Raw genomic sequence first — 57,671 nt, 5'->3', positions numbered from 1 at the left:
GGCAAGCATCGTCCCGAATGGGTCCTGGCATTTTACGCCTATATAAATCCCTCTTAATACAATATATGATAAACCAAGAATGACAAAACCGACACCGAAAACACCCAATTCTTCAGCAATGATCGCCATGATAAAGTCCGTCTGCGGTTCAGGTATATAGCCAAGCTTCTGTACACTCTGTCCAAGCCCCAGCCCCTGTACACCGCCGGAACCAATGGCAAGGTAGGAATTAACAAGTTGATACCCTTCACCCTGGGCATCATTAAACGGAGACAGATAAGCTTCGATCCTCCCCATTCTTTCTTCAGTGAAGATAAAGCCGCGTGCCAAGTAAATAAACGGTGAAATGATGAGCAGTAAGCCTGTCCCGATTCCTGCGAGTTTAAAGAATGTCCGATAATTTATTCCGGAACACATGATGACTATCGCCCCGATAGCGAAAATGATCGCCGCTGTCCCGAAATCCGGTTCAAGAAAAACAATAAAACAGATGAACCCTAAAAATAGCAGCGGTGGAGCAAGCCCGCGATTCAGGTCATTAATATATGCCTGCTTCTTGGAATAAACAGATCCCAGATAAATGACGACCGCAAGCTTAGCGAATTCAGAAGGCTGAATCCGCATGAATCCAAGATTGAGCCAGCTTTTGGCATTATTCACTTCGCTTCCGAATATATGTACAGAAATAAGCATGATGATGATCAAGAACATAAGTCCTTTAATAATCTTCCCTACTTGAAAGGCTTTGTAGGGAAACCATGCAGCCATAGTAAATGCAGTAAATCCAATGATGACGTTTATCAGCTGCTTCTTGTAAAAGTAGTCACTTTCCCAGCCAAAGCGTTCAACTGCCATTACCATGCTGGCGCTGTAAACCATTACCAGTCCGAAAAAACATAGGAATACATATACAGCTATCAACGAATAGTCATAGGACTTCAATATTTTTTTAATCATGACGATTCAACCCTTTTTCTTATATCATTTCTTTTTTGGCACTGTTAGTTTATGTACCTCTACAAAAAAACTCAAACAACAGAGTGCAGTATTGTTTGAGTTGTCATGACTATTTTACTTTTTTGTGGATGCTTCATGAAGGGCAGAAAGTTGTCTTTCTAAAGAATCAATCAATTCCTTGCCATCTAGATCATCCACCAGCCCTAACCGGACAGCAAATTCTATTTCACGAGATAATCCGAACATTTGGGTATCCAATACTTCCTCATAAAGAGGACATTGGGGCATCGTTAAATTATCCATTTGCACTTTAATTAGCTGTAAAATCTTTTCTGCATCAGCCTTTAATAATTCATAGGCCTTCTCTCGATGATTAACTGTCATTTCTGACGCCACAGTGATCCCCCCATTCCGAACAAATAGCATTCCTGTCTTAAAATTTTATCGTTAAATTGCATAAATTGCAAGAACAATTAGCTTATTTATAAGGATTGAATTTATGAATGGAGGTAATCTCAGTAAACGCCTGATTGTGGTCCGGTTCTAGAAAATACTCCATGAATACTTAGCACTAAGACCTTCAAGAAGCTTTACTCCCGCAAAGCTGTTCCCGACTTCATCCAAAGCAGGGCCGAAAATCCCAATCCCGCACCTGCCGGGTACGCTCCCCATTATCCCGCCGGAAACACCACTCTTCGCAGGGATTCCTACTTTGATCGCAAATTCCCCTGAACTATTGTACATACCGCACGTTACCATGAAGGTTTTACATATCCTTGCAACATCCCTTGATATGAGCTGCTTTCCACTTTCGGGATCTAATCCGTCATTTGCAAAGACCGCACCTATCTTGGCCAAGTCTACACAGTTCATTTCCACTGCACATTGTTTCGTATATAACACTAATAGATCTTCTACATTCCCCGTAATGACTCCATGCTGTTTCATAAAGTAGCATAACGAGCGGTTTAAGTTCGCTGTCTGTAATTCTGAATATGCCACATCTTCATTGTATGTAACTTTTTGCCCTGTCAAATGACTTATAAATTCGATCAATCTGTCCCATTTTTCTACTACCGTGTCTCCCTTGATCATATTTGTGACTGCTAAAGCACCTGCATTAATCATAGGATTAAGCGGCTTGGAAGGTTTATTGGTTTCTAATTTAGCAATAGAATTAAAAGGGTCCCCGGTTGGCTCCATTCCTACTTTCGAAAACACTTCCTCTTCGCCGTTATCCATAAGGACGAGGGCAAGTGTGATCACCTTAGAGATACTTTGAAGTGTGAATTTTTTCAAATGATCTCCTGCATAGAAAGACTCATTTTCAATGGAATAGATACAAATCGCAAGATCATCCGGGTTTTGATCGCTCAGTGCAGGAATATAATCTGCCACCTTCCCATAAGATGCAAAAGACCTGGCAATCTCAACTAATTCTTCCAATAGGTTCTGATTTGACATACTTACTTCACTCTCCTTCACTCTCTCTAGTAAGTTTCCCTAATTTCATTAAATGAAAACAGTGAAAATGCTTACATGAAATCATGTGACAAACTGTCTTATAACCGATATACTAGAACTAGTGAAAAGGGAGGAATCTGTAGTGGAAAGCATCGTACCGATAAAAGGTAAAGTAAAGTTTGTCATCACGTTAGATTCCGGAGTATGGATTTTTGATGACAGAAAAATTGATTTAAACACATTCTTTGAAGAAGGCAGTATCATGAAGGACGAGCTTGAAGAATATACGAAAGCGGTCTCCAAGCATTGGTCCCGTGAAATCCAGGAGGGTGCCACTTATCCCCCTACCTTAAAAACAGAAAAGAAGTATGAAAAGGAAAGGGTCCTCAATGGAACCTTTGCCATGCCTTTTACTCCTTTTCTAGCAAACGCAGAACCACTTGAAAACGCTTCGGAAATCATCATTGAAACTGATGCCGGAGAATACAGTTTCGACATTGAGAAAGCGGATGACCTGTTATTGGGTTTTTCAAAGGATGGTAAACCGTTCAAGGAAGATGGGCCTATCCATATCATCTTTAAAGACGGCTCCAACAAAGAAAATCCGATAAAACACGTTAAAGCTTTCCGTCTGGAATAATCAATCTTGATATACGTTATATACATAAACGAATGAAACCGGTACAGGAACACCTGCACCGGTTTTTTCATATGGTATAAATGTATTTTATTTTCCATATCTATTTGCAGGTGTTAGTACTGGATTATTTATAAGAGATCGGCTGCAAGTTGAGCAAGACCTGAACGTTCACCTTTCATCAATTTAACATGACCGGCAATCGACTGATCTTTAAATTTTTCGACTACATACGTCAATCCGTTATTATATTCATCCAGATAAGGGTGATCGATCTGGGCGGGATCTCCCATCAGTACGATTTTACTTCTTTCCCCCACCCGGGTTAAGATGGTTTTCACTTCATGCTTGGTGAGGTTTTGTGCTTCATCAATTATAATGAACTGATCAGGAATACTTCTGCCTCGAATATAGGTAAGCGCTTCTACTTCAATGGATGCCATTCCCGCTAATATGTCATCCAGTTCACCTGGTTTTTTCACATTAAACAGATATTCAAGGTTATCATATATCGGCTGCATCCATGGTCTGAGCTTTTCTTGCTTCTCACCCGGCAGATAACCTATATCTTTTCCTACAGGCACAATTGGACGGGCCACCAGAAGCTTGTTGAACTTATGAAAATCCTCTGTTTGCAGAAGTCCTGCTGCGAGTGCCAATAAAGTTTTACCTGTCCCAGCTTTCCCTATCATTGTCACGAGTGAAATATCGTCTCGGAGCAGAAGCTCGGTTGCCATTGTCTGCTGCACATTTCTAGCTTTGATACCCCACATATGATCATGGTCATACACCAACTTTTTTACTTTCGTTCCCGAGTCATCCACCATACCCAGGGCGGAAGCCGAGCTTCCCAAAGCATCTTTCATGATGATGAACTCATGTGAATAAAACCGCTGACGGGTTATATCTGTAAGGGTCAATTCCCCTTTTTCATAAAACTTGTTCACGAATTCCTTATCTATATATAACTCATTAAACCCAGTATATATATCATTGACTTCCACTACCCGATCACTTAAAAAGTCCTCTGCCTGTAAACCCAGAGCGTCGGCTTTAACCCTGACCAGGGTGTCCTTGCTCACCAATATAACGGACTTTCCGTTTTCTTTGGCCTCTTCCTCTAAAGAAAGGTTTTTTGCCACAGCTAAAATGCGGTTATCATTTGTCTTCTCTACAAATATGTCTTGAAGCTCTTGGAAGGATCGATGGTTTAATTCAATTCTCAGAGAACCCCCGGTATATAAAGGGATCTTTTCGTGGAGCTTTCCTTCCTGTCTTAAGTTATCGATCAATTTTGATACATGTCTTGCGTTTCGTCCGATTTCATCCATATAACGCTTTTTGGAGTCCACTTCTTCTAATACGACTGCTGGTATAACCACCTCATTGTCCTGAAACGAAAAGATGGCTTGTGGATCTTGTAATAAGACATTGGTATCTAATACATAAATTTTTTTCAAATCGATGCCTCCTGCTCCTCATTTCTTATTACTATTGTATGTAGCCAAAGTTCATCCGGTTATTCCCAGCGACTTAATTAGGACGGCCCGTTTCTTAAAATATATGAATAAACGTATAAAGATAGAAGAAAATTACACAATAAGAATAGATATTGATCTTAATTTGGGAGGTAAGGACATGAACAAATTCATCTCTCTGCTTATACTTGCGCTCATTCTCCCTGCATGTGCCAATAAGAATGAGGCAGGGTATGAAAAGAATCGGAATTCTGATAGTAATAAACCAATCACGGTGCAAGACAGTAACATACAGCATGTTGAAAGAAAGACGGGTCAGCAAATTTCAAAACATCTGGTGAACCTGACTACAAGCGTACCCGATGTAAAAGACGCGACAGCAGTGGTAATAGGTAAATATGCTTTTGTTGGAATCGATGTGGATTCAGACGTTGAACGTTCTCAAGTCGGATCCATAAAATATTCTGTAGCAGAAGCCCTAAAAGATGACCCCTATGGTGCACAGGCAATCGTTGTTGCTGATCCGGACATCACAGCCCGGTTAAAAGAAATCAGCAAAGATATCCAGCGTGGGGAGCCTGGACAAGGAATCATGAATGAACTTTCTGATATTTCCGGAAGACTCATGCCCGAAATCCCGCGTTCATTGAAACAGACTGATCCTGAAAATGCACCAAAAGAACCGAGGAAAAAAATGAATCAGAAAAAAGAAAATCAATTAAATAAAGAACAAGAAGACCAGAGTGAACATCACATCGAATAAACCTCGATATAAAAAGCCATGAAAAAGCTATTCTCAAGCTTTTTTCATGGCTTCAATTACTTGGCGGTCCAGTCGGTCAGCGGCCGCTTTATCATATGTCTTCTCATAAGCAGGCTCAGTTGAGATCTTCGAACCATAAAACATCACATCTCTGACCTCATCAATGGCCAGCTTGATCAACGTGAGTTTCAGGGGTACACCTTGAAGGAGCGGCTCTTGAATTTCCGCTCTTCCGCTGATTGAGTAAGTGGATTCATTCGCAATCAAATTAATGACAGCAAGCGGATTTTTATTAATATTTTCAACGATTTTAGACTTTCTATTCACAGTGAAAAGCACTGTCTCCTCATCCTTTGCCAAAATCCATGAAACTGCATTTACATTTGGTCCTCCAGTTTCATGATCCACGGTGGACAGGGTCACAAAGCGTTCAGATTGAAGTTCTTCGAATAGTACCGGAATTAAGCCAGGTTCCACTTGATTAGCCATACAATTCCCTCCTCCATGTACTTCACTGTATCTCTTTTCAACATATAGGAACCATCTATAGGTATGCCTATACATATGACAATTCGTGAAGACATTTTAATTGTCCTTCTTTTTTGTTGCTTCGATATCATTATACATCAATAGATGCAGTATTAAAAAACGGAAGTGAAAGTATTTCTAAGCGTTTGCCCATACTACATGATATACTGAAAAGAGATATCATATGAGAGAAAAAAGCAATGGGGTGTTTTAATGCGTGTAAAATGTGCTTTATGTGAAGTAATAGAAAATATCGATGATTATTCTCTTCAAGCCAAAAGGCTTCGAAACAGACCTATCCATACTTATATGTGTGATCCATGCCACAAACGAATCACGGAAAAAACGGAAGAACGTGCTGCAACAGGCAATTTCAAATTATACCGCTCCCCAAAAGTAGAAGATGACTTCTAAGCATTACATGAAGGGAATCGGAATCGGGATAGCATCTGGAATCCTCTTGGGGATGATACTTAAATCCTTGCAGTCATTGACAGGTATAAACGTTTATATACTGCTCTTGAATGTTGATTTTATCCCCTATCTAGGAGACGTGCGGTGGGCAGAGTGGGTAGAATTCCTGTTCCATTTAATCATTTCCTGTTTGATCGGAATCATATTTGTTAAATTGGTTCATCAATTTAAACTTACAGGACGGGCCGTATGGATACTTTCATTTGCTCTAACCCTGCCCGCGTTCTTCTTATATTTTCCGCTCTCGTACCTAGCCATCAAGGAAGTCCCGGGTATCTATGACCCTTCAGGCATTGCACTATGGTTCCTCGGACACCTGGTGTACGGTGTTTCCCTTCCGCTACTTAATTATTTAATAAAGAGGCTGACTTCTTGTTAAGGTCTAGAGAAGTTTATTCTATGATGGATATCTAGCTGTTGATTGGAGTGCAAGACGAAGACTCCTGCGGGAGAAGTGGCCAATGTGAGACGTGTCCAGTTCTGGGGCTTAGAGGCACATGTCATAAGTCAACTCGTCCAAGAAGGAAAAGAACGCCTTCGTGGACGATTCGCCTTATGCCACCCGCCTCTGGGCAAAGCCCCTCCGCTTTTCTATCCCGCAGGAGCATAGCGACGAGGAGGCTCACGGGTCACCCGCGGAAAGCGAAGTCTTGCACGGAAATCAACAGCGGTGTTAACAAACCAAATTACAAAAAGCTGCAGTCCTCAAAGACTGCAGCTTTTCTTATACATTTCCTTTTTTCTTTTCATTATTTAGACGGACCTTATAAATAATCAATATAAGAGCCGCTACCACAAGACCCTCTGCAACCGGTAAGAATATTCCCAAGAAAGTCAGTACGGTACAACCGACAATCAAGAATAGATAAATCACAATCGATTTTAATAGCGGCAGCTTTTTGGCAAAGCCAAGCTTATAAACTAAAATAGAGAGTCCTACTATGGTCAAGTAAAGCAGCCACATACCCATTTCCGCATTTTGATCAACACGGTAAAGGGATGCGAAAAAGGATAAACGCTCAGTTACATCCATTTCCTGCTCCCCCTTCACTTAGTTTATTGAGATACCTTGCTCTTCTTTTCCGCTCTTTCACGTTCATTCTTATCCAGAATCTTTTTGCGGAGACGAATTGATTCAGGTGTTACTTCACAATACTCGTCATCGTTCAGATATTCAAGGGATTCTTCCAACGTCATGATTCTTGCCTTCTTAATCGTAACGGTTTGATCCTTGTTGGCAGAACGAACGTTTGTCGCTTGTTTAACCTTCGTGATATTAACGGTAATATCATTTTCTCTCGTATGTTCCCCAACGATCATACCGCCATAGATTTCTGTACCTGCTTCAACGAAGATAATTCCGCGATCTTCCACTTGCATGATTCCGTATTGTGATGTTTTACCTGTTTCCATTGAAACCAATACACCTTGACGACGTCCACCGACACGCCCTTTTTGCAGCGGCTGATAGCTGTCAAAAGTGTGGTTGATGATCCCATATCCACGTGTAAGGGTCATAAACTCGGTTGAATAACCGATTAATCCACGTGCAGGAACCATAAATACCAAACGGACTTGTCCATTACCATTGTTCACCATATCAAGCATTTCGCCTTTACGCTGACCAAGTGATTCAATGACCCCACCCATGTATTCTTCAGGGATATCAATTTGAACACGTTCAACAGGCTCACTCTTCACACCATCAACTTCTCTGATGATTACCTGTGGTTTAGAAACCTGTAATTCGTATCCTTCACGGCGCATGTTCTCAATCAGGATGGAAAGGTGAAGCTCTCCACGGCCTGAAACCGTCCATGCATCAGGAGAGTCTGTTGGCTCAACACGTAAACTTACATCTGTCTGAAGTTGAGCCAATAAACGCTCTTCAATTTTCCTTGAAGTAACGTATTTACCTTCTCTTCCTGCAAACGGACTGTTGTTCACAAGGAATGTCATTTGTAGTGTTGGCTCGTCAATACGCAGAACCGGAAGTTGATCTTGATGTTCAACCGGACAAACTGTTTCACCGACGTTAATGTCTTCCATTCCGGAAACAGCAATCAAATCACCAGCTTTTGCTTCTTGGATCTCTTCACGTTTTAATCCGAAGAAACCGAAGATTTTGGTTACACGGAACTGCTTCACAGAGCCGTCAAGCTTCATCAGTGCTACCTGCTGACCAACCTTCATCGTTCCTCTGAACACACGACCGATTCCGATACGGCCGACATAATCATTGTAGTCAAGCAGCGCTACCTGGAATTGAAGCGGTTCTTCAGAGTTATCAACTGGTGCAGGGATGTGCTCGATGATTGAGTCATATAAACACTGCATGTTTTCGTCTTGTTTTTCAGGGTCCGGGTCAGTGCTTGCGGTACCATTGATGGCAGAAGCATACACAACCGGGAATTCAAGCTGTTCATCATTTGCATCCAGTTCAATGAATAATTCCAGTACTTCATCAATTACTTCTTCTGGACGCGCTGATGGCTTGTCAATCTTATTTACAACAACGATTGGTGTAAGATTTTGTTCAAGCGCTTTTTTTAGGACGAAACGTGTTTGAGGCATACAACCTTCATATGCGTCAACTACTAGTAAAACACCATCTACCATCTTCATGATACGTTCAACTTCGCCGCCGAAGTCTGCGTGTCCCGGTGTATCAAGAATGTTAATACGTGAATCTTTATATTGAATCGCCGTATTTTTCGCTAAGATTGTAATACCGCGTTCTCTTTCCAAATCATTTGAATCCATCGCACGTTCTGAAACTTGCTCGTTTTCGCGGAAGATTCCAGATTGCTTTAAAAGCTCATCCACTAAAGTTGTTTTTCCGTGGTCAACGTGAGCAATAATAGCAATATTTCTAAGATCATTTCTTAAGTTCATATTTCCACTCCTGAATATATTGGATTTCTTTCCTAGAAGGCTAAAGATAAGAATATTTTTGTTCAACTAGACCATTATAGCACAGCACCCCTGAAAACCCCTAATAAATATTGTACAATGAGATTGAAGCAATCACTTAAACTGGATATTATCTAGGTAGATGACATGTAATCAAAAAGTTTCCACAGAGTGAAATTTCAGTGGGAATCTAATTTGCCATTGCACATTCTCTGCCTTCTAGGTAGAATTTAAGTAAGCCATTTCATTTCCTATTCTTTTTTTAACTTAATATTCACATAAAATCGGATGAAATACATAGTGGCGGAGGTGTTTGTATGGGTAATATTAAATGGATTTTTGTTTTGTTTTCAATTTTGGCAGCCATATCACTGATGGGTATCGCCATTTCAATAAGCATGGCTAGTCCTCTTATTGCAGGGGCCAGCATAGTCGCCTTGATCATTATAATGGGATTCGGTTTTACAACGAAAAAGAGATACCGCGAAGAAGGCAAATTATAATAATAAATAAAAAAATGCTGAATGTGATATCACATTCAGCATTTTTTTATTCAATATGACAAATCAGCGTTTTAGATAATCGGTCATTATCGTTTCATGAAGACCAGGCTTCCCTACAAATAAAGAACTTTTATTTAAAGGGTCCAGCTCTTTTCCTTCTAAATCCGTTACAACCCCGCCCACTTCTTCAATCAGGATTTTGCCTGCCGCGAAATCCCAGGGTGCTAAGCGCATACTTATATAAGCATCCAACCTTCCCGCGGCTATATAAGCCATTTCGATTGCAGCCGATCCATATGAGCGGGTCCCCCTTACTTTTTGAACCAGAGGAGCTAATACTGCTGGATCGATGCGTTTGTTAGTGGTCATCCATTGAGCATTCAAGGCAATGACAGAGTCTTCGACCGGTACATCGCTAAGCTTAGGGAGCTTCACATCATTCATGTACGCTCCGCTCCCGCGATATGCATGGTACAGTTCATCATGTACAACATCATAGATATACCCAAGCACTCCAACTTGATTTTCATAGACACCTATAGAGATGGCAAAGTTTCTTTGTTGATGAACAAAATTCATCGTGCCGTCTATCGGGTCAATAATCCATGTCACACCTGATAATTCTTTCAGTTCATCTCCAAATCCTTCTTCACCGAGAATGTTGTGATCTTTATATGTACCCCGGATTTTTTCAATAAAGTAACGCTCTGTCGCTTCATCCATGTTCGTGACCAAATCATTGCGGTTGGATTTGGTTTTGATATTCAATTCTTCTTTGAATGATTCGCGGATCGTCTTTCCTGCTTCCATGATCCACGTTCTAACATTTTGGTCTAATTCTTCCCATTTTGTCACACTACTGACCTCCCATACTAAGTGAAAACATTCTATAGTGTATATTTTCTATCGACTTATTCTACCCTGAAACAGTTTTTTCATTATTCATCTCTGATGGTCCTATAGCTTCTTAGCTTAATGGAAAGAAAGTGAGGATTCAAGTATTTCACTCTTTACTCATCTTTATAAAAACTGACAAAAAAGCGAACTCTACTTATGTAAATAGGAGTTCGCCTTCAACGGTTCATTACGAATACTTTCATCATTTATTATATAGCCTCTCTAGGGATTAAAGCTTATAAAGCCTTCATTTTCATTAATTCTTCTCGAATATTCATCAGTTTTTCTTTTGACTTTGTTTGATTTTCCTTGTTTTTTGTTTGGATAGCTTCGAACAATACAGCTAGTTCATAATCCATTTCGAGTCTTAATACATTTAAACGCTGCTGCTGGACATCACGTTTTTTTGACGTGTTCATTACCTGTTTCAAGGTCATACACCCCTTCCGTGTTTTTCGATTTATCTGATTGTTCTGATAATATTTAATACATATTATGAAATTTCCTCTTATATTGTAACTAAAATGTGCAGACACCTAATGAACAAGCTCATTAGTACATTTCCTCCATATCGATGTGTTAAAATATGAACATTAGACAAGGAGGCTGCACTATGAAATTCAACGGATTTACTGACAATGATTTTGATGTGTTCACAATTAAAGGATTAGAAAATAGAATGGAAGCCATTCAACAGCATATCCGCCCTAACCTTGAATACCTGGGAGAATATTTCTCACCTGCTCTCAGCACCTTAACTGGAGACGAAATGTTTCATCATGTAGCGAAGCACGCACGGCGTTCTGTAAACCCTCCAGATGATACCTGGGTAGCCTTCGCCAACAATAAACGCGGCTATAAGAAACACCCTCACTTTCAAATTGGTTTATGGGGAACCCATCTTTTCGTCTGGTTCGCGATGATCTATGAAGCACCCCATAAAGCAGAATTCGGTAAAAAAATCGAAGAAAATGCTGATAAGATAAGAAAGATTATTCCTCCGCACTATGTATGGTCAGGTGATCATACAAAGCCGGAAGCTGTAAAATTTTCTTCTATGTCCCGGGACGAATTCCTTTCATTAACTGAAAGGGTGCAAAAGGTAAAGAAAGCTGAACTTCTGTGCGGTGTTCACTTGGATCGTGAAACAGTGACTGAACTTAGCGGTGAAGAGCTGATCCATAAAATTGATAGTGTCTTTGAAACACTTTTACCCCTTTATAAAATGAACTAAACCATCATTCAATTAAAAAGCGACCGCCCGCGGGCGGTCGCTTTTTAATTCATTGTGATTATGTCGGATTCACCGGCATCTTTCATCTTCTTTACTACTTGATAAGAGGAATATCCGCTCGATTCTTCAAATTCACCGCAGATATTTTTCTCCTCAGATTTACTCGGAACAATCTCTTTGAATTTTCGGTAACGAACCATCAAGTCCTCTTTTTTTATTCCTTTTTCATACGCTTTTTCTACAGCTTCAAAGAAAGCGATGACGTCAATAACTTCTTCGGTTTTCCAATCTATCGAGAAAGGATATTGATATTCCATTTGATGCAACAGCTCCTTGATTAATTCCATTTTCTGCGGATTTGCTCTGCCTCGCTGACCATTCTCTGAATCAGGAAATCAACGGTCGGGATATCATTGATCAGCCCCATTACCTGACCGGCCCATCCAAATCCCTCTTCCTTCGTGCCATTATAAATATAACGCTTATTAGCATCCCCGCTGATTAACGTTTTTAATCCTTCGTACCCTGAGCCAGCTTGTTCTGCCTGTAGGATTTTTTCGGTCCAGGAGTTTGAAATAGCCCTTGCCGGGGCACCGAGAGAACGTTTAATCACTACTGTATCATTCTCGCTGCCCTCTAACAAGGCTCTTTTATATTCATCAGAAGCATGCACACATTCCTTAGTCGCTATAAATCTTGTGCCCATCTCCACTCCCTCTGCCCCGAAGCTTAAAGCAGCCATCAATCCCCGTCCATCCCCGATGCCTCCAGAAGCGATGACAGGTATCGAGACGGCATCCACTACTCCAGGGATCAATACGAACGTTCCTATATCGTCTTTACCTAAATGGCCTCCTCCCTCATGTCCGACAGCCATGACAGCATCTGCACCTAACTGTTCAGCTTTCATGGCTTGTCTTTTAGATGCCACCAGGACCAGCTTTATGATACTTGTCCCTTCCAGCTGTTTAAATAACGGCGCCGGGTTCCCCCCTGTAATCGAGACCACAGGAACTTTTTCTTCGATAGCTGCCTCAACAAATCCCCCGAATGGACGGCCATGCTGTCCAATGGCAAAATTGACACCAAAAGGCTTGTCAGTCAACTTCTTCACTTTCCTGATTTCTTCCCTTAGCTCTTCAGGGTGATCAAGGGACATTGCTGTTATTTGACCCAGCCCCCCTGCATTCGATACTGCAGCTGCAAGTTCCGCATATGCCAAATGAGCAAGCCCTCCCTGAATGATGGGATATTTGATGTTTAATAATTCTGTTACTCGAGTCGTCCAGTTCAATTTGACCCCTCCCATATACACGTATTCTTTATAAGATAAATAATTTCCTTCAAGTATGATTAAAATGATTGTAGTATGGGCAAATACCACTATGCAAAGAAAAACCTAAATGCTATAATTCTTTTGTTTGAAAAAAGACTACAATGGAAAATGAAATCCTGTTTTTCAAAAACCGGATCATCGTTGTAAATATACACAATCATACTTAAAGAGGTGTTGAATGAATTGTCTCAAAATGAAACGCCGTTGTTTACCGGCTTAATTGAACATAGTAAGAAGAATCCAGTGCAGTTTCACATCCCCGGTCATAAGAAAGGGGCCGGCATGGATCCTGAATTTAAAGAATTCATCGGGGAAAATGCCCTCAGTATCGATCTCATCAACATCGGTCCCTTGGATGATTTGCATCAGCCAAAAGGAATGATTAAAAAAGCACAAGACCTGGCAGCAGCAGCATTTGGTGCCGACCACACATTTTTTTCGGTTCAAGGAACAAGCGGTGCCATCATGACCATGGTGATGAGTGTATGTGGTCCTGGAGATAAAATCATCGTTCCAAGAAACGTTCACAAGTCCGTCATGTCTGCGATTGTTTTCTCAGGCGCGACCCCTATCTTCATACATCCGGACATCGATGAAGATTTGGGAATTTCCCACGGAATCACAACTGATGCAGTTTCTAAAGCATTGGAACAGCATCCTGATGCAAAAGGTGTCCTGGTCATCAATCCCACCTATTTTGGAATTTCTGCTGACTTGAAACAGATCGTTGAAATCGCTCATTCTTATGACGTACCAGTTCTGGTCGATGAAGCGCATGGAGTTCATATTCACTTCCATGATGATTTACCCCTCTCTGCCATGCAGGCGGGTGCAGACCTGGCAGCGACAAGTGTACACAAGCTTGGCGGTTCAATGACTCAAAGCTCGGTATTGAACATGAAAGAAGGACTCGTTTCAGCGAAAAGGGTCCAAACCATCTTAAGCATGTTGACGACCACTTCCACCTCTTACCTGCTGCTCGCATCATTGGATGTAGCAAGGAAGCGTCTTGCAACGGAAGGACATGAGCTGATCAGTGCAACCATAAAGTTATCTGAAAAAATCAGAGATGAGATCAATACCATTGAAGGACTTAACTGTGTCGGCAAGGAAATCCTTGGGACGAAGGCTACACATGATTATGACCCTACAAAATTGATCGTATCGGTAAAAGAACTGGGGATAAGTGGTTTCGACGCTGAAAAATGGCTGCGGGAGGCTTATAATATAGAGGTGGAAATGTCCGATCTTTATAATATCCTCTGTATCATCACCCCGGGGGATACAGAAGCCGAAGGCAACCAGTTAGTCACTGCCCTAAGGGAGCTCGCGAGTCAATTAAAAAAACATGGAGATATCACTCCTGTAACCGTTATGCTGCCTGATATCCCTGTTCTGGCAATCACACCAAGAGATGCATTCTATGCAGACACAGAAGTCATTCCAATTGACGAATCTGCCGGGCGAACGATTGCTGAGTTTATCATGGTATACCCTCCAGGCATTCCGATTTTCATACCCGGTGAAATCATAACAACAGAAAACATCAATTACATTAAAACCAATATCGAAGCTGGCCTGCCCGTTCAAGGGCCTGAGGATTATGATCTGCGGCATTTGCGAGTAATAAAGGAACATCGTGCAATCCGATAATCCGTCCATTTTAGAGACCCCATTATTCATTCCGGGGTCTCTTCCTTTGCATTATCCTAAATAAAAAAGGTGAAGAAGACCAGGCTTCTTCACCTTTTACTATATGATTACCCCATTAAGTCTGTCGGTCAAATAACCGTGTCTCCCGAAAAAATTAATCGTCTATTTCTACATCATCATTACATTCGCAGCAATTAGAGAATAAAACAGAAACCTTCTCATCTTCGTAGTGTTCAATGGTATTCAGGCATGATTGACAAACAATTGTTCCCATCTTTTTTTCCTCTCCTTTAATGATGTTTTGTAAGCGTTTTATTTAACTTGATTCTATAATAATATAACACATTTAAAAAATCAACCTTAAATTGTATAACATATTTAAGTTTTTATTCTTTTAATTAATCATATTAATTAAATATATGCGAGGTATGGGTTTTAAAGACCTTGATTGGTGGACTTCTAATCACCGCAGTTGATTTCCGTGCAAGACTTCGCTTTCCGCGGGTGACCCGTGAGCCTCCTCGGCTTTGCCTGCGGGGTCTCACATTAGTCACTTCTCCCGCAGGAGTCTTCGTCTTGCACTCCAATCAACTGCTGGAACGAGCTGAATACAAATAACCCATACCTTAAAGAAACTGGAAAAGATTCAATAAAATCAGTCCGTTCAAAAGAGTTATTAGAAAAATTATTATTGATTGAGGAAGAGAGATCATAAAAAAACCTGAACGATATACATTCAGGTTTAAGTAGTTATGGAGTTTGGATTTTGTTTGGGTCGAGGGTTTCGTAGCCTTTTTCCCTTAGTCCTTTTACGATGTCAGTCAATGCTTCACTCGTCCATGTGCGGTCGTGCATGAGGAGGTTTGCACCGGCATTCAGAAACGGGTTGTTGACCATAATGTCCGCTATCGCTTCTTTCGTTTGATATTGCTTTTCCCAATCATAGCCGTACGTCCAATTCATCAAGGCCATTTTTTCTTCTGCTGCAATCTGTCTGCTGTAATCTGTATTCTGCCCAAAAGGAGCTCTGAAGAACTTGGGGCGCTCTCCGGTAATTGATTCGACCAGGTCACTTAATGAAATGATTTCTTCTTTTTGTTTTTCAAGGGAAAGGTCCGGCAGTGCACTATGACTATACGTATGGTTGCCTATCACAAATCCCATGTCGTAAATTTTTTTTAAGATCTCTTTTTCCTCAGGTGTATCAAGAAAATGCCCATTCACAAAAAAGATCGCCGGGGCATCGATCGCTTTCAGATCTTCAGCCATTTTTAAAGCGTGTTTATCAGGAGCATCATCAATCGTCAATAGCACTACGTTGGCATTTTGATCAGCTATGGGTTCAATGCTCCAATTGTTTTCGTTTATTTTGTATTGCGGTTCTTGTACCACTTCTTCTGCCTCTTCTGAAGCGGGTTTGTCTTCTTGATTGTCTTCTGTTTCAATAACATCTGTTTCTTCCATATTTTCTATTTTATCTTCCGAATCTTCTGCCGGGGCAGGTTCTTTTGATACATTTGCAGGTTCATTTGAACATGCAGTCAATAAAAACAAAGTCATTCCTGATGCGATAATCTTTTTCATTATTCTCACCTTTCATCATTCACTTTGAATATTTTAACATATTTCTGTGTGAATCTGGATAAGAATTAAAAGATTTCCATTATATTCTCAAATACTAATTTGAAAGCAAAAAAACAAGATAAGCTGAAAGAGGTTACAAATAAAGTCAATTTTCTGGATTGAACTATCTTTTTAGCTGCTATAAACGCAAGATAGAAAAACAAAACAAACATGATCCACTTATATTCCACATGATCTTTAACTGAAAACCATTCTGCAATATAAAAAATACTCCACAAGATCATCTGTATAAGAAAAGCAACATAAAATTTCATGTAAAACACCCTTCACCCTCCAGTAATTTTAGCAATGAATGTATTAACATAGTATATTATTACAATGTTACTTTCATTATGTCTTTTCATTTCTGTAACATTTTAATGACTTATCCCTTTTCCTTTTTTGCATATGATAAAATGTGAGCAATGAATAGGTCTTTATACGCAGTAATCACTTAAGTTTATGGGCATCGCTAAGAAAAGAGGATGATGTATGAAACATTTACTTACCTTGATTATGTTAGCATCAACAGCGTTACTTCTCACTTCATGTAATGATATAGCTGCAGATAAGGTAGTGTTGGCAGAGGATAGATTCATAGAAAGACAGGTCATATTTTTCACTGATGAACGAAATATCTCCAAAGAAGTTGCCTATTATGATGCCATCATAGAACTTAAGAATAAATATCCTGAAGACCTCAAACAACTAGAAGTAGTTAATCACAGCTCAGATAAATCTAACCCAAAAGTTCAATCCCCTGTTTACCCTGCCATTGTCGTTGTAGATAATAACCAGGTTGTCACTAAAATCACTGGAAAAGCGCATAAAGACCAGATTGTGAAATCAGTCTCTAATGCGATAAAAGAATGGTGAGAGCCCGCTTCCCCATTATCGGAAGTAAAGAAAGGATAGTAACTGTTGACTGCCCCTACGAGCTTATTTTTCTATATACTAAAAAAGATGACCCTCCAATTTAGCAAGGGTCATCTTTTTTATTTATCTTTATTTTACAATATGGATCGGGCTTCCCATCGCAACTTCTGCTGCTTCCATAGAAATTTCGCCAAGTGTCGGATGAGCATGGATGGTCATCGCGACATCTTCAGCGGTCATTCCGGATTCGATCGCAAGTCCAAGTTCAGCGATCATGTCAGATGCGCCGGAACCGACGATTTGAGCTCCGATGATAAGACCGTCTTCTTTACGGGTCACAAGCTTCATAAAGCCTTCAGAAGAATTAAGAGCCAAAGCACGTCCATTTGCTGCAAATGGGAATTTAGCTGCAACAACTTCAATTCCTTCTTCTTTTGCTTCAGCTTCAGAATAACCTACTGTTGCAAGTTCCGGATCTGTGAAGCATACCGCAGGAATTCCAAGGTAATCAATTTCAGCAGGTTCACCAGCGATTACCTCAGCAGCGATTTTGCCTTCATATGATGCTTTGTGAGCAAGTGGCGGTCCATCCACGATATCACCAATCGCGAAGATGTTAGGAATATTCGTACGGCATTGCTTGTCAATCTTGATAACACCGCGGTCTGTCATTTCGATTCCCACTTCTTCAAGACCGATTTCATCAGTATTTGGACGACGGCCTACTGTAACCAGTACATAATCAGCTTCAACTGATTTCTCTTCGCCTTTTACTTCGTATTTAACAACAACTCCGCTGTCACTTTCTTCAACGCCTTTAGCCATTGCTTTCGTGACAACTTCAACACCTTTTTTCTTCAGTCCTTTTTTCACAACTGTTGTCATCTGCTTTTCGAATCCGCTAAGGATATCGTCAGCACCTTCAAGAATTGTTACTTCAGAACCTAAGTTTGCATATGCAGTTCCAAGCTCAGTACCGATATATCCTCCGCCGATTACAACAAGCTTGCCTGGGATTTCCTCAAGTGCCAATGCACCTGTTGAATCAAGGACACGCTTAGAGAACTTGAAGCTGGGAATTTCAATCGGACGGGAACCAGTTGCAAGAATCAAGTTATTGAACTTATATGTTTGTGCAGAGTTATCATCCATTACACGCAATGTGTTTTGGTCTACAAGGTAAGCTTCACCGCGAACGATTTCTGCTTTGTTCCCTTTTAGAAGTCCTTCTACACCGCCGGTAAGCTTTTTGACTACGCCGGCTTTCCATTCTTGCACTTTATCAAAGTTCACTTTTACGTTTTCTGCAACAATCCCCATATCATCGGAATGCTGTGCTTGATGAAAACGATGACCTGCCGTGATAAGTGCTTTTGATGGGATACAGCCAACGTTTAAACAAACGCCGCCCATGTTCTCTTTTTCAATGATCGTTACTTTTTGTCCAAGCTGTGCTGCACGAATCGCTGCAACATATCCACCAGGACCTGAACCAACTACTATAGTATCTGTTTCAATTGGGAAATCTCCTACTACCATCGCATTACGCCTCCATTAATAATAATTCTGGATCGTTCAACAAACGCTTGATGTGGTTAAGTGCATGTTGAGCAGTAGCTCCATCAATCATACGGTGATCGAAGCTCAATGATAATGCTAACACAGGTGCTGCTACAATTTCACCATTTTTAACTACAGGTTTTTCCGCGATACGGCCTACCCCAAGAATCGCAACCTCCGGATGGTTGATTACAGGAGTGAACCATTGACCGCCGGCAGAACCGATATTCGTGATTGTGCATGATGCACCTTTCATTTCATCGCCTGACAGTTTACCATCACGTGCTTTACCGGCCAGTTCATTGATTTCATTAGAAATCGAGAACATAGATTTGCGGTCAGCATTTTTCACAACCGGTACTACTAGACCTTTTTCTGTGTCTGCAGCGATACCGATATTGTAATAATGTTTTTGGACGATTTCGCTTGTAGAATCATCGATTGACGTATTTAATGCCGGAAACTCACGCAGTGCGCTTGTCAGGGCTTTTACGATGTATGGCAAGAAAGTCAGTTTAACACCTTTTTCAGCTGCAACTTCTTTGAATTTCTTACGGTGATCCCAAAGCTTTGTTACATCTACTTCATCCATCAATGTCACGTGAGGAGCAGTGTGTTTAGAGTTAACCATCGCTTTAGCGATTGCTTTACGCATTCCACTCATCTTCTCGCGTGTTTCTGGGAAGTCGCCTTCCGGTGCTTTAGTAGCTGCTGCTTTTGTTTCTTCCTGAGCAGGTGCTTTCTCTTCTGCTTTCGCCTCTGCAGATTCAGCTTCAGCTTTAGCTCCGCCACCGCTTAAGAATGAATCAACATCTTCTTTCATTACACGGCCGTTTTTACCGGAACCGGAAACTTGACGGATTTCTACGCCTTTTTCTCTCGCATATTTACGAACAGACGGCATTGCAATAACACGTTTGTTTGGGTCAACTTCAACATCCGCATTCGCTGTACCTTCAGTTTTTTCTTCTTCAGCTTCAGGAGAAGCATCCTTGTCAACATCCTGACCTTGTTCAGCTGTACCTTGAACCTGGCCTTCTGTTTTTTCTTCAGCCTTAGCATCTTCTTTCTTAGAGCTATCGCTGTCGCTTCCTTTAAATTGAAGGTCTTCATAGCCTGGTGCATCAAACTTTATCAATGTATCACCAACAACAGCTACAGTCCCTTCATCAACAAGGAGCTCTTCAACCGTTCCCGCTACTGGAGATGGAATTTCAACTACTGCTTTATCATTTTGAACTTCACATAGTACATCGTCTTCTTCTACTTTATCGCCAGGTTTTACAAACCATTTAACGATTTCACCTTCATGAATACCTTCACCAATGTCCGGTAATTTGAATTCGAAAGACATGGATTCTACCTCCTGTATTGAATAATAATATAGATGAATGTTGTTATATTTTTATCTGTCTAATTTCTCTGCTTAAATGGGAAAAGAGAAGGGAATTACCCCTTCTGTTTTCTCATGTAAATCAATTAAAATTCAAGTACTTTCTTTGCAGTTTCGATAACATCTTTATGGTTAGGAAGCCATACAGGCTCTGCTTGAGAGAAAGAGTAAACTGTATCCGGCGCTGCTACCCGAAGCACTGGGGCTTCCAGGCTAAGGATTGCACGGTCATTGATTTCAGCAACGACATTCGCTGCGATACCTGCTTGTTTTTGAGCTTCTTGAACCACGATCGCACGGTTTGTCTTTTCAACAGAAGCCATGATGGTATCAATATCAAGCGGGCTTACCGTACGCAGGTCGACAACCTCTACTGAATATCCGTCTTTTTCAAGTTCTTCAGCAGCCTTGATCGATTCGTGAACCATTGCACCGTAAGTGATGATGGAAAGGTCTTTACCTTCGCGTTTCACTTCCGCCTTGCCTAATTCGATTGTGTATTCCTCTTCAGGTACTTCCTGACGGAATGAACGGTATAATTTCATGTGCTCAAGGAAGATAACAGGGTCGTTATCACGAATAGATGAAATTAATAATCCCTTTGCATCATAAGGTGTTGAAGGGATTACCACTTTCAACCCAGGCTGTTGAGCCATTAAGCCCTCTAAGCTGTCAGCGTGCAGCTCCGGAGTATGTACCCCTCCACCAAATGGTGAACGAACTGTGATTGGTGCAGTATATGTTCCGCCTGAACGGTAACGCATACGCGCCATTTGTCCAGAAATGGAATCCATTACTTCGTATACGAAACCGAAGAACTGAATTTCAGGGACTGGACGGAACCCTTCTAATGCTAGTCCGATCGCTAAACCACCGATTCCAGATTCTGCAAGTGGTGTATCGAATACACGGTCTTCACCGAATTCTTTTTGAAGTCCTTCCGTTGCACGGAATACACCGCCGTTTAGACCTACGTCCTCACCAAAAACTAATACGTCTTCGTTGTTACGCAGTTCTGTGCGCAGTGCATCAGTGATCGCTTGAATCATTGTCATTTGCGCCATGGCTTATTTCGACTCCTTTTCTTTATAGATTTCCAGCTGTTCATTTAAGTTGTATGGAAGCTCTTCAAACATGTTATTGATGAAATCACTAACTTTTTGTTTAGGCTCTCCATCAGCTTTTTTGATAGCTTGTTTAATGTCTTCTTTCGCTTCTTCGATTACTTCGTTTTCTTTCTCTTCGCTCCATAGCCCTTTTCCTTCAAGGAACTTACGGAAACGCACCAATGGATCTTTCTTCTCCCAGTCAGTATCCATTTCAGAAGTACGGTAGCGAGTCGGGTCATCCCCAGCCATTGTATGTGGTCCATAACGGTAACACATTGTCTCAATCAGTGAAGGACCTTCACCGTTTACTGCACGTTCTCTTGCATCACGTGTCACTGCATAAACTGCCAATGGATCCATTCCATCTACTAAGATACCAGGGATTCCTGCAGCCACTGCTTTCTGAGCAATTGTTTTACCGGCAGTCTGCTTGTCACGAGGTGTAGAAATTGCGAATTGATTGTTTTGCACGACGAAGATGGCCGGTGCGGAATAAGCCCCTGCAAAGTTGATACCTTCATAGAAGTCACCTTGTGAAGATCCGCCGTCACCAGTGTAAGTGACTGCAACTGCTTTTTTCCCTCTCTTTTTAAGGCCCAGCGCCACACCTGCAGTTTGAATGTATTGAGCACCGATGATGATTTGTGGAGACAATACATTTACACCTTCAGGAGGCTGGTTGCCTTTGAAGTGTCCACGTGAGAATAAGAAAGCCTGGTATAACGGAAGACCATGCCATACGATTTGAGGTACATCACGGTAACCCGGAAGAATCCAGTCCTCTTTCTCCAGCGCAAAGTGAGAAGCAATTTGTGAAGCTTCCTGTCCTGCTGTCGGTGCATAGAAACCTAAACGTCCTTGACGATTCAGGGAAATTGATCTTTGATCGAGAATACGAGTGTAAACCATGCGGCGCATTAATTCCTGAAGATCCTCGTCGGAAATTTCCGGCATTGCGTCTTCGTTTACTACTTCGCCTTCTTCGTTTAAAATTTGAAACATTTCAAACTTGTCTTCAATCTGCTCGAGCGTTTTAACTGCATCGAATTGTGCCTTCTTTGATTTAGAAGCCATCGAAGTCACCTATCCTTTCTGTATACATTTATTTTGGTTTTTTACATACAAAGTTTAGATTACCCAAATTCAGTATGACCTACCACACTTACTTGCGAAGAACATTATAGATAGTTTTCCACAAATAATAAGAAAGAAAACCCATATTTACATATTAGGTTATCTGTATTAGTCTGTTTACCAGTTTCACTAATACAACTTTTACTACCTTTCATAGTTTACAATATAAAAAAACGTCTCGTCAACGACAAAGTATTATAATTTCAAGATATTTCTAAAATTCCATTAAGATTTAAAAGCATCCTCCAGAAAACTGTATCAATGAGACTGAAACATCTGTTATATATAAACCCACACCATTTCCTAATCTGTTATAGAGTAATATGAGGTAAGCTAAAAAAAAAAGAAAGGCGAGGGAAACGGTCTCCCTTGCCTTTCTTTCTATCCCTACTTATTCTTTTTCTTCAACATCTATACCTGCAGTTGAATAAAAGCCTTGTTTAAGTTTGTTGAATTGTTCAGTTTTTGTATTATATTCGTTGTTTAACTTGATTGTTTTTTCATATGCTTCATTGATGGAAGTAATTTGTTTTTCTAATTCTTCCATCGTCAATTCTTTCTTTTTGAATAATTCATAGAGTTCTTTATCCTGTGAAAGGGCATCCAAATATGAAGCAGTCAATTCTTCATGAAGCTGATAACGATCTTTCATTATCTCTTCCAATTTCCCCGCTTCACCTTTGAGTTTTTCGTCTTCTAACTTTGTAATGAATTCATCCAGAGTAGAAAACTTTTCTTTTGCTTCCTTCATCGCTTTACGTTCTTTCTCAATATAACCTGTTCGTTCAGATATATTTTTAAGAGCGTCTTCAGAAAGTTTTACGATTTTATCGAATTCTTTCATTCCAAGATTCATGATCTCGGTATAGATTTCTTTTTCATTTTCTTCTAAACCTTGGAGAGGTTTCTGTACCTCAACGTATTGTTTTTCCTCTGCAACTGTTTCTTCAAGAACCTTATGGATGTTCTCTTGAGGGGAAGAACCTCCCACACACCCCATAAGAACAGTGATAGCCACTCCTAAAATGATAGCAAAACGAAATTTCGACACGACCAGATCCCCCTTAACTATATAACACCTTCTACTATATCTTCGTCTACAACATTTGACAATAGGGATTTACAACTGTGGAAAATATTGTCGATTAGACTATTCTCCTATTTCCATAACTATGTACAGGACCTGCAAAGTATTCCTCCATTAACAAAAGCTGTCCTGTTAACTTTTTAATAAGAAAATGCTAGACTTATTTTATACATATTGGTATATCTTATTAGGAGTCAATACATATATTAATACGAACACTGTCTGAATATACAGTGCCGCTGTCATTGTAAGGAGGAAGTTTTATGATAACAATGAAAGACATCATCCGCGAAGGCCATCCCACTCTTCGCAAAATGGCAGAAGATGTATCACTGCCACCTTCAGCTGATGATAAGGAGATATTAAGAAGTCTGCTTGAATATGTAGTGAACAGTCAGGATCCCGAAATTGCAAGCAAATATGGACTGAGGCCAGGAGTAGGCCTGGCAGCCCCTCAAATTAATGTCGCCAAGAAAATGCTTGCCATAAACGTGATTGATGATAAAGGGACATTATACAGCCATGCCTTATTCAATCCAAAGATCATCAGTCATTCGGTTGAAAAAGCGTATCTGACTTCAGGAGAAGGGTGCCTTTCCGTTGATCGTCATGTTCCCGGATTCGTTCCCCGCTATGCCAGGGTTACGATAAAGGCATGGAATTTGGACGGAGAAGAAGTGAAACTCAGATTAAAAGGATTTCCCGCGATCGTTATCCAGCATGAAATCGACCATTTGAACGGCGTCATGTTTTACGATCATATTAACGAAGAGAATCCTTTTCAACCGATACCAGGTGCATTAGCCATTGAAAGATAAATTAAATAATCCAGACGAGTGTAAGTAGAGAAGGCCACCTGATAACAAAAGGACGCATCCACGTTGAACTTGGATGCGTCCTTTAATTTTAATATAGGTTATATTAATTGAAGCTCTTTCAGTCCGTAGAAAATCCCATCTTCATCTACCGGTTTCGTTATCATGTTGGCATGCTTCTGCACTTCGGTGACAGCATTCCCCATTGCAACACCTGTCCCTACTGACTGAAGCATCTCGATATCATTAAGACCATCCCCAAAAGCATAAACATCTTCCATCTTGAAACCCAGCCTATCGATCATCTTCTTGATTCCCTCTGCTTTCGAACCGCCTCCAGGAAGAATATCCATCGAAAATTGGTGCCAGCGGATAAATGTAAATTCCTTGTATTTATCCCTATAGAATCCTTCTTCCTCTGCAGGACAGAATAATAGCGACTGATAGATTTCGCGGTCTTTATAAAAGTCCGGCGAATAACCAGGGTGAGGAAACTTCAAACTGCCCATACTTTTTTCAATGTAGCGATGATGCTTATGGTTCGCTTTCATTGTTTCATGATTCAGATGAACTACAGGGTGTTCATGTTTATAGCTGTCTTCCAGCAGATCTTCAAGCTTATCGACATTAAGTGGATTGGTGTAGATGACTTGGTTTTCAAAGACCACATATTGCCCGTTAAACGAAACAAATGACTCGATTCCAAGCTCTTCTCTTAAGCCCTCATACATAAAAGGAGCTCTCCCGGTTGCAATTGCCACATATGTTCCATTTTTCTGCAGTGTTTTAATTGCTTCTTTTGTCGCATCCGGCAATTTTTTATCATGATCCAATAATGTTCCATCTATATCAAAAAAAACTATTTTTTTCATCGCTGATCTCCTTTTACTATCCAATAAGAAATATCTGATTGATTCGCTTTTTAAGGTAAACCTTTCAAAATTAATTGTCAAACAACTAGATTATTCACCCATTGCCATACTTATCCATGTAATAGAATGAAAAAATTCCGTACACTATAAGTAAGACAATAGAGACGTTAGCATGATTGCACCTTTACTTCAGTGGACATTCTCGGTAAACTAATGATAAGGAGTGAGCCATATGTTAAAGAAGCTAAGAAAAAAGCTTTTAAAACAGTGGAAAGATATTCTCAAAAGAAAAACAATAGCTTAGACTGACTCCCTTCAACACTAGTTTCTTGAAGACAAAAGAAGAATGTTATACGTTTAGGGACTGAAGCCATTCGCGAGCATTTTTTCGTCTCCTTTGGTTTCGGTCCTTCTTATTTTATATCGCTATTTTCATCCATCGTTTCTTGTAAAACTTTATTTACTCACGGGAATCCTTTATAATCAAAACATACATAATCAATATTATCATTGTAGATTACATTTTATTATTGTTTATTAATAGAATACCTAAAGGAATTTTACACTAATCATTCCTTTTTTAGTTACAGGTATCTGCATACCTTGTAGACATAGTTGATAACTTTTTTATCATAGATGAAAGTTAGATTTTTTGAAAACGGATAAGGAGAGAGAAAAAACATGATTTTCAAAGTATTTTATCAAGAAAGTAAAGCTGAAGTGCCTGTTCGCGAATGCACTAATTCACTTTACATGGAAGCAGACACAGAAAGAGAAGTACGCCAGAAACTTAAAGACCAACCTTATAACATTGAATTCGTACAGAAGCTAGAGGGCGCTTTTTTAGAGTATGAACAAAACCACCATTCTTTCGAGCTGGAGAAATAAGCAGATGAAATTTGTGAAGAATGACCAAACCGCAGTATTTGCCCTTGGCGGTTTAGGTGAAATCGGTAAAAACACATACGGCGTACAATTTCAAGACGAAATCATTCTAATCGATGCAGGAATTAAATTTCCTGAAGATGAATTGCTCGGAATCGATTATGTAATTCCGGATTACACATACCTTGTGAAAAATGCGGATAAAATCAAGGGACTCTTCGTCACTCATGGTCATGAAGATCACATCGGCGGAATTCCTTACCTGCTCCGTGAATTGAATATTCCCATTTACGGAGGCAAACTTGCTCTTGGTCTGATTAAAAATAAACTGGAAGAACACGGTTTATTGAGAAATGCCAAGTTGAATGTCATTCAAGAAGATGATGTGATCAAGTTCCGTAAAACATCTGTAACCTTCTTCAGAACGACTCACAGTATTCCTGATTCTTATGGAATTGTGGTTAAAACACCACCAGGAAATGTCGTTCACACAGGAGACTTCAAATTCGATTTCACCCCAGTCGGCGAGCCCGCGAACCTGGCCAAAATGGCTGAAATCGGTAAAGAAGGCGTTCTTTGCCTGCTGTCTGACAGTACAAATGCAGAGGTTCCTAACTTTACAATGTCTGAACGCAAGGTTGGTGAAAGCATCAATGATATCTTCCGCAAAGTAGACGGACGGGTCATCTTTGCAACCTTTGCTTCAAACATTCACCGTCTTCAACAAGTCGTTGAGGCAGCTGTTTACCATAACCGTAAAGTTGCCGTATTCGGACGCAGTATGGAAGCAGCCATTACGATCGGTCAGGAATTAGGATATATCAATGCTCCTAAAGATACGTTTATCGAGCACAACCAAATCAATCGCCTGCCAGCGAACGAAGTTGCAATCCTTTGCACCGGTTCACAAGGTGAGCCAATGGCGGCACTATCAAGAATAGCCAATGGTACTCACCGCCAGATTCAAATACAGCCTGGTGATACTGTCGTATTTTCTTCTTCCCCTATTCCAGGGAACACGATCAGTGTTAATCGTACGATCAACCTGTTATACCGTGCCGGTGCTGAAGTTATTCACGGTCCTTTAAATGATATTCACACGTCAGGTCACGGCGGACAGGAAGAAATGAAACTGATGCTGCGCTTAATGAACCCGACGTTCTTCATGCCTATCCATGGTGAGTTCAGAATGCAGAAGATGCATGCTCAACTCGGAGTTGACTGCGGAGTCCAAGAAGGAAACTGCTTCATCATGGATAACGGTGAAGTACTGGCGTTAAGCGGTGACTCTGCACAGGTTGCAGGTAAAATCCCTTCTGGCAATGTCTATATAGATGGAAGCGGGATCGGCGACATCGGCAACATCGTATTGCGTGACCGCCGTATCCTTTCAGAAGAAGGACTCGTCATCGTAGTCGTAAGCATCGATATGAAAGAGTTCAAGATTGCTTCAGGCCCTGATCTAATTTCAAGAGGATTCGTTTATATGCGTGAATCCGGTGATCTCATCAATGAAGCTCAGAACCTGATCGCCAAGCATTTAAACAAAGTTCTTGAAAGAAGAACTTCACAATGGTCTGAAATCAAGAATGAAATTACTGATACATTGGCTCCATTCTTATATGAAAAAACGAAACGACGTCCAATGATATTACCTATCATCATGGAAGTTTAATAATCAAAAAAAGGCTCAGAGTGAATACACTCTGAGCCTTTTCTTACGTATTACAGTGAAAAGACCTTCTTTTCAAAACGGTTAATATCTGTGTCGGCACCAATGACGATCAAGATATCCCCTGCCCTTATTTGTTCATCAGCTTGAGGGGAAACGATGATGTCCCGCTCCCGTTTTATGGCGACAATATTGATTCCATACTTGGCGCGAATATCCAGATCAATCAACGTATTTCCCGCCAATTGGTCATTCGCAACAATCTCGACGATTGAGTGCTCATCTGAAAGCTCAAGGTAATCCAATACGTTATTGGATATGATGTTATGAGCGATTCTTCTTCCCATATCACGTTCGGGATGTACGACCTGATTTGCCCCAATTTTTCTTAAGACTTTTTCATGGTAATCGTTCTGAGCTTTAACGGTTATCTTTTTTACACCGATTTCTTTTAGCATGAGCGTGGTCAATACGCTTGACTGAATATCATCCCCGATGGCTACGATCACGTGATCAAAGTTCCTGATGCCGAGGCTTTTCAAAACTGATTCATCTGTTGAGTCAGCCACTACTGCATGAGAAGCAATCGAGGAAAATTCATTGACCTTATCTTCATCCTGGTCGATGGCCATTACTTCCATCCCCTGCTCGGTCAAAGAGCGCACGATGCTTCCCCCGAACCGGCCCAATCCAATAACTACAAACTCTTTTTTCATAATTAATTCCCCCAGATTTTCCAGTAACATCATATCTACATTTTAGCATGAAGTTTACGATTGGATAGGTAATTGACACGAAAAAAGCGAAAAAACATGTTATCCGATATGCAGGATTCACATGATTCTTCGCTTTGATATTAGCATTGTTATTCAAAGTGGTACGCTAGGCTTATTATTTCTTCCCTTTTACATAGTCTGCATCAAATAAAAACAGTCTCATCAGTAATATCAACGACGGAATCAGCAGCAGCAATCCCGCAACAAAAGCAATCACTAGTGCCATACCCATTGTAGGGTTGGTTACACTCGACTCAATCGTAATGAACGGCTTCAGGATATATGGTAAATGCGACGAGCCATATCCGAAGAATGCAAAGAAGAACTGCAGCATCACCAATACAAAAGCAGTTCCGAAATTCTGACGTTTATAAATCAGGAAAGAGGCGGCCAAAAAGCTGGCTAAAGAAAGTCCGAACATCCACCATATATCAAGGGCATTCATAAAATGTTCTTCATTGTGTTCTCTGAGGCCGACAAATACTAATAAACTCGCTAAAATCGTAGGCGGGCTCCAGAATAATGAAAACTTCCTCAGTACCTCACGTGAATCCATATCCCCTGCCCTATCTGCATAATATGTCAAAAAGGCTGCACTGATAAACAATACAGACACGATGGATAGAACAACTACGCTCCAGGAATAAGGGCTTGTAAACAATTCACCCGCTAGGAAAATAACATTTCCGTCGGTAACCTCGAGGAACCCCCCTTCAGAAATCGTCAATGCTGTAGATAATGAAGCAGGAATCAATAACCCGGTCGCTCCATAAAGGAAAAGATATACGATATTTTCCTTCGAACCATAATTATTGAAAGCGTAGAAGCTGCCACGGATGGCAAGCAGTATAATGGCAATACTCCCCGGGATCAGCAATGCAGTTCCATAATAATAAGCTGCATCAGGGAAAAAACCGACAAGTCCTACAAAGAAGAAGACAAAGAAAACATTTGTTACTTCCCATACAGGAGATAAGTATCGACTGATCAGTACATTCAATGTATGCTCTTTATTTTTCAGCCTTCCATAAAAGGCAAAGAATCCGGCACCAAAATCAATGGATGCCACAATTAGATAGCCATAAAGGAAGATCCATAAAACCGTAATCCCCACTATTTCCAAACTCATAACCATTCCTCCCTCATAGTCCCCTTTCTTTAAACAGGCAGCCCCTTCCATTTAACTTTATAGATAAAAGGGGCTGCCGGGGTTATGCTTAGCGTTTAGGAAATCGCTGTTCCAACTCCGCTTCAGCAGGTTTATTCTTGAACATCTTGATTAACACGACTACACAAAGAATTCCAAGCAGAATATATAAGGCGACAAACATCACAAACGTCAAGCCTACACCATCCGCTTTCGTTGCAGCATCCGCAACCTTCATATATCCTCTTAGGATCCACGGCTGGCGCCCTACTTCTGCATAGATCCAGCCGAATTCGATAGCCAGCATAGCCAGCGGACCACTTGCTACTATCCCCCATAACAAGGGCTTGTTCCATTCATTCATTTTCTTCCATTTCCAGAAAAGAATGAACAACCCTGCAATGAACATACTGTAGAATCCGATCGAAACCATCAGATCAAATAAATAATGAATCCATAATGGTGGTCTTTCATCTTCAGGCGTCTCATTTAACCCGATTACTTCATGATCAAATGAATTGCCTGCTAAAAAGCTCAGGAAACCTGGAAGCCTTATTTCATTGTGAACTTCATTATTTTCATCCAGGGTACCGAATACAATGAGATCCGCATTTTTCTCAGTTTCGAAATGCCACTCTGCGGCAGCCAGTTTTTCCGGCTGATGCTCGGCGAGGAATTTGGCGGATAAATCCCCTGCAAATGCTGTCGCAAATGCAAAAATAAGCGCTGATACCATTGTTAAGCGAAGGGCTTTACGATGATACTCGCTTCCCTTTTTCTTTAAAATTGCAAAAGCCGTAATTCCGGCAAGAATCAACGCTGAAGTCAAATAAGCTGTTGTCAGTACATGGAATACCTTTGTAGGTGTTGCTGGATTCAGCATGGCAGCAATCGGATCGATATTGATCGCTTTCCCATCACTCAGCTCGAATCCCTGAGGCGTGTTCATGAACGCATTCACCGTCGTAATGAATAACGCAGAGGCTGAAGAACCGATCATGACCGGAATCGTCAATAACCAGTGAATCCACTTATTCTTGAAACGGTCCCACGTATATAAATAGATTCCTAGAAAGATAGCCTCAAAGAAAAACGCAAATGTTTCCATAAACAGAGGCAGCGCTATAACCTGCCCAGCTACCTGCATGAAAGCGGGCCATAACATAGACAACTGCAGACCGATCGCCGTACCCGTAACTACCCCTACAGCAACGGTAATCGTAAATCCCCTCGCCCATCTTCTTGCCAACAAAATATAGTGGGGATCATTACGCTTGATCCCCACAAACTCAGCAATCGAAATCATAATTGGCACCCCTACACCAATCGTTGCAAAAATAATATGAAACGCAAGGGTCGTTGATGTCAACATCCTGCTTAATATCACACCATCTAAAACCATTTCATTAATCCCCCTACCAGTTAATAACGAATACTTATTATTTATCACTTAATGGCTATTATAAAACCTTTCCATGCGTTTGTGAAGTATTGAACATGTATAATTTGTGACATTTTTCACAAACTTATGTTTGGTTTTAGTTTATAGGGTGTGGTGGGGTTTGGCAAGGGATTTGTTTGGGGTGGGTATACTCATCATAAAGCATGAAAAGGAGTAATATAATGCTTCGCCTTGTTTTTACCCAGTGAAACGAGATTCATAGAAGTTAGAAGGATATGGGTTATTTTAGGGGAACTTAAGTGGAGAAAAGCGCGAGCTGGGCTGTTATTAATGGTTGGCTTCACTAATAAGAAGTAATCAAAGATGGCCTTTTCATGGACATTTTTATCATAACTATTACACTCACTGCAATACCATGAAGCTTTCTTCCGCTCCATTCCAAAGTTCATAAAAGTCACGCACTGCACTCCAGTAAATATCGTTTCTTCAGTTTTAGTTATAATAGGAAAGTCCACGTGCGCTTTAAGTAATTTCTTGACCAATTGCTTCGTTTCCCTATCATCAAGGAAAGATTTTGAAAAAGTCATTTGGATGTCAGTAATCTTTTTTATAAGATCTTCTACTTTGATGATATGATCCTCTAATCGGTTACTATTTTGTAAGCCAGTTAAAACAGCCGCAGGGTTAGTGAACACTACTAGAAATTCAACCGGTAATTCAAAATATCCTTTGTCTTTAAGCCATTGTTTTAAATGGTGTGTGTACCGTTTTGCCTGTGATACGGGATTGGTGAACCCCATTGTGATTCCAACGTTTGTAGTTCTTGAAAATTGGTTGAATTCTCCCCCAATACTTAATGAACCTGAAATATTTTTCACTTCAATTATCAGGGCAAGGGATTTGAAGATTAGAAGGGAATCGATTTGGAAGGAGGTATCCCCTATTGGGATGTGAAGGTCGTTGAGAATATAAAAATTCTTCGTATCAATTGTACTTAAATGACGATCAACCATGCATTCACCGTGATAACCTGACCAATATTTTAATAAGTCTTCCTTAATTTTTGGACGATACGGTGAGTTTTGAGTTATCCTTCTTAATAGAGCTTCTTTATAGAGGATTATAAGGGGAATCTTTCTTCCTTTGATTATCAAGTCATCTCTCCTTTTTTCAGTTGATCGTAATATTCGCCTTCTTCACCTAGATTTCCTCTATTTAGGATGATTTTTTAGGAGAATAGGATTTATCTGCCATTTTCTGAATTTATCTGCCATTCTTCAATTCCCGACAAATTCCGCCACCGTGCCCACTGCTTCACGATTCCGCTCCACTCCTCCACCACAACCACAAAAAAACCCCGCAAACCAAGCGCGGGGTCCTTCCAAATAACGATCACATAGCCTCCAGCATCTTAAACTGCGACTTCACCAACTCATAATAATCGCCTTCTTGATCCATCAGTTCATCGTGATTACCGGATTCTTTGATCTTACCGTTCTCCAGTACAAAGATGTTATCAGATTCACGAATGGTCGATAGACGGTGGGCAATGATGATCGCCGTTCGCCCGGCAAGCAGTTTTTTCAAGGCGTTTTGAATCTTGACTTCTGTTTCTGTGTCGATGGAAGCTGTTGCTTCATCTAAAATGATGATACGCGGATTAGCAAGCAGCGCACGTGCAAATGAAAGGAGCTGCCTTTCACCGACAGATAAGACATTACCTCTTTCTTCAACTTCGGTGTCGTAGCCGCCTGAAAGCTTCTCGATGAATTCGTTGGCCCCGATGGCTTCTGCTGCTTTCCGGACTTCTTCATCCGAAGCATCCGGCCTTCCAAAACGGATGTTATCCTTGATGGTTCCTGAGAAGATGAATGTATCCTGCAGCACAATGCTGATTTGATTTCGCAAACTGGAAACTGTTACATCGCGTAAATTGATGCCGTCAATCTTAACTTCGCCCTTTGTAGGGTCGTAAAAGCGGCTGATCAAGTTGGCGATGGTTGTTTTTCCGGAACCTGTATGACCGACCAATGCAACGGTCTGACCCGCCTTCATTTCCAGATCGATGTTCTTGAGTGCTTTTCTATTAGCATCATAGGAGAATTCGACATTTTCAAATTGAATTCTTCCTTTGATGTCGTCCAAGTTCATAGCGTCATGCTTTTCATCGACAATCGGCTGTTCATCGAGAAATTCAAAGATACGCTCTGAGGAAGCCATTCCGATAAGGAGCTGATTGTATACCTGGCCGAGCCTTGAAATCGGCTCCCAGAACATCCCAAGGTAGAAGGCAAATGAAACAAATTCCCCCAGTTCCAGGGATCCCCCTTGAATAAGATGGACACCATACCAAATCAAGACTGCTGTCCCTACTGCATTTGTCAATTCAACCATCGGCCTGAACATGGCGTTTTTCTTGGTGGCTGTTTTCCAGCTGTCGAAGGTTTCGGTATTTACACCATCGAAGAAAGCCATATTTTCTTGTTCCTGGGTAAACGATTGAGTAACGCGAATGCCCTGAATGCTCTCATTCAAATGAGAATTAAGTTTTGCTTGTTTTATTCGTACATCCTGCCACGACCTGCGGATATTTTTTCTCAGGCTCGTGGAAATAAAGAACATGATTGGCAGAATGACCATGACCGCCAATGTAAGTTCAGGGCTGAGTGTGAATAAGATGACAATGATCCCGGCAAGCAGGATGATATCCATCAGCAAGTTGATGACTCCATTCGTAAATAGTTCCTGAAGGGAGTTGATATCGTTCATGATCCGAACGAGGATCGAACCGGCAGATCGCTGGTCGAAAAACCGATGCGAAAGCCATTGAACATGACTGAACAAATGCTTACGCAAGTCATATATGACTCCCTGCCCGAGCTCGTTCATCCAGCGTATCCGGAGAACATTGGCGATATAATTAATGACGTATAGTCCTGCGATAATGCCCACCAGTGTAAATAGAAGCGTTCCGTCTTTCTGTCGTATCGCTTTATCAAGCGTGTAGACCCCTATCAAAATAGGGATGATCAGCCGTATGGCGGTTGTAATCAGGACGGTAACGATTGAAAGGGGAAGCAGTTTTTTTGAATATGGCTTTAAATAGGTTAGTAAGCGCCAAAGCTGTTCCCAGTTAAAAGGCTTGTCGATTACCTGATCGGTTGAATAATGAAATCGGCTTAAGGCATTCTTATTGACTTTGGATTTGTTTTTACTCATTCCCCTCACCTACCTTCCTTGTGTTTGGAGTATCTTTTTTTGATCTTGGTATTGGATATCGTATATGCGCTGATACGGTCCATTGTTTTTGAGAAGGAAGTCATGTACACCTCTCTCAACGATTTTTCCGTTTTCCATAACAAGAATTTCGTCTGCATGTTTCAATGAAGAAATTCGATGTGCAATGATAAAGGTTGTGCGGTCAGACATAACGTTTTTAAGCGCTTTTTGAATTCTGAATTCCGTTTCCATATCCACTGCACTTGTCGCATCGTCAAGAATCAGGATCGATGGATCTGTACACAGTGCCCTCGCGATTGCAATACGCTGCTTCTGTCCTCCAGAAAGTCCAAGTCCCCTTTCTCCAAGCTTCGTATCATATCCGTCAGGAAGTTCAGTGATGAAATCATGAGCCTGTGCCATCTTGGCTGCTTCAATAATTTCTTCCATCGTTGCTTCCGGACGGCCGTAAGAAATGTTGGCTTTTATAGTAGAAGAAAACAGGAAGGATTCTTGAAGCACTACCCCGATATTGTTACGAAGAGATTTTAATGAATAATCACTCAACGTCTTGCCATCGATAAGGATTTCTCCTTTAGTTGGTTCGTAAAAGCGCGTCATCAATTGAGTGATGCTTGTTTTCCCTGACCCTGTACTCCCGATCAGTCCGATGACCTTTCCGCTTTCGGCTTTAAATGTGATATCTTCCAAGGCTGCTTCATCGTGTTCTGTGTAGTTCAAGGTGACGTGATTGAACTCTACATCACCTTTCATTTTGTCTACATCGACAACTGAATCATGATCCTTGATTTTTTCATCCACTTCAAGAATCTCCAATAATCGTTCTCCTGAAGCTTTTGATTGAGAGAATAAATTAATGGTGAATCCAAGGTTCATGATCGGCCAGATGATATACCAGACCAAGCTGTAAAACGCCACAAGTTCACCAGGCTGCAGATTCCCGTTCATGACCAGATAACCACCGTACGCAAGCAGCGTGACGACACTGACATTTCCGAGGAACTCCATTAAAGGAAAGTATTTAGCCCAGATGTCGGATGTGAAAAGATATTTATCTTTGTAGTCTCCATTCGAACTGTTGAATTTATTGATTTGGAATTCTTCACGTGATAGTGATTTAACCGTGTTGATGCCGCTTATATTTTCTTGGACATTTGTATTCAGTTTACCGAATGATTTACGGATGCCCCGGAACGCCGGGTGTACCGCTTTGTCAAACTTATAGACGGTGATGGCCAGAAATGGCAGGGATGCCAGCGTAACAAATGTCAGTGAAGGAGAATAATAAAACATGACTCCAAAACTTACAGTGATTAATAAAAAGAAACGTAATAGTTCTGTAAAACCGAACGATAAGAAAAAGCGGAAAGCTTCAACGTCGGCAGTCAATCGTGACATTAGGTCTCCTGTCTTGGCATTATCATAATAACTGAATGGCAGGAATTGCAGTTTTTCATAAAGCTCGTTTCTCAATCTGTATACTGATGTGATTCCGAACAGATCACCGCAATACTGCTGAATGAAAGTTGTGATTCCTTTGAGTATCATGATGCCGACAAATCCAAATGCCAGATACGGAATCCATTTGTAGTTTCCTTGCAGAATGACATCATCAATGGTTTTTTGAAGGATGATCGGGTACACAACGGTGATACCGGTTACAAACAAAAGGAAAAACATTGAGATGAAAAAGTATTTCTTATAGGGCCAATAATAGGCTTTTAATTTTTTGAAAGTTTCCATAATTCCTCTCCCTTCCCCTGGGTGCGTAAAAAACGACGTATTATTAAATATATCGGGTTTCGAAATATTTATCTACCCTTTTTTTAGAATTTTTTACTTTTTTGTGAATTGTTTTTATTTTTCTGTTCAACCCTATTTTATAGGCCAGTTAAACACCGCTTTTGATTTCCGTGCAAGACTTCGATTTCCGCGGGTGACCCGTGAGCCTCCTCGGCTTTCGCCTCCGGGGTCTCACATTGGCCACTTCTCCCGCAGGAGTCTTCGTCTTGCACTCCAATCAACCGCTAGAATCATCCCGAAATCAACAATTTTGTTTTACCATAGTCATTTTAATAAGAAATCCATAAAAAAGGATCGGTCTTTTGACCGATCCAATCTGCATAATCTGCAGGATTATTCACTTTTCTCCATTTCGTCAAGTACTCTGTTGACTCGCTTTTCAAGCATCTTCATTCCGCTTCCGCCTGCTTGGAAATGACGAAGATTTCCATCCTTATCAAACACATAATAGGCAGGAACATATTGATTTTCGAAAGCATCTGTAAGTTTATGTTCACTGTCTACAAAAATGGGTTGTGTGATGTCATGTTCACCTGCAACTTTTTTAATATCTTCCATATTCAAATCGTCTTCCGAACGAGGCATATGGACGGCCACTACGTTCAGCTTGTCCTTGTAATTATCACGGAACTCATTGACTTGAGGCATCGCTTCCTTACAAAGGTGGCAGCTGACAGACCAGAAATGGATAAGTGTTGGCTTTTCCCCAATAAGATCTTGTTTGGATACTTCACCATTTAACCATTCAGTCGCACCGTTAAGTTCCGGCATTGGTTCACGAAGTTTCATGATATAACCTCCATTTATTATTAAATTTTTTGACATGTGCCTCTAAGCCCCGGAGCTGGGACAAGGCTCACAATGGTCACTTCTCCCGCAGGAGTCGTCGTCTTGCACTCCAATCAAAAGCTAGAAAAAGCGCCTAATCGAGTAGAGTTTTACCATTAAGATAAGAAAAAGGCCTAACAAACGGTTAGGCCTTTATTCATTTGGAAATTATAAAGTTTTTTGACCTGGCTTCCAGTTAGCCGGACATAGTCCGCCTGTTTGAAGTGCTTGAAGAACACGTAAAGTTTCTTCGACGTCACGGCCAATGTTGTTATGGAAAACTACTTGATATTGAAGTTCGCCTTCAGGATTGATGATGTATAGTCCGCGAAGAGCTACCCCTTCATCTTCTATTAAAACTCCGTATTCGCTGGATACACTGTGATTTGTATCCGCAGCCAGTGGATATCTTAACTCACCAAGACCGTTTTCTTTACGGTCAGTGTTGATCCAGGCCAAGTGTGTATGGATAGTGTCAGTAGAAACACCGATTACTTCTGCATCTAAATCTTCGAACTCATCGTAACGATCTGACATTGCCGTAATTTCAGTTGGACACACGAAAGTGAAATCCATTGGGTAGAAGAACAATACTGTCCATTTACCATTTTTCATATTCTCTTCCAATGATACCTTACCAAATTCTTTATTTGGCATTACAGCGTCCATTTCAAAACGTGGAGCTTGTTTACCTACCATGCGTTCTGCCATGTGAAAATCCCTCCAATGAGTTTTTATAAAAATTATATAGAAAGAAAGGCCCAAGTTACAGCTTGTCCTTCCTGACTCACGATTTTCATTATAATGGAATTGTTATCAAAAGTCAATATTATATTATAATTATTATTATATTAAAATTACTATAATCAAGTGACTGCGTCCCTTATTTGTTTTTCCCTATTTTATAGAAATTTACTCAATTAACAGTTAAAATCTCACCACTATAAAGTTTACCATTTCTCAACAGTGGAATAAAACAATATGCATTTCAGTTTTTGTCTTTGACATATCCCATATAACGATGTATATACTATAAAGGTTCATTAGTATATAAGAAAGGATGTTTTGATTGAATTACATAGTTGGACTAAATGTGTTAGGGGACAAGATCGCCAATTTTAATTGGGGCGGGCTGCTTGTTACCATTGGAATTGGCGCTTTGCAAATTTTAGCCATCTGGATTGCCTTTATTATAGTAAAAGGTGCGGCTAACAAGGTTCTCGAACGCATATTTGAAAAGTACAGCAAAAGAAATGATGTTTCCGCCGGAAGGGCACAGACGCTTCAAAGCCTTAGTAAAAATATCGTTGGATATGTCCTGATTTTTATTTTCTTCGTTACGATTTTACAAATTTTTGGTATTCAGGTAACGGCTATCCTGGCTGGTGCCGGTATCATCGGTCTTGCAGTTGGATTTGGTGCTCAGGGACTTGTCAGTGATGTGGTCACAGGATTTTTCATCCTTTTAGAAAAGCAAGTGGACGTTGGTGACTATGTTTCCACCGGTAATTTCTCAGGGATTGTAGAAGAGGTGGGACTCCGTACGACTCATATCCGTGGATTTGATGGTACCCTCCACTACGTACCCAACCGTGAAATTACAAGTGTAAGCAATCACTCAAGAGGAAATATGCGTGCGCTTGTAGACATCGGAATTTCTTATGATGATGATATCGATAAGGCCATGGTTGTACTTCAACAGGTTTGCGATCAAGTTGCACAAGAAGATGACAACATCGTAGAAGGTCCAAATGTCATCGGGGTTCAGACGCTGGGTGCTTCTGACGTCGTTCTTCGCATTATCGGGAAGACAAAGAATATGGAGCAATGGGGAGTGGAAAGAAAGCTTCGTAAAGCATTAAAAGAAGCTCTCGACAGAAACGGGATTGAAATTCCCTTTCCCCATCAAGTCTATATCGAGAAAAAAGAAAGTAAGTAATAAAAAAGGTTCGGCATCTTCTAGTGATGCCGAACCTTTTATCTATTTAGTCTTCACGTTCAAGGTTTCAAAATACTCAGTCATGAGAGAAATCGCAAAGTCTATTGCTTCTTCCTCGGGGTTCAATTTAGAATGATGCAGCCCATAGGGGGAATTCACTCCAAGCCAAAACATGAAGCCCGGAATCTTCTCAAGCATGTAACCAAAATCCTCTCCAGTCATTGCCTCTTTGCAAATAACAAGATTTCGGTTATCAGTTGTCTCAACAAAGGAAATGAAGTCCTTCGTCCATTCAGGATCGTTGTATACCTGCTGATACATACTGCCATAATCAACCTCAATGTCACAGTCGTAACTTATTTTCATCCCTTGAATCAACGCTTCCAACCTGGATTTCACACTATTCATCGATTCAGGAGAAAGTGTGCGGATGGTACCTTCCAAGGTGGCGGTTTCAGCAATGATATTTTGTACCGTACCGCTTTCCATCTTTCCAATCGTAATGACTGCGCTGTCCAAAGGATCCACATTCCTGGAAACAATGGGTTGAAGCTGGGTCACAAAGTACGAAGCCGCTACAATCATATCTTTCGTCTGATGCGGGTATGCGGCATGCCCACCCTTTCCCTTGAACTTGATAAACAGTTCAGATGTATTGGCAAACAGAAGCCCTTCCTTTACCGCTACCGTTCCCACCTCATATTCAGGGGCTATATGCAGCGCGAAAACGGCATCAGGCATCCACCTCTTCATCTCGTCACTGTCAAGCATAGGCTGCGCTCCCCCAGGCCCTTCCTCTGCTGGCTGAAAAATGAACAGCAAGTCATCTTCAATAGGGTGCTGAACAAAATGAGTCAGTACTCCCAAGGCAATTGACATATGAAAGTCATGGCCGCATGCATGCATTTTTTCTACGTGATCGGACTGGAAATCGAGCCCTGTTTCTTCTCTTATAGGCAAACCATCAATATCTGCCCGGTAGCCGATAGTTCTTGTGGGCTCCGTCCCCGCTACTTTTACAAATAATCCTGTTTTCCATTTTTTTAGTTCATATCTATGTGATGGAAGAGTTGAAATATAATCCATCAAGTATTTCTGCGTTTTATGTTCCTGAAATCCCAGTTCCGGGATCTTATGAAGGTCTCTTCTGATTGTTTTGAAGTCTGGCACAGTCATGCTGCCCCCTCTCTGCCTTTTCTCTTATCTCTCCATTAGGCTGTTTCAAATAAATTCAAAAAGAACAGACGAAAGGTATTCTTTCCGTCCGTTCTTTCCTGAGATTGCTATTTAAATTAAAGCTGGCGAAGCTCCTGCTTGATTTCTGTTTTTGACTTTGTTTTTTCATCGATGTCCTTGAGCTTCTTCGCAGGTGTGCCCGCTACTACAGTGTATGGAGGCACGTCATCAACGACTACTGCTCCTGCTGCAACCACTGAGCCCTTTCCAACCGTTACGCCTTCCAATACGACAGCGTTTGCTCCGATCACGACATCATCTTCAATGATTACCGGTTTAGCAGAAGGAGGCTCGATTACACCTGCAAGGACAGCTCCTGCACCAATGTGACAGTTCTTCCCTACTGTTGCACGCCCTCCAAGTACCACGTTCATATCGATCATTGTGCCGGCACCTACTACTGAACCGATATTAATGACAGAACCCATCATGATGACGCAGTTCTCACCTATTTCCACCTGATCCCTGATGATCGCTCCCGGTTCAATACGGGCCTTCACCCCTTTAAGGTCCAACAGAGGAATAGCAGAGTTTCTGCGGTCATTTTCGATAACATAGTCTTCGATCTTATCACTATTGTCCTCGAGTACTTTAGAAAGCTCATTCCACTCCCCAAATACTACTCCTGAAGTTCCTTCAATGAATGTTTGGGAAGAAGAACCAAAATCGATTCCCTCTAAATTCCCTTTAACATAAAGCTTTACAGGTGTTGATTTAGTACTATTTTGAATGAATGAGATAATCTCGTTTGCATCCATCATTTTCATGCTTTCCCCTCCAAAGTTATGTATATATTCAGATTCTTTCTTGAATTACTTTATCAAATTAAAGGGTAGAAGACAACCAAAATATCCTGGTTATCCAGAATTTCCACCAAGGAATTCTTTTACAACATCAACAAAAGCGTCGACTTGCCTAAGCTTGAAGGCTGACTCATACCCAAGCAGCCAGGTGTCACGATGAATGAGCGTGTCATGTTCATCAATCAATGGGAGCTTATAGATATTTTCTTCCATTCCATTCAGTGTGATTGCCGGCAGGATGGCATACCCTATTCCATTTAACGTCATTTGTTTGCACGTCTCGATTTGGTCAACTACTATTGTACGTTTAGGAGTCGTTTGGAATTGACGATGCCACCATTCCTGTATTTCCTGATAATAATTCGAGTCACTTTTAAATTGAATGAATGGTCTGTCGGTCTTCATCACTTCTTCAATCGATTGAATTTCACGATCGACTAAATATAATGTATCTTGAAATAAATGATGTTTAGGTCCTTTCCAGTCCGGTGTACCCCGGATGATGCCTATGTGGACTTCGTCTTCATAGATGGCTTTCAGGATTTCGCTGCTCCAACCTGTCATAAGTGAAATTTTTGCGTGAGGATAAGTTTCGACAAAGCGCTTCAGCACTTTTGGGAGCCAATTCTGTCCCACTATTGAAGCACAGGCAATTTTCAAGGTTCCGTGCACTTCATTTTCCAGTGACTGGATTTGTTCTCTTACCGTCTCTTGCCTTTTGACTATCTCATCAGCCAACTTAACGACAAGTTCCCCTGCAGGTGTCAGCGATAACCCTTTTTGTGAACGCAGAAAAAGTTTAGTCCCCCATTCCTTTTCTATGTTTTGGAGGCGCTGGGATAGTGCAGGCTGTGAGACAAAAAGTCTTTCTGCGGCCTTACGCATATTCATTTCTTGTGCCAGAACTTGTAATAATTGATATTCAGAGAATGCCATAACGATAACCCCATAAGTTTTTCTTATATTATATCTTAAAATAAATAAAATTTCATTATCAGATGTGATGGAATACACTGTAAGTATCATGAGTGAGGTGAGGAATTTATGGAAGTACTTTTATTTCTAACAGGGCTGATTGTTGCATTTGTCGGTACTCTGGCAGGAAGCGGGGGGTTAATCGGAATGCCGATGATGCTTTTACTCGGCATTCCTGTTCATACAAGTATAGCTACTGCTAAATTCTCAAATATCATCAGCTCATCTTCGAGCTTTGCTTACTTGCTTAAAGACAGGAAAGTGACCCTCAAGGAATGCCTTCCCATTATCCCATTAGCGTTAATAGGTGGTATAGCGGGAGCATATCTTTCTGACAAAATAATTCCAACAGTCCTCGAAGGGATGGCTTTTTTCTTTCTGATGCTGGCTCTTCTCCTTGGCTTATTGAAGGGAATCAAGCCCAAATGTACAAATAAAATACTCCCATTTGGAAAACTTTTCTTGATCAGTGTCTATGACGGCTTATTCGGACCCGGCCAGGCCACCCTCCTTATGTACACTCACCTGAGGCACGGACTCACTTATTTAAAGAGCGTAGCGGTGACGAGATTCCAAACCTTTGCCAGCTGCCTTGGAGCATTCACTATGTATTTAAACAGTGGTCATGTCGACTGGATGACTGCTATCCCCTTTGCTTTTGGTGCGCTGATCGGGGCACAGCTGTCAGTCAGATTAGCTTCAAAAGTTTCGATAAGGCAAGCAGGATTTCTATTGAATATCATTACCTTCATTTTAATTTTACAAGTGGGGCTGCGCCTATTCCTTTAGCCCTCTATCCTTGGGCAAAAACAAAATACCCACAAAACTCAACACTGAAAAGATAAGCACTACGATATAAACGGTATGGAGTGATGAAGTCAAGCCCTCCTGAAGGATCTGAAGTAATCCATGAGGTAGACTTGATCTATCCGCCTCACTTAATAAAGCATTGACGCCATCGATAGACAAATCATCATCCGCTTCCGACTTTTGAAGATATGCCTGCAATCTGCTGTTTAGGATTCCGCCAAGAAGCGCTGCACCAATCGTGGTTCCAAGGTTTCTCATAAACATATTCGTGGCAGTCGCAATTCCCCTTACCTTCCATTCAACGGTGGATTGGATGGAGACGATAAAGGCTGTTGAAGATAACCCCATTCCCACTCCTATAAAGAAAGAACCCCCAGCTGCCCAAAATGGTCCATATGATGGTTCCATCATAACAAACATAGCGGCCCCCACCATTAAAGAAATTCCACCGATCAATGAGGTGATAAAGTAGCCGGCCTTCAATAATAATCGTCCTGCTATTGTAGCGGAGATCGGCCAACCAATCGACATAGCCGTAAGTGTAAAACCTGCAACCGTCGCGCTTTTTTCCATTACGCCCTGGACAAAAGCGGGAAGAAAGCTTGAAATTCCAATAAGCATGATTCCCGTAGTCAAGGAAACGACATTGGCTACGAGAATGGACCGCACTTTCCATAAGTCAAAAGGCATCATAGGCTGGGGCGTCCTCATTTCATGGTAGATAAACGCTGCCAGACCAGTGACGGCCAGACTGAGGAGGAAAACCGTCTGCCAGGATCCCCATGGCAGGCGCACTCCCCCTTCCACTAACAAAATCATCAAGGTTGAAACAGTCACTACAAGCAGCACAGCTCCTGTGTAATCTATGACTGGTTTTTTCTTTTCAATATTTTCATGCAAGAAAATCCACAGTCCCGCGATAGCGAGGATACCCAGTGGAATGTTTACCCAGAACACATAGCGCCAGCTTACGTATTCAACAAGAATCCCCCCGATTAGAGGTCCACTGATTGCAGAAATCCCCCAAACACTGGATAGATATCCTTGAATTTTTGCACGTTCTTCCTTTGTATAAATGTCGCCAACGATAGTTGTGGCCATTGGAAGAACGGCCCCGGCTCCAAATCCTTGGATAAACCTGAATAATATAAGCTGAGTCATTGATTGGGAAAATCCACAAAGGATGGACCCTATCAAGAAAATGACGATACCTGTTGTAATGATTGGTTTCCTTCCAAATAGATCTGACAATTTCCCATAGATCAATACGGTGACCGCATTCATCAATAAATAAGCGGAAAACACCCAGCTATAAAGTGAGAATCCTCCTAAATCTCCTACAATCGCAGGCATTGCCGTTGAAACAATGGTCGCTTCGATGGCTCCCATGAACATAGCGAGCATGACGGCTATTAATACATAAGGTCTGTTGGTCTCCTTTATTCCTTGCTTCCCCATACTAGTCATCGTATTCTCCTCAAATCGATACTTCAACGAAAGAGGATGACATTAGCATGCCATCCTCACGAGCTTATTACGGAGTTCAGAATCCCCGAATAGTATTGAATGAATTTTCTTATCATTGTTGTAAAGAATGATTATTATATTGGTCAGGAATTATAGATGTTCCTCTGAAGCTGTTTCAGAATCACTCTTCTGGTCATGATTCCTTCAAAATAATCATCCGCCGAGACTACACACAAGAAAGGATGGTCGATCAACAGTTCAATCGCTTTCTTGAAAGTCGCTTGTACTGATATCGTAGGAAACTCGGTGGTCATGACTTCCTCTACTTTCATTGATTCAAGCTTTTCAAATTCAAACCTCTCCAGGCCCAACACTGCATCTGTTATTAAGGATGAACTGATGAGTCCTTGAAAACGGAACGCAGAATCCAATACAGGAATGGAAGAATATCCGCTTTTTGTCAATAACAGCAGAGCATGTTCCAGAGAATTTCCCTTTTGAACATGTGCCACTTTCTCTGATGGAATGATAAATTCTTTGATATTCGTTTCTAAAAATTCATTACTACTTAATGAAATCATGTAAAACCCCTCATTTTTTATGAATGTTTCATTTAGCATGTTCATGGCATGCTGCACACTTTTGCATTCATCAAAATTGTTTTCATTTCATTTACAAAAAAGCACCACACTAATTTTAACATATGAGAAGAAAAATGTAGAAATATTCAATCCGAAAATAACAGAAAATGGATTTACCCAAAAAAAAAACCAAACAAGAGTCTAGTCTCATCTGGTTATCTTACTACTATTCCTGATTTGCTTCTTGCAGCAGTTCGTAAATTTCAATTGCCGTGATGTCTATGTTATCAAAAGGAAAACTGTTACCTTTTTCATTCATGACTTCGATTTCGAAGGTATCCTGCTTCGGTAAATATTTTACCTCACAGACCTTCTTTCCATTGTATTCAAAAAAACGCTGTTGAGTTTCCCCTTGTTCACCTTGTTCTTGCAATGTCTTTAATCTTTGTATGATTCCAAGAAGCTGAGACATAAGCAGTCTCTCCTTTCCTGTTCTATTTCTTTTTTCATAGCTTTTGCATTGTACCAGATTCTATCCTGTTAAATCTAATCTTTTGCCCTAATTCATATAAAAATCCTATATAATGAAAAAAAGGTAAAATGACTAAGAAAGGATTTGTTAAAATGAGTATCGAGCATTTGGATTCCAGGATATCATTAGTTGACCTAATGGATTTATCGTTAAAAGAACGGACAGGCAGCTATATCATTCACGAAGATGCCCTTACGATCATTGAAACATCAGCCAGCCCTTCAATCCCTCATTTAAAAAAAGGTCTCTCTAAGTTAAACATTAATTTAGAAGATATTCAATACATAATTCTGACTCACATCCATTTAGACCACGCGGGGGGTGCGGGTCTTTTTCTGGAAGAGTGCCCTTCAGCAACAGTAATCGTCCATCCGAAGGGGTACAGACATATGAATGACCCTTCCAGGTTAATCGCTGGGGCAAAAGCGGTGTACGGTGATGATTTCGAAACACTATTTGCGCCTATCAAACCAATTCCAGAAGAACGTATGATTGTCAAAAACAATGGAGAAACCCTTAAGCTTAGTGAAACTTGCACTCTGACATTTTATGATACCCCTGGGCATGCCAATCACCATTTCAGTATATACGATCCTGTTTCAGGCGGTATGTTCACTGGAGACACATGTGGAATCCAATATCGGACAGATGAGGCAGACTTTTATCTCCCTTCCACATCCCCTAACCAATTTAACCCTGACTCAATGAAGGTAGCGATCAATTTATTCAGATACAAGAAATTAAATCGCATCTATTTCGGTCATTATGGGATGACAGAAGACGTGGAACATGCTCTCACTAAAGTGGAAATGTGGCTGAACCTGTTCATGGAAAAGGCACAACAAACTGTTTCTCCGAAGGCTTCAATGGAGGAAAACGTTGAAAATCTCTCTGTGGAACTTTTCAATCTGGTGAAATCTTCATTCATTCAACAAGGCGTAGATCAGCAGCACTCACTATTTAAACTCCTGGAACTCGACATGAAAGTTTCAGCCATGGGAATAGTGGATTATTTAACAAAAAAAGAAAAGGAGAAATGAAATCTTGAGACAAGTTACTTTATACACCCAGCCTGATTGCCCGCCTTGCGAGGTGGTGAAGCTTTTCCTGAAAGAATATAAAATCGATTACATTGAAAAAAATATTAAAGAGGACAATGGAGCAAGGGATTACTTAATCACTCAGTTAAAATCCTACTCAACCCCTACCATCACTGTCGATGAAACAACTATATCAGGATTTGATTTGGAATCACTTAAAGCAGCCTTGAACTTATAGGAGTTACACAAAAAAGATACCTCTTTTGGCAGGAGCCTGAGGTATCTTCCCTGATTATCCTATTCATGGTTAGACTGAACATTTTTCGGCAATTCATTCGTTATGGAAGAAACCTTCCAATCACCTTTTTCTTTTGATAATACAACAACTTCCACTCCTGGTTCTGTTTTTATTGGACCTTCTTCTTCACCTGAACGTTGTTCCCATATGTACCATTTTCCATCTGCAAATTCAACTTGTGTGGACTCATCGTATTTGAAAAACGGAATATAATGTGGTGCAAAATCTGAACCAAATGTTTGATATCCATTCTCTACTTTCACGACATTTTCTTCAATAAATGAATCTGACAATTCCTCTGTAAAGAAAGTCTGAAGCTGCTTATTAACCGCTTCAAGTGATTGAGGCTGTTCACTTAGAGAGACTTGTGTTTGGAACGCTTCCTTCACGAAATGTATTGCCTGCTTTCCTTTAAAAGTGGAAGCCTGGGTCTGATTGACTTGTCCACAAGAGGCTGATACTAATCCGATAATCATAAATAAGAGCAATAATCTTCTTTTTGCCATTTTATTCCACTCCTTAAAATAAAATTAGATAAATTTATTGTAGCAATTGAAATTTGTCGATTGGCTAAGTTTCATTCGTAAAAAATCTACATTCATTGACATCGTTTTCACTCAATTGTAAATTTCCCGCTGTAATTGGAAGTTAAACACAATGACCACTGGAATATATCACCAAAAGAAGCTTGGAAACTAAACGTTTCCAAGCTTCTTACTTAATTTATGAAATTAAAGGACAGATACAAGATCATGACAACCACGAAAACCGTAAACACTAAAATAGCGAGGAACACCGGATTCCTCATATATGGATGCTGTTTTACATTCTCCGGTATATCTGTATCAAATTCACCTTTTAAACGCTTCTCCTGCCCTGCAATTTTAAATGTATAATAAACTGAATATCCGGCTACTCCTATAGCAATTAATGAGAGCAGTATGATAAACATACTCATCGAAGCCCCTCCTTTAATATCCTTTATAGATAATTTCCCCTAATGGAAAAACCCTATTCAAATAAAAAGGACGTGTTCCAGTCAAAGTAGGAGGCAGCTTATTACAGCGACCCTCGGGAGCGGCTCCGTTTTCAATAAATTTCAGATTGCTCTTATGAACGCCTTCTAATACAGAAGTCCATCCTCTTCAAATAAAAACTCATAAGATAAATCCATAAACAGGTACACCCCGTTCCCAAACGGATAAGAATAAGTGCGTATTGGTTCCCCCGAATCAATATCGCTGTAGATATCTGATAACAGCCCTTTTTTATTGATTCTCATTCTGAGGATGTTTTCCAAGAAATAAGGACGCCAGCTCCAGTTCTTTCCCTTGAATCGTTGATGACTCACCCAATTCCCATGTACCTTCAGGATATTGCTTGTGACCTGGAATCCATTTTCATCGCACATATACAAACGAAAGCACTTATCTGTAAATGTAATCGCAAGCTCATTGAGCAGGATATCAAGATCTTCTGTCTGTTTCTTTATCTGTGTTAACTTCTGGGTGATTTCTTTATGTAAATCATCAGCGAATTGATACCCTGCCTCTAAATGTTTCTTTTCGTACCTGATGTAATCCTGACACTTTTCCTTTAATTTGTCTTTTAGAACATCACTTTTCAAGAAAGAATCTGAAGGGTGCTTTAAATAATATCCCTGATAGTATCTTCCTCCATTCAACCATGCAAATTGCAGCTGATAATTAATTTCTATATTTTCGAACAGAAGTGAAGCTCCAATTTTTCTGGCAAGCACTGAAAGACTAAATAATATATCTTTGTACATCTTGTTTCCTGCATCATTTCGAAGTTGTGAGAGATCGACTTTCAGGATATCAGGGGAAAAATGTGATAGTCTATCAAGCTCCCCCATGTTCCCGCCAACATTGTCGATGGCTACTTTGATTCCATACGTTTTATAATATAGAAGAACATGCAGAAGCTGTTCAAAATCACCGTGAAAGGTTTTCTCCGAAAGTTCCAATACGATACGATTCAATTGAAGCCCTTTATCTTTATAGTCCAGCAGTAATTCCAGGAATGATTGCCCGTGATCAATCATGAGCAGCCTGGCATCTCGGTTGATAAAAATCAACCCTTCTTGATTAACAGAGATGAATTTATCCAATGCCTTACTCGTCACATTTTCATCGACTTCCATCTTATATTCATCTGGAATATCATTACCAGTGAAAAAAGGGCCAAGGCTTACCGCCTCCCCATTCTCATGGATGATTCTGCCCAGCACTTCATAGCCGATTATTTTATGTTCATCCGCGCTGAAAACCGGTTGAAAATAAGGAATGACTTTCTCAATACTTGATATAACGTCTAATGGATCCATCTGCACTCCTCCAACCTTGCACATTTTTTTGCATAATTATAACATATAAAGCCATTATTGCTTATGCTGAAATAGTATTGTTTATTGAACAAAAAAAGAATGCAAAAACTTAAAGAGAATTCTACTCACCGGAAAGAAACCTGCACTGTTGAAGTAGAATTTACTGACTTTAAGAGTCTGCATTCTGATGCTATACGTATTTATATATAATTATGCGTAATTAGGAGGGTTCATGATGGGTATTAAAAGGGAAATTGATTGAGCCATTGTCCCCCATCCAAAGTTATGCATTCCCCATTCATATAAGCTGCTTGTTCGGAAGAAATGAAGTAAGCAAGTCCCGCAATCTCTTCAGGTGTCCCCAATCGTTTCAAAGGTACACTTTCAATCGTACGTTTGGCCGCTTCTTCTGAAATCCATAATTTTTCGGCTCCCCCTGTTCTTTCTATCGGTCCAGGAGCGATTGCATTCGTACGGATTCCATATTTGTGGCCCCACTCAACAGCAAGCGTTCTCGTCAGGGACAAGACGCCGGCTTTTGCCGCAGCCGAGTGGGCTACCCCTGCGCCAGCATTCCAGGCATATGTAGCCACCATATTGATAATTGAGCCTTTATGCTTCTCTGCAATCCAATGGCTGCCCACTGCGTGTGAACAAAGGAAAGTTCCATTCAGGACGATATCAATGACAGATTTCCAGCCGTTAGGTGTCATCTTTTCAACAGGACAGATAAAATTCCCTGCTGCATTGTTGATCAAGACATCAATTTTCCCGAACTTCTCTGCGGTAAACTTAACCATTGCCTCAGCATGTTCCTGCTCTCTCACATCCATTTGAAATACGGCTATTTCCCCTTTAAGTGAAGTGAATTCCTCTTTTACTGATTGAAGCCTCTCTTCATTGCGTCCGGTAATGACGACATTTGAACCTTTTTCAAGGAAATATTTTGCCATGTATTTCCCCATCCCATTAGAACCTCCAGTGATGATGACTGTTTGTTTCTCTCCCATTACTTACTCCCCCTTATAAAATGAATGAATATTCACTCATTATCATATCATAAATCATTTTCTTTCAGCCAGCTTTCTTTCGCAAAAAAAACCCTGCACATGATGTTTTATCACGTGCAGGATTTATTAATTAACTGTCCTGATTATTTACGATGGTTTCGTGAAGCTGAGCCAAAGCTTTAATAATCGTCTTATTTCTTCTGTATCCCTTTGCTTCGACCGAAACATTATCGAATGAAACAATGACTTGGCCAGAAGATCGAGGAGTTTTAAAGCCGTAGACATATACTTTGACCGTCCCTCTATCCGTAGGGAGAAATAGGATTTCCATTTGCTTGTTTTTCATATAATCCCTCTCCTTTATAAACATGAAAACAATGTATTGCTTCTGTAAAAAGTATGACGAACCTAAAATAGTGTGATTCTCTTTTAACATAAGTCATACCAGCACACCTGTCAAATACTTTAATCCTTTATTGTAATTATAAATGGACATAGTGTTCCAGTTCTTCAGGACATTTTGGCTTGCTGAAATAAAAGCCTTGTGCTTTCTGGCAGTTTGCCTCTTTCAGGAAATGAACCTGACCTTCTTCTTCCACACCTTCAGCAATCACTTCAAGACCAAGGCTGTGGGCGAGATGGATGATTGTAGTCGTAATAGCGGAATCTTTTTGATTAGATCCGATTTCTCTTACGAAAGATTGATCTATTTTCAAAATATCAATCGGAAATCTTTTCAGGTAATTAAGAGATGAATAGCCTGTTCCAAAATCATCCACAGATATAAATACACCCAGCTCCTTAAGTTTCTTCAACATCTTCAGTGTCTGCTGGGTATCCTGCATAGCACCTTCTGTAATTTCGATTTCCAAACAGGAAGCAGGGATTTCATACTTGGCAAGATATCCTCTGATCGTCTCCACCAACTGTTCCTGGAGAAATTGCTTGGGAGAAATATTAATCGCAATCCTGACATTTTTATACCCCTTTAGTCTCCAGTCCTTCAATTGAATGCACACCTGCTCTAACACCCATTCTCCAATTCCATGAATAAGTCCGGTTTCTTCTGCCAGCGGGATGAACTGTCCTGGTGATACAAAACCGAATTTTCGATTATTCCATCGGATCAATGCTTCGAAGCTATCGACATTCCCAGTTGATAAATTCATCTGAGGCTGATAGTGAATATACAATTCTTCTTTCTCAATCGCTTTTCTTAAGTGCGATTCCATAATTATATAGTTGGGAAAGCTTGATTCCATGTTAGTTTGATAAAACCTGTAATGCGCCCTTCCTTTTTCCTTTACTTGAAATAGGGCCTGGGCAGCCTTCTGGATAAGTGAATTGGCATCATACCCATCTACAGGGTACCGGCTGACACCAATGGAAGGACTTATATAGAATTCCTGCTCATCTATCGTAAATGACTGATGAAATAATGATAATACTTCTGCTGCTTTCTTCTTCGTATCTTCCAGACTGCTATTCTTCAACAAATAGATGAATTCATCGCCTCCCTGCCTGTAAAGCAGACAGTGTTCATTTGTCAAGGTCACCAAACGCTCTGTTATTTTATTGAGGAAGCGGTCGCCTCCTTTTAAACCAAGGGTGTCATTCACAAATTTAAATCGATCTAAATCCAAATACAAAACCGATAGTTCTTGTTCCGTATCTTCCATCGATTGAACGAACAAGGGAAGATGCTCATCTAAAGCTTTTCGATTCCACAGGCCTGTCAATTGGTCGTGGAGCGCCATATAATGAATCTTTTCATTTTGTTCATAGGAAATTGTATTATCTTTGACAATGATATAACATCCGTCAAATTTTTCCTTAATCAATATCGGGACAGCTTTCAGACTCGTGACTTTCTCTTTATTGTTATTGGTTTTCATCAAACAATGATCCAATGTGGCAGGAGTGCCGCTCAATGCTTTCTGCAATGTCTTTTGAAGTTCATCTTTGATTGATGAGTGAAAAAGATCAAAGATGGACGAATTTACGAGATGCTTTTTGTTATATCCAGTCAATTGATCACTGGCTATATTGGATTCCTTAATCACTCCGTTTGAATCCAATATGAAGATGGCATCTAAATTATGTTCGATAATCGATTTATATCTATTTTTTGCATTTATAAGCCTTTTCTTTTCTCTCATCAAGGGAGTGACATCCCGCGTGATTGATACAACGTATTCGATTTCTTCCAATTCATTTTTAATAGGTGTCAATATCGATTCGTTTACTACCTGTTCCCTGCCCGGAAGATTGATTGTATCCCTGAAGATAATCGTCTCTTCATTTTCCACCAATTGAACATACATTCCTTGAAGTCGTGCTCCAAGCTCTCCCGTTAGTACTTCATCAAGCAGCCGTCCCATATCTTCGTTCTTGAGCTCCGTGTTTTTCCGAGCCGATTCATTTATATATACGTAACGAAATGAAGGTCCTTTTTCGACTTTCATAATGAAGACCATGTCATTTATGTATTCAAATACAACATCTTTCAGTACGGTGTCCAACTTATCAATATCTTGCTTCCTGTTTAGTGCCTGCATGAATTTCATCCTCATCCGTGAACTTAGTTGCTTATATTTTCCTATATACATTGTACTAGTAAATAAGCATATTTCCTATAAACTTGTGCGAAAATTCAATCATTCCGTTATTTTAAGTACTTTAGACCTACGTTATCCTTCAATGTCTTTCCATTTAGAGACAGGCGCAGAGTGATGAAGCTGACCATAGAATAATAAGGATAGAGAGGAGGTTATTCATGTATCGTCACTCGTTTATACCTTATAATAACTACCACTACCCGGTCATGAGAGGACACGATCAGCGCTTCTTTCCTTTTTTCGGCCTTCCATTTTTAGCAGGTGGTTTAGCCGGCTTGGCTATCAGTCCATTTTTGTTTAACAGACCTTGCTGCCCGCAGTATTATCCGCCTTATCCGCCATTCTCGCCTTATGGTCCATATGGCGGTGTACCTTATGGAAACAGCTATGCTCCTTCCCCGTATAATGTCACGGAAAATATCAATATCTATCCACAAAGAGCCTAAAGCGGAGGCGCTCGTTTAGCCCTTAAACCACCAGCTGCCAACCAAAAGAACTGATCATTAATCTGATTCAGTTCTTTTTTGGCTTTTTCTAAAACTTTTCAGTTTTTTAACAATTATTAATTCCTTAACCTTTCCAATCATAGGAAAAGAAGGTATAATAGTAGGGAACAAATCAGAAAGGAGCTAAAAACTTGAGAAATACTAGTAAAAATACCCCTTCCTCCACATCAGTTAATACCCTCTCTCAAGCTATTTTCACTGTTAATCGACATGCGAAGACTGCCGGTAACCCAAAATACTTGTATTCTTTAAAAAAACGTGCATTGATGAAGATGATCCGTGAAGGTAAAGCGAAAAAGGTAGGACTTCATTTTTCAAAGAATCCTAAGTTCAGTCAGCAGCAATCAGATGTTCTGATTGAGTGCGGTGAATACACCTTTCACATCCCTCCTTCTAAAGAAGACTTCAAACAATTGCCGCACTTGGGCACTCTCGATCAATCGTTGAGGAATCCGAGATGTAAAATGGGACTTCAGCAGGCAAAGGGGATTTTAGAAGGCTATACCGGAATGTCTGATTCAGACGATAAGAACAAAAAACTCGGAAAAAACAACTATCAAAAACCTGTATTTAAAAAGCTGGGAGACAGCTTCTTTTAATTCATTTAAAATTTAGCGCATTAACGCACATCCCCTTTAAAGGGGAAGAAATGGCTGTATGATTCTACATCATACGGCCATTTTTATGTTTCTTACAAAACATGTTGATCGATTTTCTTTATCAGTTCCGCGATTTCAGGCTTGCTGACTTGTTCTTCTGCACCAACGATTTCACCCTTATGCCGTAGATCATTTGTAATCAAAGAAGAGAATATGATGACCGGAAGCTTCTTTAGTACAGGATGACTTTTGATTCTCTTTGTCAGATGATGACCATCCATCTGAGGCATCTCAATATCTGTAATGACCAGTCCGACTTTCTCTTCGATCGGCCCGCTTTCATTTGCAAGAGATTCAAGATAGAGCAGTGCATCACTCCCATTCTCGAAAAATTCTGCAGAGTCATAACCCGCTTCCGATAATGTTTCATTAAGAAGTTTTCGAAGCAAAGGCGAATCTTCAGCAGCCACAATTTTTTTATTCCTTCTCTCTCTTGGTCCAAGCTTTTTCACCTGATCAATGTGTATCCCTGATTCAGGATTGATTTCAACCATGATACTTTCAAAATCCACCATTAAAAGCATGGACTCCTCCCGCTTCACCACTCCTATGATGCCTGAATGAATACCAGAATACATTTCAGATGGTTTTTCAATCTGGTCCCATGAAATACGATGTATCCGAGTAACATTATGTACATGGAAGACTACTTTTTGTTTATTGAACTCAGACACGATAAACTTGGATTGCGGTGAATCTTTCTCTTGAAGCCCCAGTACCATTGCCATATCTACAACGGGAAGTACTTCTCCCCGTAATTGAATCAAACCCTTTACATGTGGATGAGAATGTGGAATTGGTATAATGGTCGTTGGTTGAATGATTTCCTTCACCTTTATCACATTAATACCGAATTTATTATCTTGAACCTCAAATTCAACCATTTCAAGTTCATTTGTCCCGCTTTCCAGCAGGATCCCTTTTGAATCACTCATTTCAATACGCCCTTCCATTCAATAATGCATTATTCAAACGATGCTAAATACTCCTTACATATTTTATATCGAACAATTTCTGTACTTGTTTACACATTTTGCAGTAAAAACAAAAATGCCCGCTTGTTTTATTCTTTTATTTCTTACATACATCTATAGTGATTCAGCAAACTAATGTAAGGAGGTGTCTACAATGACAGAAAGACGAGATGCGGAGAATAGAAGGATTCTGGATTTTGAAGAAATATCTGGTCACATTTTACCTGCACAGTATTCAAATCCTCTATTAGCAATAGGTAAAAATAAAGAAGGAAAAGATGACTTTGATGAGGTGTTTTTTGTAGAGGGAAAAAGCAGGATTGACCGCAATCAAGATGAAAATTCAGAAAAGTAAAAGGAATTCCATTAAAAAAGCGATTGGCGAAAAAATCCCCAATCGCTTTTTGCCCTCATATTTACACGCCCCTCTTATTTCCCCAGACCAGCGTATGGAGCTGGGGAAGAACACGGACATGATTTAATTCTGCATCAAGTGATACTTTATCGATCAGAGCTTCATAATCATTCAGTAAATCAGAAACCAATTTTTCAGTATTTTCTTCTGCTACTTCTGGATTACCTGTTTGAATATAGAACGGAACTGATGGATGACGTTGATGGACCTTCTTTGCATATTGAAGATCTTCGTCATTGAAGACAACCACCTTTAAGCTGAAGGCAGATTCATTCGCGATTAACCGCTGAATGATGCCGTCCAATTTCTCAAAGTCTGTTTTCATTTGGGAACTGGGAGGTTTAGGCGATATTGTTAAGTCATCAATGTCATAAAACCAGTCCTGCCATCTGCTGCCTTGCGTTTCAAGAGCTGACTGAATGCCTTTCTCCTTAAATATGTGCAGCAGTTCATCCAAATTGGATAGAAGCGCAGGATTTCCTCCTGAAATCGTAACATGAGAAAACCGCTCCCCTCCCATTTCTTTTAACTCATTCCAAATTTCTTGTGCAGTCAAAAGACGGATATCTTCTTTGGCAGATCCATCCCAGGTAAAAGCAGAATCACACCAAGCACAACTATAATCACAGCCTGCAGTTCTCACAAACATTGTTTTTTGACCGATGACCATCCCTTCACCTTGTATCGTCGGTCCGAATATCTCTAATACCGGGATTTTCTTCATGATACTCTCCCCTTTTTAGGTCTGTAAATCACATAAGAAGTGGGAGTTTCTCTCAGGAATACCTGCAAGCACCTAGGCTGATGCTCTAATGTGTCCAAATGCTCCTGAACAATTTCCCACACCGCTTTAGCAACCGCTTCTGTAGTAGGGAAATTCATTGATTCTTTATCTGAAAAACGGTTGTCCTTATTTAAAAGACTGTGATCGAACCGCTTATGGATCAACGTCTTAATATGTTTAAAATTTATCAGGAAGCCGGAGTCATCCAATTCATTTCCACCGATGGTAATATTGGCAAAGTAGGTGTGTCCATGAACATTCTGACAATCACCTGCATCTTCGTGCGGTATATAATGAGCAGCTGCGAAATGCATGTCTTTATTCAGTTCAAATTCATAATCGTGATGAGGAGCCGGATAGATTTGCTGCAGCATTATTCCTCCCCTCCTTTATTACTTTGTAAAAATTCATTTAAACCTCTTTGTCTCAATTCACATGCCGGACATTCGCCGCATCCATCACCTTTAACCCCGTTGTAGCAAGTTAATGTGTTTTTCCGGATATATTGCAGTGCATCTAGACGATCAGCCATTTCCCAAGTCTCGGCTTTGTTGATCCACATTAATGGCGTATGAATCACAAATTGTTCATCCATGGAGAGGTTCAGGGAGACATTCAATGACTTTACAAAAATATCCCTGCAATCAGGATAGCCGCTGAAGTCTGTCTCACATACACCTGTTATGATGTGTTTTGCACTAATTTGCTTTGCCAATACTCCTGCAAATGAAAGGAACAATAAGTTTCTGCCCGGAACAAATGTAGAAGGTAACTCACCTTCCTCCTGAGTGATTGCTTCATCATCTCTCGTCAATGCACTTGGAGCCAGCTGGTTTAACAAACTCATATCAAGTATATGGTGTGGCACTTGTAAATCCTCTGCTATTTCCTTCGCACAATCCAGTTCTGCCACATGCCTCTGTCCATAGTTAAACGTTACAGCTTCCACTTCTTTAAATTGTTTTTTTGCCCAAAACAGACAAGTGGTGCTATCTTGACCGCCGCTGAAGACGACTAATGCTTTTTCTTGATTCATTGCAATTCTCCTCTCTATCTAAAGGCTTCATTCCCGCCCCGAAAAGAAGAAAAAAGATTCTTCAAAACTCTATAATGACGCTCTCCCCGTGGATTTTGCATTCTGCTGCCAGGGGGAAAACTGTAAACAACAGCTTGAATTAACTGCTTAAACATAAACAAACGACACCAAAGGATGCCGTTTCCCTTAGTTTTTTATAGAGGGTTGTGCTAGAACCTCTCGGGATAGATGAAATCCCAATTCTTCTTTTGTCATCAATCAATATACCGTTTTTTTCAGTGAAAATCCACCATTTTGACGAATTTTTTATTTCCAACGCTCTCAAAGTTTATTTCATTTAAACATGCATGGCTGATGCAAGAAAGCAAATAAAAAACGAGGCAGGGACAAAACTAAAAAACTAACACATAAATAGGCTCTTATTACCGCTAATGATTTCCGTGCAAGACTTCGCTTTCCGCGGGTAGCCCGTGAGCCTCCTCGGCCAGCCTGCGGGAAGAAAAGCGGAAGGGCTTTGCTCAGAGGCGTGTGGCATAAGGCAAATCGACCACGAAGGCGTTCTTTGCCTTCTTGGACGAGTTG

The 57,671-nt window shown here is 40.5% G+C and carries 61 protein-coding genes and 1 riboswitch (1 of these 62 running past the window's edge); of the genes, 18 read left to right on the top strand and 43 right to left on the bottom strand.

Annotated elements, in window-relative coordinates; translation table 11 throughout:
• From AAEO50_RS12695 to glsA, 3 genes are all read right to left on the bottom strand, one after another.
• Window positions 1–957, bottom strand: the 5' portion of a protein-coding gene (locus AAEO50_RS12695) for an FtsW/RodA/SpoVE family cell cycle protein (RefSeq protein ID WP_341984162.1). Its footprint begins 261 nt before the window's first position; 957 of the gene's 1,218 nt are visible here — the first part of the coding sequence; the start codon lies at window positions 955–957; its stop codon lies beyond the left edge, outside the window.
• Window positions 958–1,071: 114 nt separating this feature from the next.
• Entirely contained in the window at window positions 1,072–1,353 is a 282-nt protein-coding gene (locus tag AAEO50_RS12690; protein WP_341984160.1) for a YlaN family protein, read from the bottom strand.
• Window positions 1,354–1,500: 147 nt separating this feature from the next.
• On the bottom strand, window positions 1,501–2,421 hold the full coding sequence (gene glsA / locus AAEO50_RS12685; RefSeq protein WP_341984158.1) for a glutaminase A: 921 nt from the start codon (window positions 2,419–2,421) through the stop codon (window positions 1,501–1,503).
• Window positions 2,422–2,563: 142 nt separating this feature from the next.
• On the opposite strand from glsA, the gene AAEO50_RS12680 reads away from it, so the two are divergent.
• Window positions 2,564–3,061 carry a peptidyl-prolyl cis-trans isomerase gene (locus tag AAEO50_RS12680; protein ID WP_341984157.1) on the top strand — a complete coding sequence of 166 codons (498 nt, stop codon included), beginning with the start codon at window positions 2,564–2,566 and terminating at the stop codon, window positions 3,059–3,061.
• Between the two features lie 128 nt (window positions 3,062–3,189).
• Here AAEO50_RS12680 and AAEO50_RS12675 read toward each other — a convergent pair whose 3' ends face one another.
• The gene (locus AAEO50_RS12675; protein WP_341984155.1) at window positions 3,190–4,518 is read right to left on the bottom strand and encodes a PhoH family protein; all 1,329 of its coding nucleotides are present in this window, start codon (window positions 4,516–4,518) and stop codon (window positions 3,190–3,192) included.
• Window positions 4,519–4,696: 178 nt separating this feature from the next.
• Between AAEO50_RS12675 and AAEO50_RS12670 the strand changes: the two genes are divergently transcribed.
• A complete protein-coding gene (locus tag AAEO50_RS12670; protein ID WP_341984153.1) occupies window positions 4,697–5,299 on the top strand; it encodes a YhcN/YlaJ family sporulation lipoprotein in 603 nt (200 codons plus the stop codon).
• Window positions 5,300–5,332: 33 nt separating this feature from the next.
• Here the strand turns inward: AAEO50_RS12670 and AAEO50_RS12665 are convergent, their stop codons facing one another.
• Entirely contained in the window at window positions 5,333–5,788 is a 456-nt protein-coding gene (locus AAEO50_RS12665; protein ID WP_341984151.1) for a pyridoxamine 5'-phosphate oxidase family protein, read from the bottom strand.
• A 252-nt stretch (window positions 5,789–6,040) separates the two neighbouring features.
• Between AAEO50_RS12665 and AAEO50_RS12660 the strand changes: the two genes are divergently transcribed.
• Entirely contained in the window at window positions 6,041–6,241 is a 201-nt protein-coding gene (locus AAEO50_RS12660; protein WP_341984149.1) for a YlaI family protein, read from the top strand.
• Between the two features lie 7 nt (window positions 6,242–6,248).
• Complete coding sequence (locus AAEO50_RS12655; RefSeq protein ID WP_341984148.1) at window positions 6,249–6,680, top strand: hypothetical protein; 432 nt, start codon at window positions 6,249–6,251, stop codon at window positions 6,678–6,680.
• A 345-nt stretch (window positions 6,681–7,025) separates the two neighbouring features.
• Here AAEO50_RS12655 and AAEO50_RS12650 read toward each other — a convergent pair whose 3' ends face one another.
• Both AAEO50_RS12650 and typA read right to left on the bottom strand, forming a co-directional pair.
• Window positions 7,026–7,334, bottom strand: coding sequence for a YlaH-like family protein (locus AAEO50_RS12650; RefSeq protein ID WP_341984146.1), 309 nt, complete (start codon window positions 7,332–7,334; stop codon window positions 7,026–7,028).
• Between the two features lie 23 nt (window positions 7,335–7,357).
• Window positions 7,358–9,196, bottom strand: a complete 1,839-nt coding sequence (gene typA, locus AAEO50_RS12645) for a translational GTPase TypA (RefSeq protein WP_341984144.1) — start codon at window positions 9,194–9,196, stop codon at window positions 7,358–7,360.
• Window positions 9,197–9,531: 335 nt separating this feature from the next.
• On the opposite strand from typA, the gene AAEO50_RS12640 reads away from it, so the two are divergent.
• Window positions 9,532–9,717, top strand: coding sequence for a YlaF family protein (locus AAEO50_RS12640; RefSeq protein WP_341984142.1), 186 nt, complete (start codon window positions 9,532–9,534; stop codon window positions 9,715–9,717).
• A 63-nt stretch (window positions 9,718–9,780) separates the two neighbouring features.
• On the opposite strand, the gene AAEO50_RS12635 is transcribed toward AAEO50_RS12640, so the two are convergent.
• Both AAEO50_RS12635 and AAEO50_RS12630 read right to left on the bottom strand, forming a co-directional pair.
• Window positions 9,781–10,572 (bottom strand): inositol monophosphatase family protein, encoded by a 792-nt coding sequence (locus AAEO50_RS12635; protein ID WP_341984140.1) that lies wholly within the window; start codon window positions 10,570–10,572, stop codon window positions 9,781–9,783.
• 278 nt (window positions 10,573–10,850) lie between these two features.
• Window positions 10,851–11,051, bottom strand: coding sequence for a hypothetical protein (locus AAEO50_RS12630; RefSeq protein ID WP_341984138.1), 201 nt, complete (start codon window positions 11,049–11,051; stop codon window positions 10,851–10,853).
• Between the two features lie 176 nt (window positions 11,052–11,227).
• Between AAEO50_RS12630 and AAEO50_RS12625 the strand changes: the two genes are divergently transcribed.
• Window positions 11,228–11,848 (top strand): DUF1054 domain-containing protein, encoded by a 621-nt coding sequence (locus AAEO50_RS12625; RefSeq protein WP_341984136.1) that lies wholly within the window; start codon window positions 11,228–11,230, stop codon window positions 11,846–11,848.
• 44 nt (window positions 11,849–11,892) lie between these two features.
• On the opposite strand, the gene AAEO50_RS12620 is transcribed toward AAEO50_RS12625, so the two are convergent.
• Window positions 11,893–12,165, bottom strand: a complete 273-nt coding sequence (locus AAEO50_RS12620) for a UPF0223 family protein (protein ID WP_341984181.1) — start codon at window positions 12,163–12,165, stop codon at window positions 11,893–11,895.
• Window positions 12,166–12,185: 20 nt separating this feature from the next.
• Window positions 12,186–13,142, bottom strand: a complete 957-nt coding sequence (locus AAEO50_RS12615; RefSeq protein WP_341984134.1) for a nitronate monooxygenase family protein — start codon at window positions 13,140–13,142, stop codon at window positions 12,186–12,188.
• 225 nt (window positions 13,143–13,367) lie between these two features.
• On the opposite strand from AAEO50_RS12615, the gene AAEO50_RS12610 reads away from it, so the two are divergent.
• Window positions 13,368–14,837, top strand: a complete 1,470-nt coding sequence (locus AAEO50_RS12610) for an aminotransferase class I/II-fold pyridoxal phosphate-dependent enzyme (protein ID WP_341984132.1) — start codon at window positions 13,368–13,370, stop codon at window positions 14,835–14,837.
• Between the two features lie 154 nt (window positions 14,838–14,991).
• Here the strand turns inward: AAEO50_RS12610 and AAEO50_RS12605 are convergent, their stop codons facing one another.
• Both AAEO50_RS12605 and AAEO50_RS12600 read right to left on the bottom strand, forming a co-directional pair.
• Window positions 14,992–15,111, bottom strand: a complete 120-nt coding sequence (locus AAEO50_RS12605) for a GapA-binding peptide SR1P (RefSeq protein WP_074439988.1) — start codon at window positions 15,109–15,111, stop codon at window positions 14,992–14,994.
• 476 nt (window positions 15,112–15,587) lie between these two features.
• Window positions 15,588–16,421, bottom strand: coding sequence for a polysaccharide deacetylase family protein (locus tag AAEO50_RS12600; RefSeq protein ID WP_341984128.1), 834 nt, complete (start codon window positions 16,419–16,421; stop codon window positions 15,588–15,590).
• Window positions 16,422–16,952: 531 nt separating this feature from the next.
• Here AAEO50_RS12600 and AAEO50_RS12595 point away from each other — a divergent pair.
• Window positions 16,953–17,336 carry a hypothetical protein gene (locus AAEO50_RS12595; protein WP_341984126.1) on the top strand — a complete coding sequence of 128 codons (384 nt, stop codon included), beginning with the start codon at window positions 16,953–16,955 and terminating at the stop codon, window positions 17,334–17,336.
• 129 nt (window positions 17,337–17,465) lie between these two features.
• Here the strand turns inward: AAEO50_RS12595 and lpdA are convergent, their stop codons facing one another.
• The 5 genes from lpdA to AAEO50_RS12570 form a co-directional block, all read right to left on the bottom strand.
• Window positions 17,466–18,875, bottom strand: a complete 1,410-nt coding sequence (gene lpdA / locus AAEO50_RS12590) for a dihydrolipoyl dehydrogenase (RefSeq protein WP_341984124.1) — start codon at window positions 18,873–18,875, stop codon at window positions 17,466–17,468.
• Between the two features lie 4 nt (window positions 18,876–18,879).
• Window positions 18,880–20,250: a dihydrolipoamide acetyltransferase family protein gene (locus tag AAEO50_RS12585; protein ID WP_341984122.1), complete on the bottom strand. Its 1,371-nt coding sequence runs from the start codon at window positions 20,248–20,250 to the stop codon at window positions 18,880–18,882.
• A gap of 125 nt (window positions 20,251–20,375) precedes the next feature.
• Window positions 20,376–21,353 carry an alpha-ketoacid dehydrogenase subunit beta gene (locus tag AAEO50_RS12580; protein ID WP_175988707.1) on the bottom strand — a complete coding sequence of 326 codons (978 nt, stop codon included), beginning with the start codon at window positions 21,351–21,353 and terminating at the stop codon, window positions 20,376–20,378.
• A 3-nt stretch (window positions 21,354–21,356) separates the two neighbouring features.
• Complete coding sequence (gene pdhA, locus AAEO50_RS12575; RefSeq protein ID WP_341984119.1) at window positions 21,357–22,472, bottom strand: pyruvate dehydrogenase (acetyl-transferring) E1 component subunit alpha; 1,116 nt, start codon at window positions 22,470–22,472, stop codon at window positions 21,357–21,359.
• 451 nt (window positions 22,473–22,923) lie between these two features.
• A complete protein-coding gene (locus AAEO50_RS12570) occupies window positions 22,924–23,583 on the bottom strand; it encodes a YkyA family protein (RefSeq protein ID WP_341984117.1) in 660 nt (219 codons plus the stop codon).
• A 299-nt stretch (window positions 23,584–23,882) separates the two neighbouring features.
• Here AAEO50_RS12570 and def point away from each other — a divergent pair, with 299 nt between their 5' ends.
• Window positions 23,883–24,437: a peptide deformylase gene (gene def, locus AAEO50_RS12565; protein WP_341984115.1), complete on the top strand. Its 555-nt coding sequence runs from the start codon at window positions 23,883–23,885 to the stop codon at window positions 24,435–24,437.
• Between the two features lie 98 nt (window positions 24,438–24,535).
• On the opposite strand, the gene AAEO50_RS12560 is transcribed toward def, so the two are convergent.
• Window positions 24,536–25,306 (bottom strand): Cof-type HAD-IIB family hydrolase, encoded by a 771-nt coding sequence (locus tag AAEO50_RS12560; protein ID WP_341984113.1) that lies wholly within the window; start codon window positions 25,304–25,306, stop codon window positions 24,536–24,538.
• Window positions 25,307–25,987: 681 nt separating this feature from the next.
• On the opposite strand from AAEO50_RS12560, the gene AAEO50_RS12555 reads away from it, so the two are divergent.
• Together AAEO50_RS12555 and rnjA are read left to right on the top strand one after the other, a co-directional pair.
• On the top strand, window positions 25,988–26,194 hold the full coding sequence (locus tag AAEO50_RS12555) for a DNA-directed RNA polymerase subunit epsilon (RefSeq protein WP_341984111.1): 207 nt from the start codon (window positions 25,988–25,990) through the stop codon (window positions 26,192–26,194).
• A gap of 4 nt (window positions 26,195–26,198) precedes the next feature.
• Window positions 26,199–27,866: a ribonuclease J1 gene (gene rnjA, locus AAEO50_RS12550; protein ID WP_341984109.1), complete on the top strand. Its 1,668-nt coding sequence runs from the start codon at window positions 26,199–26,201 to the stop codon at window positions 27,864–27,866.
• A 50-nt stretch (window positions 27,867–27,916) separates the two neighbouring features.
• Here the strand turns inward: rnjA and AAEO50_RS12545 are convergent, their stop codons facing one another.
• From AAEO50_RS12545 to AAEO50_RS12510, 8 genes are all read right to left on the bottom strand, one after another.
• The gene (locus AAEO50_RS12545) at window positions 27,917–28,579 is read right to left on the bottom strand and encodes a TrkA family potassium uptake protein (RefSeq protein ID WP_341984107.1); all 663 of its coding nucleotides are present in this window, start codon (window positions 28,577–28,579) and stop codon (window positions 27,917–27,919) included.
• Between the two features lie 175 nt (window positions 28,580–28,754).
• Window positions 28,755–29,768 carry a cytochrome d ubiquinol oxidase subunit II gene (locus AAEO50_RS12540; protein ID WP_341984105.1) on the bottom strand — a complete coding sequence of 338 codons (1,014 nt, stop codon included), beginning with the start codon at window positions 29,766–29,768 and terminating at the stop codon, window positions 28,755–28,757.
• Between the two features lie 88 nt (window positions 29,769–29,856).
• Window positions 29,857–31,188 carry a cytochrome ubiquinol oxidase subunit I gene (locus AAEO50_RS12535; RefSeq protein WP_341984103.1) on the bottom strand — a complete coding sequence of 444 codons (1,332 nt, stop codon included), beginning with the start codon at window positions 31,186–31,188 and terminating at the stop codon, window positions 29,857–29,859.
• A 194-nt stretch (window positions 31,189–31,382) separates the two neighbouring features.
• Window positions 31,383–32,342, bottom strand: coding sequence for a nuclease-related domain-containing protein (locus AAEO50_RS12530; protein WP_341984101.1), 960 nt, complete (start codon window positions 32,340–32,342; stop codon window positions 31,383–31,385).
• Between the two features lie 238 nt (window positions 32,343–32,580).
• A complete protein-coding gene (locus AAEO50_RS12525; protein WP_341984099.1) occupies window positions 32,581–34,407 on the bottom strand; it encodes an ABC transporter ATP-binding protein in 1,827 nt (608 codons plus the stop codon).
• Between the two features lie 9 nt (window positions 34,408–34,416).
• Window positions 34,417–36,171 carry an ABC transporter ATP-binding protein gene (locus AAEO50_RS12520; protein WP_341984097.1) on the bottom strand — a complete coding sequence of 585 codons (1,755 nt, stop codon included), beginning with the start codon at window positions 36,169–36,171 and terminating at the stop codon, window positions 34,417–34,419.
• A gap of 393 nt (window positions 36,172–36,564) precedes the next feature.
• The gene (locus AAEO50_RS12515) at window positions 36,565–37,020 is read right to left on the bottom strand and encodes a TlpA disulfide reductase family protein (protein WP_341984096.1); all 456 of its coding nucleotides are present in this window, start codon (window positions 37,018–37,020) and stop codon (window positions 36,565–36,567) included.
• Window positions 37,021–37,227: 207 nt separating this feature from the next.
• Entirely contained in the window at window positions 37,228–37,770 is a 543-nt protein-coding gene (locus tag AAEO50_RS12510; protein ID WP_334217314.1) for a peroxiredoxin, read from the bottom strand.
• A gap of 358 nt (window positions 37,771–38,128) precedes the next feature.
• On the opposite strand from AAEO50_RS12510, the gene AAEO50_RS12505 reads away from it, so the two are divergent.
• A complete protein-coding gene (locus tag AAEO50_RS12505) occupies window positions 38,129–38,998 on the top strand; it encodes a mechanosensitive ion channel family protein (protein ID WP_341984088.1) in 870 nt (289 codons plus the stop codon).
• A gap of 42 nt (window positions 38,999–39,040) precedes the next feature.
• Here the strand turns inward: AAEO50_RS12505 and AAEO50_RS12500 are convergent, their stop codons facing one another.
• The 3 genes from AAEO50_RS12500 to AAEO50_RS12490 all read right to left on the bottom strand — a co-directional run bounded on the left by AAEO50_RS12500 (window position 39,041) and on the right by AAEO50_RS12490 (window position 41,973).
• Complete coding sequence (locus AAEO50_RS12500) at window positions 39,041–40,174, bottom strand: N-acetyldiaminopimelate deacetylase (protein WP_341984086.1); 1,134 nt, start codon at window positions 40,172–40,174, stop codon at window positions 39,041–39,043.
• A 116-nt stretch (window positions 40,175–40,290) separates the two neighbouring features.
• Entirely contained in the window at window positions 40,291–41,001 is a 711-nt protein-coding gene (dapD, locus tag AAEO50_RS12495; RefSeq protein WP_341984085.1) for a 2,3,4,5-tetrahydropyridine-2,6-dicarboxylate N-acetyltransferase, read from the bottom strand.
• 90 nt (window positions 41,002–41,091) lie between these two features.
• Window positions 41,092–41,973, bottom strand: a complete 882-nt coding sequence (locus tag AAEO50_RS12490) for a LysR family transcriptional regulator (RefSeq protein ID WP_341984083.1) — start codon at window positions 41,971–41,973, stop codon at window positions 41,092–41,094.
• 108 nt (window positions 41,974–42,081) lie between these two features.
• Here AAEO50_RS12490 and AAEO50_RS12485 point away from each other — a divergent pair, with 108 nt between their 5' ends.
• On the top strand, window positions 42,082–42,801 hold the full coding sequence (locus AAEO50_RS12485; protein WP_341984081.1) for a sulfite exporter TauE/SafE family protein: 720 nt from the start codon (window positions 42,082–42,084) through the stop codon (window positions 42,799–42,801).
• On the opposite strand, the gene AAEO50_RS12480 is transcribed toward AAEO50_RS12485, so the two are convergent.
• From AAEO50_RS12480 to AAEO50_RS12470, 3 genes are all read right to left on the bottom strand, one after another.
• Window positions 42,790–44,289: an MDR family MFS transporter gene (locus AAEO50_RS12480; RefSeq protein ID WP_341984079.1), complete on the bottom strand. Its 1,500-nt coding sequence runs from the start codon at window positions 44,287–44,289 to the stop codon at window positions 42,790–42,792. The genes AAEO50_RS12485 and AAEO50_RS12480 overlap by 12 nt on opposite strands.
• Window positions 44,290–44,432: 143 nt before the next feature.
• Window positions 44,433–44,870, bottom strand: a complete 438-nt coding sequence (gene cbpB, locus AAEO50_RS12475; protein WP_341984077.1) for a cyclic-di-AMP-binding protein CbpB — start codon at window positions 44,868–44,870, stop codon at window positions 44,433–44,435.
• Between the two features lie 226 nt (window positions 44,871–45,096).
• Window positions 45,097–45,342, bottom strand: a complete 246-nt coding sequence (locus tag AAEO50_RS12470) for a YkuJ family protein (RefSeq protein WP_341984075.1) — start codon at window positions 45,340–45,342, stop codon at window positions 45,097–45,099.
• A 152-nt stretch (window positions 45,343–45,494) separates the two neighbouring features.
• Between AAEO50_RS12470 and AAEO50_RS12465 the strand changes: the two genes are divergently transcribed.
• Entirely contained in the window at window positions 45,495–46,442 is a 948-nt protein-coding gene (locus tag AAEO50_RS12465; protein ID WP_341984073.1) for an MBL fold metallo-hydrolase, read from the top strand.
• A gap of 4 nt (window positions 46,443–46,446) precedes the next feature.
• A complete protein-coding gene (locus tag AAEO50_RS12460; RefSeq protein WP_341984071.1) occupies window positions 46,447–46,680 on the top strand; it encodes a glutaredoxin family protein in 234 nt (77 codons plus the stop codon).
• 59 nt (window positions 46,681–46,739) lie between these two features.
• Here the strand turns inward: AAEO50_RS12460 and AAEO50_RS12455 are convergent, their stop codons facing one another.
• The 6 genes from AAEO50_RS12455 to AAEO50_RS12430 all read right to left on the bottom strand — a co-directional run bounded on the left by AAEO50_RS12455 (window position 46,740) and on the right by AAEO50_RS12430 (window position 52,655).
• A complete protein-coding gene (locus tag AAEO50_RS12455) occupies window positions 46,740–47,246 on the bottom strand; it encodes a DUF3993 domain-containing protein (RefSeq protein ID WP_341984069.1) in 507 nt (168 codons plus the stop codon).
• A 212-nt stretch (window positions 47,247–47,458) separates the two neighbouring features.
• The gene (locus AAEO50_RS12450) at window positions 47,459–47,698 is read right to left on the bottom strand and encodes a hypothetical protein (protein WP_341984067.1); all 240 of its coding nucleotides are present in this window, start codon (window positions 47,696–47,698) and stop codon (window positions 47,459–47,461) included.
• Between the two features lie 165 nt (window positions 47,699–47,863).
• A complete protein-coding gene (locus AAEO50_RS12445) occupies window positions 47,864–49,087 on the bottom strand; it encodes an EAL domain-containing protein (RefSeq protein ID WP_341984065.1) in 1,224 nt (407 codons plus the stop codon).
• Between the two features lie 242 nt (window positions 49,088–49,329).
• Window positions 49,330–50,097 carry a 2,4-dienoyl-CoA reductase gene (fadH, locus tag AAEO50_RS12440; RefSeq protein WP_341984063.1) on the bottom strand — a complete coding sequence of 256 codons (768 nt, stop codon included), beginning with the start codon at window positions 50,095–50,097 and terminating at the stop codon, window positions 49,330–49,332.
• Window positions 50,098–50,227: 130 nt separating this feature from the next.
• Window positions 50,228–50,443: a hypothetical protein gene (locus AAEO50_RS12435; protein WP_341984061.1), complete on the bottom strand. Its 216-nt coding sequence runs from the start codon at window positions 50,441–50,443 to the stop codon at window positions 50,228–50,230.
• Between the two features lie 136 nt (window positions 50,444–50,579).
• Window positions 50,580–52,655 carry a sensor domain-containing protein gene (locus AAEO50_RS12430; RefSeq protein WP_341984058.1) on the bottom strand — a complete coding sequence of 692 codons (2,076 nt, stop codon included), beginning with the start codon at window positions 52,653–52,655 and terminating at the stop codon, window positions 50,580–50,582.
• Window positions 52,656–52,921: 266 nt separating this feature from the next.
• On the opposite strand from AAEO50_RS12430, the gene AAEO50_RS12425 reads away from it, so the two are divergent.
• Together AAEO50_RS12425 and AAEO50_RS12420 are read left to right on the top strand one after the other, a co-directional pair.
• A complete protein-coding gene (locus tag AAEO50_RS12425; protein ID WP_341984178.1) occupies window positions 52,922–53,161 on the top strand; it encodes a hypothetical protein in 240 nt (79 codons plus the stop codon).
• Window positions 53,162–53,352: 191 nt separating this feature from the next.
• Window positions 53,353–53,820, top strand: a complete 468-nt coding sequence (locus AAEO50_RS12420; protein ID WP_341984057.1) for a YkyB family protein — start codon at window positions 53,353–53,355, stop codon at window positions 53,818–53,820.
• 92 nt (window positions 53,821–53,912) lie between these two features.
• Here the strand turns inward: AAEO50_RS12420 and AAEO50_RS12415 are convergent, their stop codons facing one another.
• A complete protein-coding gene (locus AAEO50_RS12415; RefSeq protein ID WP_341984056.1) occupies window positions 53,913–54,815 on the bottom strand; it encodes a chemotaxis protein in 903 nt (300 codons plus the stop codon).
• Window positions 54,816–55,008: 193 nt separating this feature from the next.
• Here AAEO50_RS12415 and AAEO50_RS12410 point away from each other — a divergent pair, with 193 nt between their 5' ends.
• On the top strand, window positions 55,009–55,209 hold the full coding sequence (locus AAEO50_RS12410) for a hypothetical protein (protein ID WP_341984055.1): 201 nt from the start codon (window positions 55,009–55,011) through the stop codon (window positions 55,207–55,209).
• Window positions 55,210–55,270: 61 nt separating this feature from the next.
• On the opposite strand, the gene queE is transcribed toward AAEO50_RS12410, so the two are convergent.
• From queE to queC, 3 genes are read right to left on the bottom strand one after another with little or no spacing between them, the layout of a single operon-like run.
• The gene (gene queE / locus AAEO50_RS12405) at window positions 55,271–55,993 is read right to left on the bottom strand and encodes a 7-carboxy-7-deazaguanine synthase QueE (protein WP_341984054.1); all 723 of its coding nucleotides are present in this window, start codon (window positions 55,991–55,993) and stop codon (window positions 55,271–55,273) included.
• On the bottom strand, window positions 55,990–56,427 hold the full coding sequence (queD, locus tag AAEO50_RS12400) for a 6-carboxytetrahydropterin synthase QueD (protein ID WP_341984053.1): 438 nt from the start codon (window positions 56,425–56,427) through the stop codon (window positions 55,990–55,992). The genes queE and queD overlap by 4 nt, the downstream gene beginning before the upstream one ends.
• A complete protein-coding gene (queC, locus tag AAEO50_RS12395; RefSeq protein ID WP_341984052.1) occupies window positions 56,427–57,089 on the bottom strand; it encodes a 7-cyano-7-deazaguanine synthase QueC in 663 nt (220 codons plus the stop codon). Before queC ends, queD begins: the two co-directional genes overlap by 1 nt.
• A 180-nt stretch (window positions 57,090–57,269) precedes the next feature.
• Window positions 57,270–57,314: riboswitch (PreQ1 riboswitch) on the bottom strand.
• Window positions 57,315–57,671 lie beyond the last annotated feature (357 nt).

The sequence above is a fragment of the Rossellomorea oryzaecorticis genome (assembly GCF_038405515.1).
In the GTDB taxonomy this organism is placed as follows: Bacteria; Bacillota; Bacilli; order Bacillales; family Bacillaceae_B; genus Rossellomorea; species Rossellomorea oryzaecorticis_A.
This window is presented reverse-complemented; position numbering and strand designations above follow the sequence as displayed.

Coding starts and splice junctions, on each gene's coding strand:
- glsA (WP_341984158.1), bottom strand. CDS start 2,421: ATGTCAAATCAGAACCTATTGGAAGAATTAGTTGAGATTGCCAGGTCT.
- AAEO50_RS12670 (WP_341984153.1), top strand. CDS start 4,697: ATGAACAAATTCATCTCTCTGCTTATACTTGCGCTCATTCTCCCTGCA.
- AAEO50_RS12665 (WP_341984151.1), bottom strand. CDS start 5,788: ATGGCTAATCAAGTGGAACCTGGCTTAATTCCGGTACTATTCGAAGAA.
- AAEO50_RS12660 (WP_341984149.1), top strand. CDS start 6,041: ATGCGTGTAAAATGTGCTTTATGTGAAGTAATAGAAAATATCGATGAT.
- AAEO50_RS12655 (WP_341984148.1), top strand. CDS start 6,249: ATGAAGGGAATCGGAATCGGGATAGCATCTGGAATCCTCTTGGGGATG.
- AAEO50_RS12650 (WP_341984146.1), bottom strand. CDS start 7,334: ATGGATGTAACTGAGCGTTTATCCTTTTTCGCATCCCTTTACCGTGTT.
- typA (WP_341984144.1), bottom strand. CDS start 9,196: ATGAACTTAAGAAATGATCTTAGAAATATTGCTATTATTGCTCACGTT.
- AAEO50_RS12640 (WP_341984142.1), top strand. CDS start 9,532: ATGGGTAATATTAAATGGATTTTTGTTTTGTTTTCAATTTTGGCAGCC.
- AAEO50_RS12630 (WP_341984138.1), bottom strand. CDS start 11,051: ATGACCTTGAAACAGGTAATGAACACGTCAAAAAAACGTGATGTCCAG.
- AAEO50_RS12625 (WP_341984136.1), top strand. CDS start 11,228: ATGAAATTCAACGGATTTACTGACAATGATTTTGATGTGTTCACAATT.
- AAEO50_RS12620 (WP_341984181.1), bottom strand. CDS start 12,165: ATGGAATATCAATATCCTTTCTCGATAGATTGGAAAACCGAAGAAGTT.
- AAEO50_RS12605 (WP_074439988.1), bottom strand. CDS start 15,111: ATGGGAACAATTGTTTGTCAATCATGCCTGAATACCATTGAACACTAC.
- AAEO50_RS12600 (WP_341984128.1), bottom strand. CDS start 16,421: ATGAAAAAGATTATCGCATCAGGAATGACTTTGTTTTTATTGACTGCA.
- AAEO50_RS12595 (WP_341984126.1), top strand. CDS start 16,953: ATGAAACATTTACTTACCTTGATTATGTTAGCATCAACAGCGTTACTT.
- lpdA (WP_341984124.1), bottom strand. CDS start 18,875: ATGGTAGTAGGAGATTTCCCAATTGAAACAGATACTATAGTAGTTGGT.
- AAEO50_RS12585 (WP_341984122.1), bottom strand. CDS start 20,250: ATGTCTTTCGAATTCAAATTACCGGACATTGGTGAAGGTATTCATGAA.
- AAEO50_RS12580 (WP_175988707.1), bottom strand. CDS start 21,353: ATGGCGCAAATGACAATGATTCAAGCGATCACTGATGCACTGCGCACA.
- pdhA (WP_341984119.1), bottom strand. CDS start 22,472: ATGGCTTCTAAATCAAAGAAGGCACAATTCGATGCAGTTAAAACGCTC.
- def (WP_341984115.1), top strand. CDS start 23,883: ATGATAACAATGAAAGACATCATCCGCGAAGGCCATCCCACTCTTCGC.
- AAEO50_RS12560 (WP_341984113.1), bottom strand. CDS start 25,306: ATGAAAAAAATAGTTTTTTTTGATATAGATGGAACATTATTGGATCAT.
- AAEO50_RS12555 (WP_341984111.1), top strand. CDS start 25,988: ATGATTTTCAAAGTATTTTATCAAGAAAGTAAAGCTGAAGTGCCTGTT.
- rnjA (WP_341984109.1), top strand. CDS start 26,199: ATGAAATTTGTGAAGAATGACCAAACCGCAGTATTTGCCCTTGGCGGT.
- AAEO50_RS12545 (WP_341984107.1), bottom strand. CDS start 28,579: ATGAAAAAAGAGTTTGTAGTTATTGGATTGGGCCGGTTCGGGGGAAGC.
- AAEO50_RS12540 (WP_341984105.1), bottom strand. CDS start 29,768: ATGAGTTTGGAAATAGTGGGGATTACGGTTTTATGGATCTTCCTTTAT.
- AAEO50_RS12535 (WP_341984103.1), bottom strand. CDS start 31,188: ATGGTTTTAGATGGTGTGATATTAAGCAGGATGTTGACATCAACGACC.
- AAEO50_RS12525 (WP_341984099.1), bottom strand. CDS start 34,407: ATGAGTAAAAACAAATCCAAAGTCAATAAGAATGCCTTAAGCCGATTT.
- AAEO50_RS12520 (WP_341984097.1), bottom strand. CDS start 36,171: ATGGAAACTTTCAAAAAATTAAAAGCCTATTATTGGCCCTATAAGAAA.
- AAEO50_RS12515 (WP_341984096.1), bottom strand. CDS start 37,020: ATGAAACTTCGTGAACCAATGCCGGAACTTAACGGTGCGACTGAATGG.
- AAEO50_RS12510 (WP_334217314.1), bottom strand. CDS start 37,770: ATGGCAGAACGCATGGTAGGTAAACAAGCTCCACGTTTTGAAATGGAC.
- AAEO50_RS12500 (WP_341984086.1), bottom strand. CDS start 40,174: ATGACTGTGCCAGACTTCAAAACAATCAGAAGAGACCTTCATAAGATC.
- dapD (WP_341984085.1), bottom strand. CDS start 41,001: ATGAAAATGATGGATGCAAACGAGATTATCTCATTCATTCAAAATAGT.
- AAEO50_RS12490 (WP_341984083.1), bottom strand. CDS start 41,973: ATGGCATTCTCTGAATATCAATTATTACAAGTTCTGGCACAAGAAATG.
- AAEO50_RS12485 (WP_341984081.1), top strand. CDS start 42,082: ATGGAAGTACTTTTATTTCTAACAGGGCTGATTGTTGCATTTGTCGGT.
- AAEO50_RS12480 (WP_341984079.1), bottom strand. CDS start 44,289: ATGACTAGTATGGGGAAGCAAGGAATAAAGGAGACCAACAGACCTTAT.
- cbpB (WP_341984077.1), bottom strand. CDS start 44,870: ATGATTTCATTAAGTAGTAATGAATTTTTAGAAACGAATATCAAAGAA.
- AAEO50_RS12470 (WP_341984075.1), bottom strand. CDS start 45,342: ATGTCTCAGCTTCTTGGAATCATACAAAGATTAAAGACATTGCAAGAA.
- AAEO50_RS12465 (WP_341984073.1), top strand. CDS start 45,495: ATGAGTATCGAGCATTTGGATTCCAGGATATCATTAGTTGACCTAATG.
- AAEO50_RS12455 (WP_341984069.1), bottom strand. CDS start 47,246: ATGGCAAAAAGAAGATTATTGCTCTTATTTATGATTATCGGATTAGTA.
- AAEO50_RS12450 (WP_341984067.1), bottom strand. CDS start 47,698: ATGAGTATGTTTATCATACTGCTCTCATTAATTGCTATAGGAGTAGCC.
- AAEO50_RS12445 (WP_341984065.1), bottom strand. CDS start 49,087: ATGGATCCATTAGACGTTATATCAAGTATTGAGAAAGTCATTCCTTAT.
- fadH (WP_341984063.1), bottom strand. CDS start 50,097: ATGGGAGAGAAACAAACAGTCATCATCACTGGAGGTTCTAATGGGATG.
- AAEO50_RS12435 (WP_341984061.1), bottom strand. CDS start 50,443: ATGAAAAACAAGCAAATGGAAATCCTATTTCTCCCTACGGATAGAGGG.
- AAEO50_RS12430 (WP_341984058.1), bottom strand. CDS start 52,655: ATGCAGGCACTAAACAGGAAGCAAGATATTGATAAGTTGGACACCGTA.
- AAEO50_RS12425 (WP_341984178.1), top strand. CDS start 52,922: ATGAGAGGACACGATCAGCGCTTCTTTCCTTTTTTCGGCCTTCCATTT.
- AAEO50_RS12415 (WP_341984056.1), bottom strand. CDS start 54,815: ATGAGTGATTCAAAAGGGATCCTGCTGGAAAGCGGGACAAATGAACTT.
- AAEO50_RS12410 (WP_341984055.1), top strand. CDS start 55,009: ATGACAGAAAGACGAGATGCGGAGAATAGAAGGATTCTGGATTTTGAA.
- queE (WP_341984054.1), bottom strand. CDS start 55,993: ATGAAGAAAATCCCGGTATTAGAGATATTCGGACCGACGATACAAGGT.
- queD (WP_341984053.1), bottom strand. CDS start 56,427: ATGCTGCAGCAAATCTATCCGGCTCCTCATCACGATTATGAATTTGAA.
- queC (WP_341984052.1), bottom strand. CDS start 57,089: ATGAATCAAGAAAAAGCATTAGTCGTCTTCAGCGGCGGTCAAGATAGC.